Annotated in this window: 55 protein-coding genes and 1 pseudogene (1 of these 56 running past the window's edge); 33 read left to right on the top strand and 23 right to left on the bottom strand. The window is 72.3% G+C overall.

Annotated elements, in window-relative coordinates; genetic code table 11:
• The 3 genes from ABT245_RS30510 to ABT245_RS30500 form a co-directional block, all read left to right on the top strand.
• Positions 1–2098, top strand: the 3' portion of a protein-coding gene (locus ABT245_RS30510) for a GH92 family glycosyl hydrolase (RefSeq protein WP_351739597.1). 233 nt of this gene lie to the left of the window's left edge; 2098 of the gene's 2331 nt are visible here — the last part of the coding sequence; its start codon lies beyond the left edge, outside the window; it ends in the stop codon at positions 2096–2098.
• Between the two features lie 145 nt (positions 2099–2243).
• Complete coding sequence (locus tag ABT245_RS30505) at positions 2244–3587, top strand: wax ester/triacylglycerol synthase family O-acyltransferase (RefSeq protein WP_351739594.1); 1344 nt, start codon at positions 2244–2246, stop codon at positions 3585–3587.
• A gap of 160 nt (positions 3588–3747) precedes the next feature.
• Positions 3748–5244, top strand: coding sequence for an SDR family NAD(P)-dependent oxidoreductase (locus tag ABT245_RS30500; RefSeq protein ID WP_351739591.1), 1497 nt, complete (start codon positions 3748–3750; stop codon positions 5242–5244).
• A 466-nt stretch (positions 5245–5710) separates the two neighbouring features.
• On the opposite strand, the gene ABT245_RS30495 is transcribed toward ABT245_RS30500, so the two are convergent.
• Entirely contained in the window at positions 5711–6127 is a 417-nt protein-coding gene (locus ABT245_RS30495; RefSeq protein ID WP_351739588.1) for a hypothetical protein, read from the bottom strand.
• A 460-nt stretch (positions 6128–6587) separates the two neighbouring features.
• Here ABT245_RS30495 and ABT245_RS30490 point away from each other — a divergent pair, with 460 nt between their 5' ends.
• Both ABT245_RS30490 and ABT245_RS30485 read left to right on the top strand, forming a co-directional pair.
• Positions 6588–6764 (top strand): hypothetical protein, encoded by a 177-nt coding sequence (locus ABT245_RS30490; protein ID WP_351739586.1) that lies wholly within the window; start codon positions 6588–6590, stop codon positions 6762–6764.
• A 55-nt stretch (positions 6765–6819) separates the two neighbouring features.
• Positions 6820–7305: a GNAT family N-acetyltransferase gene (locus ABT245_RS30485; RefSeq protein ID WP_351739583.1), complete on the top strand. Its 486-nt coding sequence runs from the start codon at positions 6820–6822 to the stop codon at positions 7303–7305.
• 172 nt (positions 7306–7477) lie between these two features.
• Here ABT245_RS30485 and ABT245_RS30480 read toward each other — a convergent pair whose 3' ends face one another.
• Positions 7478–8899, bottom strand: coding sequence for a lipase maturation factor family protein (locus tag ABT245_RS30480; RefSeq protein WP_351739580.1), 1422 nt, complete (start codon positions 8897–8899; stop codon positions 7478–7480).
• A gap of 136 nt (positions 8900–9035) precedes the next feature.
• Between ABT245_RS30480 and ABT245_RS30475 the strand changes: the two genes are divergently transcribed.
• The 3 genes from ABT245_RS30475 to ABT245_RS30465 are packed head-to-tail and all read left to right on the top strand — an operon-like array spanning position 9036 to position 12630.
• A complete protein-coding gene (locus ABT245_RS30475) occupies positions 9036–9587 on the top strand; it encodes a hypothetical protein (protein ID WP_351739577.1) in 552 nt (183 codons plus the stop codon).
• 60 nt (positions 9588–9647) lie between these two features.
• Positions 9648–11735 (top strand): SpoIIE family protein phosphatase, encoded by a 2088-nt coding sequence (locus ABT245_RS30470; protein WP_351739574.1) that lies wholly within the window; start codon positions 9648–9650, stop codon positions 11733–11735.
• Positions 11736–11766: 31 nt separating this feature from the next.
• Positions 11767–12630: an Fpg/Nei family DNA glycosylase gene (locus tag ABT245_RS30465; RefSeq protein WP_351739572.1), complete on the top strand. Its 864-nt coding sequence runs from the start codon at positions 11767–11769 to the stop codon at positions 12628–12630.
• Positions 12631–12688: 58 nt separating this feature from the next.
• On the opposite strand, the gene ABT245_RS30460 is transcribed toward ABT245_RS30465, so the two are convergent.
• From ABT245_RS30460 to ABT245_RS30450, 3 genes are all read right to left on the bottom strand, one after another.
• Positions 12689–13342 (bottom strand): anti-sigma factor family protein, encoded by a 654-nt coding sequence (locus ABT245_RS30460; RefSeq protein WP_351739569.1) that lies wholly within the window; start codon positions 13340–13342, stop codon positions 12689–12691.
• A 166-nt stretch (positions 13343–13508) separates the two neighbouring features.
• On the bottom strand, positions 13509–14024 hold the full coding sequence (locus tag ABT245_RS30455; protein ID WP_351739567.1) for a hypothetical protein: 516 nt from the start codon (positions 14022–14024) through the stop codon (positions 13509–13511).
• A gap of 134 nt (positions 14025–14158) precedes the next feature.
• Positions 14159–14707: a sigma-70 family RNA polymerase sigma factor gene (locus ABT245_RS30450; protein WP_351739564.1), complete on the bottom strand. Its 549-nt coding sequence runs from the start codon at positions 14705–14707 to the stop codon at positions 14159–14161.
• A 231-nt stretch (positions 14708–14938) separates the two neighbouring features.
• On the opposite strand from ABT245_RS30450, the gene ABT245_RS30445 reads away from it, so the two are divergent.
• Complete coding sequence (locus ABT245_RS30445; RefSeq protein ID WP_351739561.1) at positions 14939–16093, top strand: CapA family protein; 1155 nt, start codon at positions 14939–14941, stop codon at positions 16091–16093.
• Here the strand turns inward: ABT245_RS30445 and ABT245_RS30440 are convergent.
• Together ABT245_RS30440 and ABT245_RS30435 are read right to left on the bottom strand one after the other, a co-directional pair.
• A complete protein-coding gene (locus ABT245_RS30440) occupies positions 16080–17510 on the bottom strand; it encodes an amino acid permease (protein ID WP_351739558.1) in 1431 nt (476 codons plus the stop codon). The two genes, ABT245_RS30445 and ABT245_RS30440, sit on opposite strands and share 14 nt — an antisense overlap.
• Positions 17511–18005: 495 nt before the next feature.
• Positions 18006–18476, bottom strand: a complete 471-nt coding sequence (locus tag ABT245_RS30435) for a universal stress protein (RefSeq protein ID WP_351739556.1) — start codon at positions 18474–18476, stop codon at positions 18006–18008.
• Between ABT245_RS30435 and ABT245_RS30430 the strand changes: the two are divergent.
• From ABT245_RS30430 to ABT245_RS30420, 3 genes and pseudogenes are all read left to right on the top strand, one after another.
• Positions 18447–18740 (top strand): annotated as a pseudogene (locus ABT245_RS30430) (hypothetical protein); the annotation flags it as partial. The gene ABT245_RS30435 and the pseudogene ABT245_RS30430 overlap by 30 nt on opposite strands.
• A gap of 61 nt (positions 18741–18801) precedes the next feature.
• On the top strand, positions 18802–19176 hold the full coding sequence (locus tag ABT245_RS30425; protein ID WP_351739641.1) for a hypothetical protein: 375 nt from the start codon (positions 18802–18804) through the stop codon (positions 19174–19176).
• Positions 19177–19182: 6 nt separating this feature from the next.
• Positions 19183–20025 (top strand): polysaccharide deacetylase family protein, encoded by an 843-nt coding sequence (locus tag ABT245_RS30420; RefSeq protein ID WP_351739553.1) that lies wholly within the window; start codon positions 19183–19185, stop codon positions 20023–20025.
• A gap of 35 nt (positions 20026–20060) precedes the next feature.
• On the opposite strand, the gene ABT245_RS30415 is transcribed toward ABT245_RS30420, so the two are convergent.
• Complete coding sequence (locus ABT245_RS30415) at positions 20061–20732, bottom strand: class F sortase (RefSeq protein WP_351739550.1); 672 nt, start codon at positions 20730–20732, stop codon at positions 20061–20063.
• 334 nt (positions 20733–21066) lie between these two features.
• Here ABT245_RS30415 and ABT245_RS30410 point away from each other — a divergent pair, with 334 nt between their 5' ends.
• On the top strand, positions 21067–21723 hold the full coding sequence (locus ABT245_RS30410; protein WP_351739548.1) for a hypothetical protein: 657 nt from the start codon (positions 21067–21069) through the stop codon (positions 21721–21723).
• Positions 21724–21853: 130 nt separating this feature from the next.
• On the opposite strand, the gene ABT245_RS30405 is transcribed toward ABT245_RS30410, so the two are convergent.
• Together ABT245_RS30405 and ABT245_RS30400 are read right to left on the bottom strand one after the other, a co-directional pair.
• Positions 21854–22618, bottom strand: a complete 765-nt coding sequence (locus ABT245_RS30405; protein WP_351739546.1) for a bestrophin-like domain — start codon at positions 22616–22618, stop codon at positions 21854–21856.
• A 49-nt stretch (positions 22619–22667) separates the two neighbouring features.
• Complete coding sequence (locus ABT245_RS30400; RefSeq protein ID WP_351739543.1) at positions 22668–23237, bottom strand: hypothetical protein; 570 nt, start codon at positions 23235–23237, stop codon at positions 22668–22670.
• A gap of 479 nt (positions 23238–23716) precedes the next feature.
• On the opposite strand from ABT245_RS30400, the gene ABT245_RS30395 reads away from it, so the two are divergent.
• The 3 genes from ABT245_RS30395 to ABT245_RS30385 all read left to right on the top strand — a co-directional run bounded on the left by ABT245_RS30395 (position 23717) and on the right by ABT245_RS30385 (position 27936).
• A complete protein-coding gene (locus ABT245_RS30395) occupies positions 23717–24673 on the top strand; it encodes an SCO0930 family lipoprotein (RefSeq protein ID WP_351739638.1) in 957 nt (318 codons plus the stop codon).
• 306 nt (positions 24674–24979) lie between these two features.
• Positions 24980–25795 (top strand): SAM-dependent methyltransferase, encoded by an 816-nt coding sequence (locus ABT245_RS30390; RefSeq protein ID WP_351739540.1) that lies wholly within the window; start codon positions 24980–24982, stop codon positions 25793–25795.
• Positions 25792–27936: a putative bifunctional diguanylate cyclase/phosphodiesterase gene (locus ABT245_RS30385; protein ID WP_351739537.1), complete on the top strand. Its 2145-nt coding sequence runs from the start codon at positions 25792–25794 to the stop codon at positions 27934–27936. Before ABT245_RS30390 ends, ABT245_RS30385 begins: the two co-directional genes overlap by 4 nt.
• 325 nt (positions 27937–28261) lie before the next feature.
• Here the strand turns inward: ABT245_RS30385 and ABT245_RS30380 are convergent, their stop codons facing one another.
• Positions 28262–29149, bottom strand: coding sequence for a LysR family transcriptional regulator (locus ABT245_RS30380; protein ID WP_351739535.1), 888 nt, complete (start codon positions 29147–29149; stop codon positions 28262–28264).
• Between the two features lie 131 nt (positions 29150–29280).
• On the opposite strand from ABT245_RS30380, the gene ABT245_RS30375 reads away from it, so the two are divergent.
• The 5 genes from ABT245_RS30375 (at position 29281) to ABT245_RS30355 (ending at position 34710) form a co-directional block, all read left to right on the top strand.
• Positions 29281–29952 carry a succinate dehydrogenase gene (locus ABT245_RS30375; protein WP_351739635.1) on the top strand — a complete coding sequence of 224 codons (672 nt, stop codon included), beginning with the start codon at positions 29281–29283 and terminating at the stop codon, positions 29950–29952.
• A 1-nt stretch (position 29953) separates the two neighbouring features.
• Positions 29954–31912 carry a fumarate reductase/succinate dehydrogenase flavoprotein subunit gene (locus ABT245_RS30370; protein WP_351739532.1) on the top strand — a complete coding sequence of 653 codons (1959 nt, stop codon included), beginning with the start codon at positions 29954–29956 and terminating at the stop codon, positions 31910–31912.
• A complete protein-coding gene (locus ABT245_RS30365) occupies positions 31909–32649 on the top strand; it encodes a succinate dehydrogenase/fumarate reductase iron-sulfur subunit (protein ID WP_351739529.1) in 741 nt (246 codons plus the stop codon). The genes ABT245_RS30370 and ABT245_RS30365 overlap by 4 nt, the downstream gene beginning before the upstream one ends.
• 442 nt (positions 32650–33091) lie before the next feature.
• Positions 33092–33862, top strand: a complete 771-nt coding sequence (locus ABT245_RS30360; protein WP_351739527.1) for a GNAT family N-acetyltransferase — start codon at positions 33092–33094, stop codon at positions 33860–33862.
• Complete coding sequence (locus tag ABT245_RS30355) at positions 33862–34710, top strand: lysophospholipid acyltransferase family protein (RefSeq protein ID WP_351739524.1); 849 nt, start codon at positions 33862–33864, stop codon at positions 34708–34710. The genes ABT245_RS30360 and ABT245_RS30355 overlap by 1 nt, the downstream gene beginning before the upstream one ends.
• 104 nt (positions 34711–34814) lie before the next feature.
• Here the strand turns inward: ABT245_RS30355 and ABT245_RS30350 are convergent, their stop codons facing one another.
• Positions 34815–35006, bottom strand: a complete 192-nt coding sequence (locus ABT245_RS30350) for an antitoxin (RefSeq protein WP_351739521.1) — start codon at positions 35004–35006, stop codon at positions 34815–34817.
• A 199-nt stretch (positions 35007–35205) separates the two neighbouring features.
• On the bottom strand, positions 35206–36219 hold the full coding sequence (locus ABT245_RS30345; protein WP_351739519.1) for an LLM class flavin-dependent oxidoreductase: 1014 nt from the start codon (positions 36217–36219) through the stop codon (positions 35206–35208).
• 228 nt (positions 36220–36447) lie between these two features.
• Here ABT245_RS30345 and ABT245_RS30340 point away from each other — a divergent pair, with 228 nt between their 5' ends.
• Positions 36448–36939: a phosphatase domain-containing protein gene (locus ABT245_RS30340; RefSeq protein WP_351739516.1), complete on the top strand. Its 492-nt coding sequence runs from the start codon at positions 36448–36450 to the stop codon at positions 36937–36939.
• A gap of 30 nt (positions 36940–36969) precedes the next feature.
• Here the strand turns inward: ABT245_RS30340 and ABT245_RS30335 are convergent, their stop codons facing one another.
• Positions 36970–37185, bottom strand: coding sequence for a dodecin (locus ABT245_RS30335; protein WP_351739513.1), 216 nt, complete (start codon positions 37183–37185; stop codon positions 36970–36972).
• Between the two features lie 247 nt (positions 37186–37432).
• Between ABT245_RS30335 and ABT245_RS30330 the strand changes: the two genes are divergently transcribed.
• The gene (locus tag ABT245_RS30330; RefSeq protein WP_351739633.1) at positions 37433–38689 is read left to right on the top strand and encodes an extracellular solute-binding protein; all 1257 of its coding nucleotides are present in this window, start codon (positions 37433–37435) and stop codon (positions 38687–38689) included.
• A gap of 24 nt (positions 38690–38713) precedes the next feature.
• Here ABT245_RS30330 and egtD read toward each other — a convergent pair whose 3' ends face one another.
• Genes egtD through egtA form a run of 4 tightly spaced genes read right to left on the bottom strand, consistent with a single transcriptional unit; the run spans position 38714 to position 43105 of the window.
• Complete coding sequence (egtD, locus tag ABT245_RS30325; RefSeq protein WP_351739511.1) at positions 38714–39676, bottom strand: L-histidine N(alpha)-methyltransferase; 963 nt, start codon at positions 39674–39676, stop codon at positions 38714–38716.
• Entirely contained in the window at positions 39673–40449 is a 777-nt protein-coding gene (egtC, locus tag ABT245_RS30320) for an ergothioneine biosynthesis protein EgtC (RefSeq protein ID WP_351739509.1), read from the bottom strand. The genes egtD and egtC overlap by 4 nt, the downstream gene beginning before the upstream one ends.
• Positions 40449–41765, bottom strand: coding sequence for an ergothioneine biosynthesis protein EgtB (egtB, locus tag ABT245_RS30315; protein WP_351739507.1), 1317 nt, complete (start codon positions 41763–41765; stop codon positions 40449–40451). The genes egtC and egtB overlap by 1 nt, the downstream gene beginning before the upstream one ends.
• Positions 41762–43105 carry an ergothioneine biosynthesis glutamate--cysteine ligase EgtA gene (gene egtA, locus ABT245_RS30310; RefSeq protein ID WP_351739504.1) on the bottom strand — a complete coding sequence of 448 codons (1344 nt, stop codon included), beginning with the start codon at positions 43103–43105 and terminating at the stop codon, positions 41762–41764. The genes egtB and egtA overlap by 4 nt, the downstream gene beginning before the upstream one ends.
• Positions 43106–43572: 467 nt before the next feature.
• Here egtA and ABT245_RS30305 point away from each other — a divergent pair, with 467 nt between their 5' ends.
• Positions 43573–44004: a hypothetical protein gene (locus ABT245_RS30305; RefSeq protein WP_351739501.1), complete on the top strand. Its 432-nt coding sequence runs from the start codon at positions 43573–43575 to the stop codon at positions 44002–44004.
• Here ABT245_RS30305 and ABT245_RS30300 read toward each other — a convergent pair.
• Positions 43989–44435 (bottom strand): type II toxin-antitoxin system PemK/MazF family toxin, encoded by a 447-nt coding sequence (locus ABT245_RS30300; protein WP_351739499.1) that lies wholly within the window; start codon positions 44433–44435, stop codon positions 43989–43991. The two genes, ABT245_RS30305 and ABT245_RS30300, sit on opposite strands and share 16 nt — an antisense overlap.
• Before the next feature lie 99 nt (positions 44436–44534).
• On the bottom strand, positions 44535–45032 hold the full coding sequence (locus ABT245_RS30295; protein ID WP_351739496.1) for a MarR family winged helix-turn-helix transcriptional regulator: 498 nt from the start codon (positions 45030–45032) through the stop codon (positions 44535–44537).
• 158 nt (positions 45033–45190) lie between these two features.
• Here ABT245_RS30295 and ABT245_RS30290 point away from each other — a divergent pair, with 158 nt between their 5' ends.
• Positions 45191–46441, top strand: a complete 1251-nt coding sequence (locus tag ABT245_RS30290; protein ID WP_502982227.1) for a cytochrome P450 — start codon at positions 45191–45193, stop codon at positions 46439–46441.
• A 32-nt stretch (positions 46442–46473) separates the two neighbouring features.
• Complete coding sequence (locus ABT245_RS30285; protein WP_351739627.1) at positions 46474–46680, top strand: ferredoxin; 207 nt, start codon at positions 46474–46476, stop codon at positions 46678–46680.
• A gap of 478 nt (positions 46681–47158) precedes the next feature.
• Here ABT245_RS30285 and ABT245_RS30280 read toward each other — a convergent pair whose 3' ends face one another.
• A complete protein-coding gene (locus ABT245_RS30280) occupies positions 47159–47605 on the bottom strand; it encodes an ATP-binding protein (RefSeq protein WP_351739493.1) in 447 nt (148 codons plus the stop codon).
• Between the two features lie 312 nt (positions 47606–47917).
• Here ABT245_RS30280 and ABT245_RS30275 point away from each other — a divergent pair, with 312 nt between their 5' ends.
• The 5 genes from ABT245_RS30275 to ABT245_RS30255 all read left to right on the top strand — a co-directional run bounded on the left by ABT245_RS30275 (position 47918) and on the right by ABT245_RS30255 (position 51555).
• On the top strand, positions 47918–48790 hold the full coding sequence (locus ABT245_RS30275) for a Sco1979 family transcriptional regulator (protein ID WP_351739490.1): 873 nt from the start codon (positions 47918–47920) through the stop codon (positions 48788–48790).
• On the top strand, positions 48787–49038 hold the full coding sequence (locus ABT245_RS30270) for a DUF397 domain-containing protein (protein WP_351739488.1): 252 nt from the start codon (positions 48787–48789) through the stop codon (positions 49036–49038). Before ABT245_RS30275 ends, ABT245_RS30270 begins: the two co-directional genes overlap by 4 nt.
• 43 nt (positions 49039–49081) lie before the next feature.
• Positions 49082–49888: an SAM-dependent methyltransferase gene (locus ABT245_RS30265; RefSeq protein WP_351739486.1), complete on the top strand. Its 807-nt coding sequence runs from the start codon at positions 49082–49084 to the stop codon at positions 49886–49888.
• Between the two features lie 120 nt (positions 49889–50008).
• Positions 50009–50422 carry a VOC family protein gene (locus ABT245_RS30260; RefSeq protein ID WP_351739483.1) on the top strand — a complete coding sequence of 138 codons (414 nt, stop codon included), beginning with the start codon at positions 50009–50011 and terminating at the stop codon, positions 50420–50422.
• Positions 50423–50529: 107 nt separating this feature from the next.
• The gene (locus ABT245_RS30255; RefSeq protein ID WP_351739481.1) at positions 50530–51555 is read left to right on the top strand and encodes an alcohol dehydrogenase; all 1026 of its coding nucleotides are present in this window, start codon (positions 50530–50532) and stop codon (positions 51553–51555) included.
• Between the two features lie 239 nt (positions 51556–51794).
• Here the strand turns inward: ABT245_RS30255 and ABT245_RS30250 are convergent, their stop codons facing one another.
• On the bottom strand, positions 51795–53237 hold the full coding sequence (locus tag ABT245_RS30250; protein ID WP_351739478.1) for a hypothetical protein: 1443 nt from the start codon (positions 53235–53237) through the stop codon (positions 51795–51797).
• Positions 53238–53350: 113 nt separating this feature from the next.
• On the opposite strand from ABT245_RS30250, the gene ABT245_RS30245 reads away from it, so the two are divergent.
• Both ABT245_RS30245 and ABT245_RS30240 read left to right on the top strand, forming a co-directional pair.
• Positions 53351–54580 carry a molybdopterin-dependent oxidoreductase gene (locus ABT245_RS30245; RefSeq protein ID WP_351739475.1) on the top strand — a complete coding sequence of 410 codons (1230 nt, stop codon included), beginning with the start codon at positions 53351–53353 and terminating at the stop codon, positions 54578–54580.
• Positions 54577–55089, top strand: a complete 513-nt coding sequence (locus tag ABT245_RS30240; RefSeq protein WP_351739472.1) for a hypothetical protein — start codon at positions 54577–54579, stop codon at positions 55087–55089. Before ABT245_RS30245 ends, ABT245_RS30240 begins: the two co-directional genes overlap by 4 nt.
• On the opposite strand, the gene ABT245_RS30235 is transcribed toward ABT245_RS30240, so the two are convergent.
• Positions 55001–55486, bottom strand: a complete 486-nt coding sequence (locus ABT245_RS30235; protein WP_502982229.1) for a hypothetical protein — start codon at positions 55484–55486, stop codon at positions 55001–55003. The genes ABT245_RS30240 and ABT245_RS30235 overlap by 89 nt on opposite strands.
• Positions 55487–55670 lie beyond the last annotated feature (184 nt).

The following is a 55670-nucleotide window of genomic DNA, read 5'->3' as shown; positions in this document are numbered from 1 at the left end:
CCACCGCCGGATCCGCGGCTTCTCGCTGGTCCATCTCTCGGGTGTCGGCTGCCGCATCGGCGGTGACCTGCCCGCGCTGCCGACCACCGGTGACGTCACACAGACGGACTACGCCCGGTACGCGGCCGGGTTCCGGCACGAGGACGAGCGGGCGAGCCCCGGCTACTACCGGGTGGGCCTGGCCTCCGGGATCGGGGCCGAACTCACCGCCACCGCCCGCACCGGCGTGCAGCGCTACACCTTCCCCGCCACCGACAAGGCGAACGTGCTGCTGAACGCGGCCCAGTCGCTGCACAAGCCGGTCGCGAGCGAGGTACGGATCCTCGACGACCGGACGGTACGCACCAAGATCACCGGCCGTGGCTTCTGCCGGAACACCCCGCCCTACACCGTGTACACACTGACCCGCTTCGACCGGCCCTTCACGGCGTACGGCACCTGGGGCGGCGCCACCGTCACGCCCGGCGCGCGGACCGGGTCGGACGGCGCCTACCTCCGCTTCGACACGACCCGGCGGCGCACCGTCACGGCGACCACCGCCCTGTCGTACGTCGACGCACACGGCGCGGAGGTCAACCTGCGCGCGGAGGGCGGCCGTTCCTTCGACGCCGTGCGTGCGGCGGCGCGGCGGGCGTGGGAGGAGCGACTGGGCACGGTCCGCGTCACGGGCGGCGACCGGACGCGCCGGCGCACCTTCTACTCGTCGCTGTACCGGTCGTTCCTCGCGCCGAACGTCGGCAGCGACGCGGACCGCCGCTACCGGGGCTGGGACCAGCGGGTGCGCCGCGCACAGGACTTCACGTACTACCAGAACTGGTCCCTGTGGGACACCTACCGCACCCAGTGCCAACTGCTCGCCCTGCTCGCCCCGCGCGAGGCCCGCGACATGGCGGTCTCGGTGGTCAGGGTCGGCGAGGAGGGCGGCTGGCTGCCCAAGTGGGGCTACGGCACGGTCGAGACGAACATCATGACGGGCGATCCGGTCACCCCGTTCCTGACCACCGCCTACCAGCAGGGCCTGCTCGCCGGGCACGACGGGTACGAGGAGCGGGCGTACCGCGTGCTGAAGCGCAACGCCGACGGTGTGCCGCCGCCCGGCCTGCCGATGGCGGGCCGCGAGGCCAACGCGGAGTACATCGCGCACGGCTTCGCCCCCTACGACAAGGGCCGCCCGCAGGCCAAGCTCGGCGACTCCGACTACCACCAGGGCGGCTCGGTGACCCTGGAGTACGCCCTGTCCGACGCGATGCTCGCGCAGATGGCGCGCGGCCTCGGCCACACCGGCGACGCCGCCCGCTACGCGGCCCGGTCCCGCAACTACCGCAACGTCTTCGACCCCTCGACCGGTTTCTTCCGGGCCCGGGACGTCTCCGGCGCCTTCACCGGACCGGCCGACCCCGCGCACAGTGTCGGCTTCCACGAGGGCACCGCCTGGCAGTACCAGTGGCTGGTCCCGCAGGACCTGCCGGGGCTGATCCGCCTGCTCGGCGGCGACCGGGCGGCGAACGACCGGCTGGACGCGTTCTTCGCCTACGACCGGCTGCTCGCCGACCCGGAGGGCACCGCCCGTCGGGTCTGGGTGCACGGCGATCCGTACGCGTACTACCACGCGGACAAGTACAACCCGCAGAACGAGCCCGACCTCATCGCCCCGTACACATATCTGTCGACCGGTCAGCCCTGGAAGACCACCGACGTGGTGCACGCGGCGCTCACCCTGTTCACGGACGCGCCGACCGGGGTCACCGGCAACGACGACCTCGGCACCATGTCCGCCTGGCATGTGCTCTCCTCGATCGGGCTCTTCCCCGTCCAGCCCGGTCACGGCACCTGGGGCCTGTCCACGCCCGTCTTCGACCGGGTCGAGCTGGTCCTGGACCGGCGGTACTGGCCGAGCGGCGGACTGACCGTCACCGCGCCCGGCACCTCGGCCGCCGACCGCTATGTCCAGACGGTCCGCGCCGACGGAGTGCCGCACGCCCGGACGTATCTGACGACGGGTGCGCTGCGCTCCCTGCGGACGCTCGTGTTCACGGTCGGCCCGCGCCCGTCAGAGTGGGGTACATCACCTCAGTCGGCCCCACCTGCCCTGACGTGACCTCAGGCGCCTCATGCGTCCCGCCGCCCTCGGAGGGCCGGACACTTCATGTGGCGTTAACTGTGCGTAGCCTGATCGTACTTGACCGTAATCGTCGGCGGGGGGTTGACTGCTTGTCCACCCCCCGCCGACGCGAGGCAAACCATTGACATCCCATCTGCTCGCTCCCCTCGACCTTGCGTTCTGGAACATCGAGTCCGACCTGCACCCGATGCACCTGGGCGCGCTCGGTGTCTTCGCCACGCACTCGCCCACCGCCGGCGCGCACGCCGCCGACCTGCTCGCCGCCCGCGCCGCCGCCGTGCCCGGGCTGCGCATGCGCATCCGGGATGTATGGCAGCCGACCGGCTCCCCGCTGGCCCTCCCGCTCGCCTTCGGCGGCGCGGCCCGCGAACCCGACCCCGGCTTCGACCCCCTGAACCATGTGCGCCTGCACGCCCCCACCGACGACTTCCAGGCCGTCGCGGGCCGGCTGATGCAGCGTCCGCTGGAACGCGGCCTGCCGCCCTGGGAGGCACATGTCCTGCCCGGCGCGGACGGCGTCTCCTTCGCCGTGCTGTTCAAGTTCCACCATGCGCTGGCCGACGGCCTGCGGGCACTCAAGCTCGCCGCCGGCGTGCTCGACCCGGTGGACCTGCCGCAGCGCGGCCCCCGCCCCGCCGCGCCACCGCGCCGCACGGTGCCCGACGTGCGCAAGCTGCCCGGCCTGCTGCGCGGCGCACTGTCCGACGTCGGCCGCGCCCTCGACATCGGCGCCTCCGTCGCCCTGTCCGGCCTGGGCGTGCGCTCCTCCGCCGCGCTCGCCTCCGCCGCCAGCGGCACCCGCCGCACCGCGGGCGTCGTCCTCGACATCGACGATGTGCACCGGGTCCGCAAGACCGCGGGCGGCACCGTCAACGACGTACTGATCGCCGTCGTCGCGGGCGCCCTGCGGCGCTGGCTCGACGAGCGCGGCGACGGCAGCGAGGGGGTCGCGCCGCGTGCCCTGATCCCCGTCTCCAAGCGCCGCCCGCGCACCGCGCACCCCCAGGGCAACCGGCTCTCCGGGTACCTGATACGGCTTCCCGTGGGCGAACCCGACCCGCTGCGCCGCCTCGGCACGGTGCGTGCCGCGATGGACCGCAACAAGGACGCGGGACCCAACCGGGGCGCGGGCGCCGTCGCGCTGCTCGCCGACCACGTGCCCGCCCTCGGGCACCGGCTCGGCGGACCGTTCGTCGGCCAGGCCGCCCGGCTCTGGTTCGACATCCTGGTCACCAGCGTGCCGCTGCCCGGTCTCGGCCTGCGGCTCGGCGGCCACCAGCTGACCGAGGTCTACCCCTTCGCCCCGCTCGCCCCCGGCCAGTCGCTGGCGGTCGCGATCTCGACCTACCGCGGCCGGGTCCACTACGGACTCGTCGCCGACGCACGGGCCGTGCCCGACCTCGACCGGCTGGCCCGGGCGGTGACCGACGAGGTCGAAGCCCTGATCACGGTCTGCGAGGCCTGAGCACGGGCGGGCCGGTACCGATCGCCGCGGCGCCCGGCCCCGCGCGCCGCCGGTCCCCGAGGCACGGGTTTGGCGGTGCGGCCGGGCGCTCCGTAAAATTCCGCGTTCGACGGCGGGCGCGACCGGAGCGCCGTGCGGAGATCAGGGAAACGGCAGCGCGATGACGGTGACACAGGACGGCCCGGCGGCTCCCGAGAGGGCGCCGGCGCCCGGTGACGAGGCGGCGTACGGCCCGGGCATCGACCCCGAACGCCTCGCCGTGTGCCTCAGCGTGCTGGCGGAACTCGACCGGATCGAGGTCGACCACCCCGACGCGGTCAAGGTGCGCCGGGCCACCTCGCAGATCTACCGCACGGTCAAGCAGCGCCGCCGCCAGGAGCGCCGGGCCGCCAAGACCGCCCACGACAAGGCGGTCACGGAGGCCACCGCGACCGGCTCCGCCCAGCGCATCGACGACGAGACCGAGGGCGTCCTGCCCTCCTCGGCGACGCGGGCGGGCCGGATCGCGGGCGTGCTCCAGCGCCCGCGCTCCTGCTACATCTGCAAGCAGCGCTACGTCGAGGTCGACTACTTCTACCACCAGCTGTGCCAGGAGTGCGCCGCCGAGAACCGGGCCCGCCGCGACGCCCGCGCCGACCTCGACGGCAAGCGGGCGCTGCTCACCGGCGGCCGGGCCAAGATCGGCATGTACATCGCGCTCAGGCTGCTGCGCGACGGCGCGCACACGACGATCACGACGCGGTTCCCGAACGACGCGATCCGCCGTTTCAAGGCCCAGCCCGACAGCGACGAGTGGATCCACCGGCTGAAGATCGTCGGCATCGATCTGCGCGACCCCGCCCAGGTGGTGGCGCTGGCCGACGCGGTCGCCGCCGAGGGCCCGCTCGACATCCTGATCAACAACGCGGCGCAGACGGTGCGCCGCTCACCCCAGGCCTACGGCGAGCTGGTCGCCGCCGAGTCCGCCCCGCTGCCGGCCGGTGAGCTGCCCGCCTCCGAGGTGATCGGCGCCTTCGGCTCGGGCGCGGTAGCAGCCCTCCCGGTGGCCGGCGGCGGCGCCCTGACCGCCGAGGACGTGACCGGCCTGGCGCTCGTCTCCGGCTCGGCGTCCCTGGAGCGGATCGCGGCCGGTACGGCCATCGACGCCGGCGGGCTGGTCCCCGACCTGCACGACACCAACAGCTGGATCCAGTCGGTGGACGAGGTCACGCCGGTGGAGCTGCTGGAGGTCCAGCTGTGCAACTCGACGGCCCCGTTCATCCTGATCAGCCGGCTGCGCCCGGCCATGGCGGCCTCCCCGGCCCGGCGGACGTATGTCGTCAACGTCTCCGCCATGGAGGGCGTCTTCAGCCGCGGCTACAAGGGCGCCGGGCATCCGCACACCAACATGGCCAAGGCCGCGCTCAACATGCTCACCCGCACCAGCGCGCAGGAGATGTTCGACAAGGACGGCATCCTGATGACGGCCGTGGACACCGGCTGGATCACCGACGAGCGCCCGCACCCCGACAAGATCCGCCTCGCCGAGGCCGGTTTCCACGCCCCGCTGGACCTGATCGACGGCGCCGCCCGTGTCTACGACCCGATCGTGCGCGGCGAGACCGGCGAGGACCTGTACGGCGTCTTCCTGAAGGACTACGCCCCCGCCAAGTGGTAACCCCCCGAGGGGCGCGGGCACCGGCGTGCCCAAGCGGGGCGCTCCCGCAGTTGATCGACGGCCGTTGCGCCCCGAAAGTCGAAAGGGGCGCGGGGAACGGCGCGCCCGGCCACGACGAACCGGCGGCCGTCGTGGCGGGGCGGCGGTGATCCGTGGGTCGTGCCCGGACGGGGCGCGGGGACCGGCGTGCCCAAGCGGGACGCTCCCGCAGTCGTTCGACGGCCGTTGCGCCCCGAAAAGGGGCGCGGGGAACGGCGCGCCCGGCCACGATGCTCCTGCGGCCGGCCGGCGGCCGTCGTGGCGGGACGGCGGTGATCCGTGGGCCGTGCCCGGACGGGGCGCGGGGACCGGCGTGCCCAAGCCGGACGCTTCCGCAGTCGTTCGACGGCCGTTGCGCCCCGAAAAGGGGCGCGGGGAACTGCGCGACCGGCCACGACGACCCCGCAGCGGACCGACGACCCACCGCTCAGGCGGAGCGACCGTCACGGCCGACGCCCGGCGCGAGCCGGGAATGCCGGGCCGCGACCAGTTCGAGCACCGTGCGCCAGTCCTCCAGGACCCCCGCGTCGAAGGCGACGGTCCGGCCCTCCTCGGCCGCGTGCTGCAGACGCAGCAGATCGTCGTCGGCCGCCGGGCCGCGCTGCCGCACCAGCCCGTATACGCGCTCCCCGAGCAGCGGCCGTACGGCCTGCGCGGCGCGCGTCGCCTGCCCGGCCGGGTCGCCCGGGTCGAGCAGCTGCCCGATGCCGTGCACCAGCCCCGCCACCTGGAGTTCCTTGTCGGCGGGGCGGGCGCGGCGCAGCAGCGCGGCGGTGCGCAGCGCGTGCTCGTACCGGCAGGCGTACAGCAGATCCATCAGCTCCTCGACGCTGCGCAGCTCCATGCGTCAGTCCTCCCGCGAGACAGCCGTTGCCTTGTGTCAGCAGATCATGGGGAGCTTGCGACCCGGCCAACGGGACCTGAACTGCACAGCGCCGGGTTCCTGTGTTCGACCGTTGCTTCGAACGGGTGATCCCAAAGGGCGCATCACCTTAAATAAAGGGACAAATCGATGTCGGTGCAACACGGAGTGGCGCGGGAACGTTACAGCTTGTTTGCACTCCCGATCGAGCGGACCCCCGCTCATTTGGTTACTCTGGGAGGAGGCGGACGACAACACCGGGTCCCATCCACACCCACGGTCCGTCCGGGGCCGACCGGCCCATCGCGGCCGGCTCTGTTGCGAGTACCGGCGCCACCGCGTCCGAACTGGCCTTCCATCCAGACCTGAGCGGGCGTCGAGCGCCGGAGACGCACACTGGCCCACACGCCCCGAGGGTGACCCGATACATAAGGAGTGCGCGGTGACACCGGAGAAGACGAATCGCGAGCAGCGCCCCAAGGAACACCCGGAGCGGTCGGGCGGGCGCAGGCCCGGACAGCTCGGCAGCCTCGATGTGTGGGCCCGGTCGGCCCCGATCCGCCTCGCGGGCTACGAGGACGACCTGGCCGAGCCCCACATCCTGCCGAGCGTCGACTGATCCGAGGGGCGTCCGGCGCGGTCGCCCGACGCATGGGCGTGCGACACTCACGCCCATGCTGATCAGAGACGCCGTGGCCGGCGACTGGCCGCGGATCTGGCCGTTCTGGCACCGGATCGTCGCCGCCGGCGAGACCTACACCTGGGACCCGGACACCCCGCAGGAGACCGCCCGCGCCCTGTGGACGGGCCCGGCCAAGCGGGTCTACGTCGCCGAGGACCCGGCCGGAGCCGTGGTCGGCTCCGCCTACCTCACCCCGAACTACGGCGGGCCCGCCGCCGACATCGCCAACGCCGGCTTCATGGTCGACCCCGACCGAGGCGGTCACGGCATCGGCCGCGCCCTCGCCGAACACGTCCTCGCCGAGGCCGCCACGCACGGCTACCGCGCGATGGTCTTCAACGCCGTCGTCGAGACCAACCCGGCCGTGGCGCTGTGGACGTCCCTCGGCTTCACGATCCTCGGCACGGTCCCGCACGCCTTCGCCCACCCGCGCCACGGCCGGGTTGGCCTGCACATCATGTACAAGGCGCTCGACTAGTCGAGCGGCGCCGCACGACGCCACGGGCGCCGTTCCTCCAGGTACCGTGCCGGCTCCAGCAGGACCGGTTGGCGGTGCCGTACGACCGGGTGCTCGCCGCGGTCCGGGAAATGGCCGTCCACCTCGGTGCGGCCGAGCGCGGCGGCGTCTTCCAGGGCACCGCCGCCCGCGACTACGGCAGCTGAGCCTCCGTCGTCAGCCGGGTCGGCGGCAGGAACTCCCGGACGTACGTCCGCTCCCAGCAGGCGCCCGTCTCCCGCAGCTCGCGCCAGGTCGTGTACCGGTAGCGGAAGAGGCGGGCGCGGACGTAACGCGGCGGCCGGTCCGGCGGGAACGGCGAACGGCGCAGCAGCCGCAGCGTGTCCCGGTCGTTCTCCAGGAGCCGCTCCACCAGGGGGCCGAACCAGTCCCCGGCGTACGCGGGCGACAGCGCCGCGAACCACATCAGCCAGTCCAGCCGCAGATGGTAGGGGGCGAACTGGCGCGGCCAGCGCCGCGGGTCACCCGGCTTGCCCTTGAACTCGTACTCCCGCCACCCCTCGTCCGCCCGCGGCACCGTATCCAGCGTGCCCTCGACCACCACCTCGTAACGGACCCGGCCGACGCTGCCGAACGCGCCGTAGGTGTTCACCAGGTGCAGCGGATCGAAGGAGCGGTTCATCACCTGGCGGCGGGAGACCATGTTCAGCACCGGGCGGTAGCTCAGGACCACCAGCAGCGCGGCGGCGGCGAGCACCACGCACACGTACCACAGCGGGGCCGCGCCCACCGAAGGGTGCGCGCCGGGGAAGCGGATCGCCGACAGCGCCAGCACGACGGTGATCCAGTTCAACCAGGAGAAGTTACCGGACAGCACCAGCCACAACTGGGTGACGATCATCAGGGACGCGGCAAGGGTCGCCACCGGCTGCGGGGCGAACAGCAGCACGGGCACCACGAGTTGGGTGAGGTGGTTCGCCGCCGCCTCCACCCGGTGCAGCGGACCGGGCAGCCGGTGGAAGAACCAGCTCAGCGGGCCCGGCATCGGCTGGGTCTCGTGGTGGTAGTACAGACAGGTCAGCTTCCGCCAGCACGGATCGCCGCGCATCTTGATCAGACCCGCGCCGAACTCCAGCCGGAACAGGATCCAGCGCAGCAGGAACAGCACCACCACCGGCGGCGCGACCTCGTCGTTGCCCAGGAACACGGCGAGGAAGCCGACCTCAAGCAGCAGCGACTCCCAGCCGAACGCGTACCAGGTCTGGCCGACGTTGACGATCGACAGGTACAGCGCCCAGGGCACCAGCCACAGGGCCATCGCGCCGGCCGTGGGAAGCAGCGCGTCCGCTCCCGCGAGCAGCGCCGCCGAGACGGCGCAGCCCGCCCAGCAGCAGGCCGCGAAGAACCGGTCGGAGTAGTACAGGTGGAACAGGCTCGGCGCGCGCCGAAAGCGCACCCGTGCCACGAACCGGGGAACCGGCAGCATGCCCCGCTGCCCGATCAGCGCGCGGAACTGAAGGGCGGCCGTCAGGAACGCGACGAGGTACACGGCGGCCAGAGCCCGCTGGAACACCAGTCGGCTCAACCAGTACTCGGATGCGGTGAACCAGTCCACGGCCCTGCGCTCCCTCCTTCGATGGACGCCCGCGGGGTGCGCCTCACCGTGCGTACCGCGTCGCTGCGTTTGCGTGATCCGGGCGGGTGATGCGGACAATGGTGGTCGAAGGGTCGATTGTCCCCACTGGGTCTGAATGATGTCGGAGAACGCGGTGCGGATACCCACCGGAACCATCCTCACGGTCAGTGTGCTCTCGGCGCTCTCGGCGGTGCCGCTCCTCGCCGGATGCGGCGCCGACGACGGCCGGGCCACCCGTACGGCGCAGTCGGCCGTGCCCGCCGCCGTACCCGACCCCGATCCGCCGCCGCGCACGGCGTCCCCGTCGCCGGACGTCAGCCCCACCGGCGACGGCCCGCGCAGCCCGGCGCCGACCTGCACGCCCGGGACGGCGTCCCCCGCCCCGGATCCGAACGCCAGTGCGGACATAGCCGTGGCGGACGCCGCCACCGCGCCCCGGCCGGGCCCGGCCGACTGCGTCCGGGACACCCGACCGGCCCCCTCGGCCACCCGGTCGGTCCCGCCACCCGCCTCGAAGCCGGACGGTTCCCCGCGCACCACCGAGGAGGCCGGACCCGAGACCGTCCCGGAAGCGCCCGACCTGTCCGACGGCGGCGGCCGGGTCCCCGAGGACACCGCCGTCACCGACGCGATCTTCGACAGCCCCACCGGCGTCCTCGGCGGCTGAAGGCCCACGGTGGCGCCGACACCGGTCGAAGAACCGGACGAACCCTGGCAAGGCGGCTCCATGTCCGATCGGGGAGCGAGCGCCCGGTCGGTCCCGGACGACTGGCCCGCCCACCCGGATCCGTTCCTGGCGCTCAACCGCATGGGCACCTTCGACTGGGACCTGGACACCGGTCTTTACCATATGGACGCCCAGGCCCACGAGGTGTTCGACCTGCTTCCCGAGGAGTTCGACGGACGCCTGGAGTCGCTCGGCACCCGGGTGCCCCGGCCGGAGGCCGGCCGGATCGACGCCGTCGTCTCCCGCGCCATCAAGGACGGCAGCGAGAACTACGGGGCCTACTTCCGCATCCGCCGCCGCGACGGCCGCTACCGCTGGACGCACACCCAGGGCTACATCCGGCGCGACGAGACCGGCAGACCGCGCCGGGTCATCGGGATCGTCCGCGACGCCACCCAGGAACTCGCGGACAGCGAGGAACGCAGCCTGCGGGCCGCCCAGCACGCGGCCTTCCGCCGGCAGAGCAACGTGGTGCAGGTCATCACCGCCGCCCTCTCCCACGCCCGCGGCGTCCAGGACGTCATCGACGTGCTCAAGGACACCGACGGCGTACGGCACCTGGGCGCGACCAGCCTGGTCATGGGCCTGGTGGAGGCGGGCCGGATCCGGCTGGTCGCCGAGGGACCCGAGGGCAGCTTCGTGCCCGGCACCCGGGTCACCGGGATAGACGAGCCCTACCCGATGAGCGAGGTCGTGCGCCTCCTCAGCCCCCGCTTCATCGAGTCCCCGCAGGAGTTCGCCGAGGGCTATCCGATCCTGTGGCCGCACCTCACCGACCTCGACATCACCTCGGCCGCCTATCTGCCGCTGATCGCCGAGGCCCGCCCGATCGGCGCCATGGGCCTGCTCTACAACGACCGGCGCGGCTTCTCGGCCGAGGAACGCGCCGTGCTGGTCGCCCTCGGCAGCAGCATCGCGCAGAGCCTGCAACGCGCCATGCTCTACGAACAGGAACGGGACCTCGCCCAGGGCCTCCAGCAGGCCATGCTGCCGCGCACCATCCCGAGCGTCCGCGGCGCCGACATCGCCGTCCGCTACCGCGCCGGCTCCGCCGCGGGCTCCCTCGGCCGGGACATCGGCGGCGACTGGTACGACCTCATCCCGCTGCCGGGCGGCCGGGTCGGCGCCGTCATCGGCGACGTCCAGGGGCACGACACACACGCGGCGGCCGTCATGGGCCAGCTGCGCATCGTGCTGCGCGCCTACGCGGCCGAGGGGCACACCCCGGCCACCGTGATGGCCCGGGCCTCGGTGTTCCTGCACGAACTGGACACCGACCGGTTCGCCACCTGCCTCTACGCGGAGGCCGACCTGTCCACCGGGGTGGTCCAGATGGTCCGGGCCGGTCACATCGACCCGCTGATCCGGCACACCGACGGCAGCTGTCACCGCATGCCGGTCGACGGCGGACTGCCGCTCGGCCTGTCCGCCGAGTTCGGCCGGCTCGAATACCCGGTGGCCACCCTCGAACTGGACCCCGGCCAGACCCTGCTGCTGTGCACCGACGGTCTCGTCGAACAGCCGGGCACCGACCTCGACGACGGGGTGCGGACCCTCACCGAACTGATCGGCACCGGCCCGAAGGACGTACGCGACCTCGCCGACCGGCTCATCGACATGGCCGAGGAACGCGGCGGCGACGACGACGTGGCCCTGCTCCTGCTGCGCCGCCGCGACGCCGACACGACACAGGGCGGCGGCCGGCTCCAGCAGCATGTGGCCCCCGGCGACCCGCGGGCCCTCGCGCTGGCCCGGCACATGATCCGCGCCGCGGTCCGCGCCTGGGGCGCCCGCGACCACGCCGACGAGATCGAACTGGCCGCCGACGAACTGATCACCAACGCGCTCATGCACACCGAGGGCTCCGCGATCGTCACCCTCAGGGTGCTCGGCGGCAGCGAGCGCAGGCTGCGCGTCGAGGTCGAGGACTCCTCCAGCGCCCTGCCGCGCCGCCGCGACGCGGGGGAGTCCGGGGTCTCCGGACGCGGCCTGCTGCTGGTCGACCGGCTCGCCGACGTATGGGGCGTCGAGGCGCGCGGCGGCGGCAAATGCGTGTGGTGCGAGTTCCGGACGGGCGGGCGCGGCTGACCACTCGGCGCCCCGGTGGCACCCTGGACCTATGCCGGAACTCCCCGAGGTGGAAGCGCTCAAGGACTTCCTGACCGAGCAACTGGTCGGCCGCGAGGTCGTCCGGGTGCTGCCGGTCGCGATCAGCGTCCTGAAGACCTACGACCCGCCGGTCTCCGCGTTCGAGGGCAGCGAGGTCACGGCCGTGCACCGGCACGGCAAGTTCCTCGACATCGAGGGCGACAGGGGCCTGCACCTCGTGACGCACCTGGCCCGCGCGGGCTGGCTGCACTGGAAGGACCGGCTGCCGGACGGTCTGCCGCGCCCCGGCAAGGGCCCGCTCGCGCTGCGGGCCGCCCTGGCGGACGGCGCGGGCTTCGACCTGACCGAGGCCGGCACCCAGAAGCGGCTCGCGGTGTACCTGGTACGGGAGGTGCGGGAGGTGCCCGGCGTGGCCCGGCTCGGCCCCGACCCGCTCGCCGACGACTTCGACGAGGCCCGGCTCGCCGCCCTGCTGACGGGGGAACGACGGCAGCTCAAGGGCGCGCTACGGGACCAGAGCCTGCTCGCCGGCGTGGGCAACGCCTACAGCGACGAGATCCTGCACGCCGCGAAGATGTCCCCGTTCAAGCTCGCCGCGTCCCTGACCCCGCAGGAGACCGGGCGGCTGTACGAGGCGCTGCGCACCACCCTGACGGAGGCGGTCGAGCGCTCCCGGGGGCTGGCCGCCGGGCGGCTCAAGGCGGAGAAGAAGAGCGGACTGCGGGTGCACGGCCGCGCCGGGGAGCCCTGTCCGGCCTGCGGCGACATCATCCGCGAGGTGTCGTTCAGCGATTCGTCGCTGCAGTACTGTCCGACCTGTCAGACGGGCGGCAAGCCGCTGGCGGACCGCAGGATGTCGCGCCTGCTGAAGTAGTTTCCGCGGGGTGGGGCGCGTTTGTGCCGTCGTTCGGCCGCGGCGCCGTGGTGGCTTGTCAGGGGGACTTGAGGGTCACCAGGTGCTCTCCGGTGGCGGTGCGTACCTCGTAGTGGTCGATTTTCTCGGGGGACATCGCGGAGGCGCCCCGCAGGGTGTTCACGCCGGCGTCGTGGCCGGTCACCGTCCAGCTGGTGAGGATCTGCTCGGTGCCGTCCTCGCCGATCGCGACCAGACGACAGGAATGCGGACCCGCCCCGTCCCTGACCTTCAGCTCGACCTCGGTGCCGTAGGCCTCGCCCTCGCTGGTCACCTGCGCCCACACTCCGGAGTCCGGGTCGGTCGTCGCCGTGACCCGTACGGACGCCGTCCCGTGCCCGGCGTAGGCGACGATCCCGGGACCGGCGACGGCGAACACCACGGAGGCCGCAAGGCCGAACAGCAGACGCCGGCGGCGCGCCCGGTGGCGTGCCGTGACCTCGGCGAGCAGCCGGTCGAGCAGCCGCGGGCCCGGCTGGGCCAGGGGGTGCACAACGCGCGGCGTGGCCCGCCGGTACAGCATCAACTGCCGTGCCGCAGAGCCGAATTCGGTCATGTGTGCCGTGCAGCTGGGGCACTCCATGAGGTGGTCCTCGAAGCGGAAGGCCTCCGCCTCGTCCAGCACGCCGAGCGCGTAAGCGCCGACGTCGCGATGCCTTTCCAGGGACCTCATGCCGAATCCTCGTGCCGTTGGGTGCGGGTGGGGTGACTGCGTGCACCCACCGGTACGCACCGGACAGCCGAATCACTCAAGCCACATCCACAATCGCCGCCCCCCTGGGACAACCCAGGAATTCGGAGCGGTCAGGCCCACGGATTGGTCCGTCGGCGAAAAAGGCTCAGAAGAGATGGATGGCGAGGTGGCCGAGGGGCAGCCCGAGCCGCCAGGCGGGGGTCCACACCTTCGGCCCGTCCTCCTCGCCGACCACCGGGCCGCCGCCCGGCACCGCGTCCAGGTCGGGGGCGAGCAGTTCGGTCTCCTGGAGCCAGCGCCAGGCCTTAGCGGCGAGGTCCAGGTCCGGCGCGGGGGCGCCGGAGGCGATCGCCGCGGTGACGAGCTGGGCCATGCGCTCGCGCACCCAGTCCTGCCAGGGCTGGTCGTACGCCGTCAGCGACAGCCAGGTCTCCAGCTGGGAGACGACCCGGATGCCGGAGAGTTCGCCGTCGGTGTCGGACAGGAAGACGGTCAGCGCCAGCGCGTCCCGGCCGGCCCGGAACTCGAAGGACGTGGGTGGCATCAGATCGCCGGTCCGCAGCAGTTCGTCGGCGATGTACTCGGCGTAGAACCAGGCCACGGGGACGGTCAGCGCGCCGCCGCCGGTGCCGTCCGTGCTCTCTTGACCTCTGTGCAGCATCCCGTCCTGCCTTCCTCCGGTACGTGCGCGTCGCCCGGACCCCGCCCCGGTCCGGAACACGGATGAAGACAGCTGATTGCTCCAACAGGGTCCGCAGCAAGGCGCTTTACCGAGACTTGACCCAGGGCCCGGTTTCACCGCAGGTCGGGCGCGTATCCCGGCAGAACCCGGCGCAGGGCGCGCAGCGCGTAGTACGCGCGGGACTTCACCGTACCGGGTGGGATGCCCAGCGTTTTTGCGGCTTCCGCAACACTCGCCCCTCGGAAATACACGAGCACCAGTACTTCACGGTGTTCCGGAGTGAGTGTCTTCACAGCCTCGCGCACATCCAGGGTGGCGGCCGACCGCTCGGCGTGGTCGGCGCACACCCGCGCGTTCTCCAGGATCGCGTCGCCGACCTCCGGCGGTCGCGCCTGCCGGGCCCGCCGCGCGTCGATCGCGAGCCGCCGGCCCACGGTCAGCAGCCAGGGCCGTACCGAGTCGAAGGCGTCGGCGCGCAGCGCCTCGGGGTGCTGCCAGGCGCGTACGAAGGTCTCCTGCACCAGGTCCTCGGCGCGTTGCCGGTCCCCGTCGCACAGCCGCAGCAGCAGCGCGAACAGCGGCCGGCCGTGCTCGCGTTGCAGCGCGGCCAGCTCGTGCTCGGCGGTCGTCGTCCCATGGTCGAGGGTGGTTCCGGCCGTCATGGCCCCATGGCAGCGCAGGGTCCGCCGAGGGGACAGGGTGCGCGCAGGGATCTGCGACGGACGGTCGATCGCGTCGGCGAACGGTTCGGCGAACGGTCCGTCACGGCCGGTCACGGACACCGGACGGGTTAAAGAGGGCCACCGGGTCGTTTGGGGCGGCCGTCATCTTCGTACTCATTTGTCTGTAAATACGAAACGTGACGGTGATTCGAGACCATCCGGGATGAGCCGATGATCGCACGCAGTCGCCAGGTCGCCCTGGCCCTGACCGTACTCCTCACGGCGGCCGCCGCCTGCTCGGCCGAGGCCCGCAAGCAGCCGCCCGCGCCCGCACACCCGGCGCCGCCGGCGGCGGCCCGCGGCTTCACCCTCGTCGCCTCCGGCGACGTCCTGCCACACACCTCCGTGATCGAGCGGGCCAACTTCGACGCGGACGGCGCAGGCTACGACTTCCGTCCGATGCTCGCCGGTGTACAACCGGTCGTCAACCGCGCCGACCTGGCGCTGTGTCACATGGAGACCGTGTATGGCGCGAACGGCGACTACACCGGTTACCCCGCCTTCAAGTCCCCGCCGCAGATCGCCCCCAGCCTCGCCGCCACCGGCTACGACGCCTGCTCCACCGCCTCCAACCACGCCCTCGACGACGGCGCCCAGGGCATCGCCCGCACACTGGACGCCATGGACCGGGCGGGCCTGCGGCACTCCGGGACGGCGCGTGTCGAGGGGGAGGCCCGCGCGGCCACCTTCATGCAGGCCGGCCCGGCGCGGGTCGCGCACCTGGCGTACACCTACGACACCAACGGCTTCGCGCCGCCGGCCGGGCAGCCCTGGGCGGTCAACCTGATCGAGGAGGCCCGGATCGTCGCCGACGCCCGCGCCGCCCGGAAACAGGGCGCGGACGTGGTCGTCGTGTCCCTGCACTGGGGCACCGAATGGCAGGACGACCCCGACGACCGGCAACTCGCCCTCGCCAAGCGCCTCACCGCCTCACGGACCGCCGGCCGCCCCGACCTGGACCTGATCATCGGCACCCACGCCCATGTCCCGCAGGCGTACGAGAAGGTCAACGGGACCTGGGTCGTGTACGGCATGGGCGATCAGATCGCCGGCGAGATGTACAACCGGCAGGGCCTCCAGGACCCGCGCGGCAACCAGTCCACGCTCGCCCGCTTCACCTTCACCCCGCCCGCCCGGCCCGGCACCCGCTGGGAGGTGACCCGCGCCGAGTTCATCCCGCAGCTGTACGACCTCGACGCGGGCCGCGTGGTCAACATCAACGCGGCCATCGCCGACGGCGCCGAGCTGACCGGCGTGCGCGACCGGATCCGGGACGTGGTGCTCGCCCGCGGCGCCGCCAAGGACGGCCTGGTCATGGGCGAGTGACCCGCCCCGGCCCGGCGAGCGCGGAACGCCGGTAGGAGTACCCGAAGTAGACGACCACCCCGACCACGAACCACACCGCGAACCGCACCCAGGTCTGCCACTGCAGGAAGGTGATCAGCCAGATCGAGAAGACGACGCCCAGCGCCGGTACGAACGGCATCCACGGCGTACGGAAGGTGCGCGGCAGATCCGGCTGCCGGTAGCGCAGCACGATCACCGCGGTACACACCACCACGAACGCCAACAGGATGCCGATATTCGTCAGTTCGGCCGCCTCGCCGATCGGCAGGAACCCGGCGATGGCGGCCGAGGCCACCCCGACGATCCAGGTCACCCGCGTCGGTACGTGCCGCGTCGGATGCGTCTTCGCAAACCACTTGGGCAGCAGCCCGTCCCGAGACATGGAGAACCACACCCGGGTCACGCCCAGCATGAACGTGAACATCACGGTGAGGATGCCGATGATCGCGCCCACCGCGATCACATCCGCCAGCCCGCTCAGGCCCACCGACTTGAACGCCGTGGCGAAGCCGCTCTCCTTGTCGATGTGCCGGTAGTTCTGCATTCCGGTCAGTACCAGGCAGGCCGCCACGTACAGCACCATCGAGATCGCGAGCGAGTAGACGATCGCCCTCGGCATGTGCCGCTGCGCGTCCTTGGACTCCTCGGCGGCCGTGGACATGGCGTCGTAGCCGAACACCGCGAAGAACACGGTGGCCGCGCCGGTGAACGCCCCGCCGACGCCGTAGGGGAAGAACGGGTGGTAGTTGGCGGTGGTGATGTGGAAGACGCCCACACCGATCACCAGCAGTACCACCAGCACCTTCAGCACCACCACGATCGTCTCGAAGCGGGCCGCGCTGCGGATGCCGAGGGTGAGCAGCCAGGCGATGAGCAGGCACAGCAGCGCGGCGAACAGGTCCACCCGGTGCCCGGCCCCGGTGCCGGGCGCCCCCAGCATCCAGGCCGGCAGGTTCGCGCCCATCTCCTCGACCAGGAAGCTGAAGTAGCCGGAGATGCCGATCGCGACCACCGCGACGATCGCCGTGTACTCCAGCAGCAGATCCCAGCCGATGAACCAGCCGGCGAACTCGCCGAGCACCGCGTAGCCGTAGGTGTAGGCGGATCCCGCCTTCGGGATCAGGCCCGCGAACTCGGCGTACGACAGGGCCGCCGCGGCGCTGGCGAGACCGGCGATGAGGAAGGAGACGACCACCGCGGGCCCCGCCACACCATTGGCCACCGTGCCGGCCAGGGTGAAGATGCCCGCGCCGATGATGCCGCCCACGCCGATCGCGGTGAGCTGCCACAGGCCGAGCGATCTCGCCAGCCGGGGGCCCTCGCCGATCTCGGTGTCCTCGATGTGCTCGATGGGTTTGCGGCGGAGAATGCCCTCACCCGGCCGGATCCTGGCCATGTGCCTCACCTCTTCACCTACGGCGAACGGTTGACGGCGGATCATGATGGCCCACACCTGCGCACCATGAAAGACACCACACACGAATCCACCCTCCACCGCCACCCCACGCCGAGCCGTCTCCAGACAGAGGGCAGGCCGAGTGGTCTGTGGCGGGCCGGTTGGGCGGCTCCCGGCCGGGACGCCGTTGCGCGTTCGGTTCCCGGCCGCGCTCGATGCCCCCACGCGTCGCGTTCGTCGCCTCGGTGTACCGCTTCGGCTCGCTGCCGTCTCGGGCACGGCCCGGTCACCGCGAGCAGATCGTCGGCCGGGGCCGGTTTGCGGAAGGGGCGGGCAGGCATCGGTGGCTTGCCTGGTGGGTGGCGCCGGGACGGGCGTGGTCGGGGTGGTGCCGCCGGTGCCGGGCCCGGTCTGGGCGGTCGGCGGTGGGGGCGTCGGGGGGCCGGCCTTCTCGTCGGGGGCCTGCCTGTGCTTGCCGTCGGTGTGGGGCCCCGGCTACGGGACCACCGTCACCGGCCAGCGGCCTGCCTTTACCAGGCGGATTGCCACCGAGCCGATGAACCGGTGGCCCGCCTGCTCGGACGCGCCGACCACGACCGCGTCGGCCTTCAGCTCGTCGGCGGCCTTCACCAGGCCGCTGTAGGGATCGCCACGGAACGTGTGGAACTCCCAGCGCACGTCGAATATCCCCTTGACCTGCTCGGCGGACTCACGGATGTGGGTGACGAGGTCCTCGGCGATCTCGTCCGTCGTCTCCGCCACCGGCGCCCCGAGCGCGGCCCCGGCCGCCATCACCGGCTGCACATAGACGACGGCGAGCAGCGCGTGCTGCCGCCGGGCCAGACCGGCGGCATAGGCGGCGGCCCGCAGCGAGGACTCGGAGCCGTCCACTCCGGCCACGATGACCTTCGGCCCGTCCGTGCCCCGCTCGAATCTGTGCGCGTGCTGTTCGTGCTGTTCCGTCACGGCCGTGAGGCTATCGGAAACCGCAGGTCCCGCTCCCCTCCGGGAGCCCTCGACGGGCGCCGCCCCCGCGGTTCCTACAGTCGGAACCATGAGGGCCACCGCGGAGGCCGCCCAGGGGAAGGACGCCATGGGCCCCACACCGCCGCCCGCGGACCGCTTCCCGGCCGGGTGCCCGAGGGCTTCGCCGCCTTCCTCGGCGCCCTCGCCGCGCTCTGCGCCCTCCTGGCGTTCAGCGCGCCGCTGCGTGTCCTGCTCCGCCCGTTGGTCCGCGCCCTCGACCTGCTGATCGTCCCGGTCGGCGCCGACCTCGCGTACGCCGTCGTTCCTGCTCCTGCCGGCCGTCGCGACCGCCGCCCGCAAGCGGGTCGCCTGGTGGCTGGTCTTGGTCCACCTCGGCCCGGTCGTCCTCACCGACGTACTGGGCCGCACGGCCGGCCTTCTCCGGGGCCTGGCCGGTCAGGACGGTGTACGGCGCGATCTCCCAGGCGCTCGGCGAACAGGCCGACGCCGGCACCCGGCTGCCCGTGTGTGGACACCCTTCCCTTCCCTTCCCGCTCGTCCGTCGCCGCTGACGCACGGCCGCTCGTCCGTCGCCGGTGACGCACGGCCGTACCGGCGTGCGGACGGCTGCGCCGTGCGGGTGGAAAACCCGTCGCCGCACCGGTGTGCGAGTGGTGCGCCGCTGCCCCGGGGCGAGTGATGAGTCATGAAGAAGGATCAGATGCTCACGCGGCGCCGCGTGCTGCTCGCCGGCGCCGCCGCCATGGCGGCGGCCGGCACCGCCGACCTCTTCCTGACCGGCCGCACGGACACGGTCCCCGCACGGCCCGGCGGCGCACCCGCCGCCGGACCCGGGGCACGGGCCGCGGTCAACTCCTCCGCGTTCCGTCTGCGGCCGCTGATCGGTGACGGACCGCCGCGCGCCCTGCCCGCCCGGACCCCCGTGCGGCACGAGCCGATCCTGCGGATGCCCGGCACCGGCCGGCGCATGCTGCTGACCTTCGACGACGGCCCCGACCCCGCCTACACCCCGCACATCCTGGACACCCTCGCGAAGTACGACGTCCGCGCGACGTTCTTCGTGTGCGGGGAGATGGCCGAGTGGAACGGATATCTGCTGGCCAGAATGGCCGACGAGGGACACGTCGTCGGCAACCACACCTGGTCGCATCCGCGGCTCACCGAGCTGAGCCGGGCACAGATCCGCTCCGAGATGGAACGCACCAGCGAGGCCATCGCGAAGGGCTACGGCGAGCACCCCCGCTGGTTCCGCGCGCCGTACGGGGCCTGGAACCGGGCGGCCTTCCAACTGGGCGCCGAGATGGGCATGGAGCCGCTGGCCTGGACGGTGGACAGCCTCGACTGGACCACGCCGGGCACCCGCACCATCATCGACCGGATCGAGCGCGGCGCCGCCCCCGGCGTCGTGGTGCTCTCCCACGACGCCGGGGGCGACCGCTCGCAGAGCGTCAACGCCCTGCGCGGCTATCTGCCTTGGCTGCTGGACAAGGGCTATCACCTGACCGTCCCCGAGCGGCCCTACGGCTGAGCGGCGCGCCCGCCGCCCGCCCGGCCGGGGCACCGTCAGCGGACCTCGGCCAGGCGGGCGAAGACGACGACGTTCCCGTCGTAACCGTTCTGCTTGGAGAACCCGCCTCCGCAGGTGATCACCCGGAGTTCGGGTGTCCCCTTGGAGCCGTAGACCCGGTCGCCGGGGAAGCTGTTCTTCGCGAAGACCTCGACGCCGTAGATCTCGAAGACCGCCGTCTTCTTGTCCTTGCGCCGGACCTCGATCCGGTTCCCCTTCTTCAGGGACCCCAGTCCGTAGAACACCGCGGGACCGGCCGTGTTGTCCACATGGCCGACGATGACGGACGTCCCTTTTTCGCCGGGTGAGACGGCACCCGTGTACCAGCCGGCCAGGTTCGGGTCCTCCGGCGGCGGCGCGGTCACCCAGCCGTCCGTGTCCAGGCCGACCGGAATCACCGGGGCGTCGACCCGGATCGCCGGGATCATCACCCGCTGCGCGGCGGAGAACGACAGCGCGTCCGGCGCCCCGGCGATGCCGGTGCCGGGTACGGGGCTGTCGGCAGCGGCGTTCTGCGCGGGCTGCGGCGGTCCGACGTCGAACTCGCCCGACCCGTTGCGGATGAGCGCGAGACCGGTCAGCAGAACAAGTGCTATCACGCCCCACGGAGCGCGCTTCCTGCGCCGTTCCTCCTCTTCGGGAAGTTCGGACAGCTCGAACGCAGACATTCGCCATCCCCTCTCGGCGCGGCCGTCGCCGCGTCATTCACGCATACGAGAACGCTAAGTCGCGCGCGGACGGGCGGCGACGGGGGCGCTGGCGAACGGGTGACCGGGACGCCTTTCGGTGCGCCATCCGAGTTGCGACCGCGAGGAATTTTCCTGACGGTCCGTGACCTGGGACAACATCCGATTGTGGGCTTTTAGTTCAGCGTGTTTGATCACCGGGACGGAGCATTCTCGACATGCGGGCGTGTTCCGTTCATCCGAAGGTCTACCCCGGAGGTGCTTTTTCGCCGATCGACCGGGGACGGGTCCCGGGGTGCCTCTCGCGGAGGATCACATGGGTAACACTCGCGCCCTGGCGGCCACGGCCATCGCCGTCGCCGTCCTCGGGCTCGCCGCCCCCACGGCCGTCGCGGACGGCGTGGGCAACGGGGGCGGACCGAGCAACACCGGCGGCGTCAACGGCACCGGAGTCCTGCCGGGCGGTGGAATCGCTCCGGGCGGCGTCGTTCCGGGCGGCGTCGCCCCGGGTGGCGTCGCTCCTGGTGGCGTCGTTCCGGGCGGTGGCGTCTTTCCCGGCGGTGGCGTCTTTCCAGGTGGTGGAGTCTTTCCGGGTGGCGTCGCCCCGGGTGGCGTGTTTCCGGGCGGTGGGTTCGCGCCGGGCGGGGTCGGACCGGGCCTCGTCGTTCCGGGCGGTGGCTACTTTCCCGGCAACAACGGCTTGCGCCCGGGCAACGGCCGTGAAGGCCTTGGCCGAGAAGGCGGTCGAGAAGGCGGTCGAGAAGGACTCGGCCGTGAAGGACTCGGCAACGGCCGTGAAGGCGTTCGGCCCGGAAACGACATCAGACCGGGCCCGGTCCACGGCGGTATCGGAGGCTCCGTCACTTCCGGAGCGGCCCCGGCCGACATGGCCATCGGCGGCGGCCTGGTGGCGGCGGGCGTGATCGGCGGCGGCGTGTTCTGGCTGCGCCGTCGGCACGAGAAGCGGATCTGACCCTGCGCGAACCCAGTAGCGCGAACGGGTCATCCGTGTCGGCCGTTCAGGCGAAATCCCCGCTGTGGACGGGGCGTGCGTGGCCCGGCGCGCACGCCCCCCGGTGGTCCGCCGTGGCCGGTCCGGACCGTCAGCTCATGACGTTCGGGAAGAGGTCCAGGAACGGCTGCGCCGTCGCGTCCATGCCCCGGCTGTAAGGGGAGTCGAAGATCCAGATCAAGAAGAGCATGAACGCGATCGTGGCGGAGAACAGCCCGGCGAGGACCAGTTCCCGCGGGGTGCGCCGGATCTGCAGGGCGAACACCATGCCGATGGTGACCACCGCTCCGAAGAGCAGCCCGAACCACACCACGCCGGGCATCGTGGCCCCCGTGGACTCGGCGCGGGCGCTGCGCGCCTGGTCCACCGCCGTCACCTGGTCGACGAGCGGTTGGTAGGCCTGCGCCTCGAAGTCCGTCCTCGGCCGGTAGTCGGTGACGTCGCGGCGGATGCGGTCGAGCAGCCGGGCGCCGGTGTCGGTGAGGCGGTCGTCGCGCTCCATCGTCTTCCACTCGGTGCGGACGACGTGTCCGGCATAGGCGTTGACATCTGCCCGAATGCCGTCGCGGATGTCGGGCGGGTAGACCCGGACCCGTTCCGAGATCTCGTGCAGCGCCTGGGCCTCCGCCTGCACATGGTCCTGGGCGGAGCTGCGCGCCTCCCAGACACCGGCGATGGCCAGACCCAGGACGATGGCGTAGACGACGCCGATCCACATGGTCATGTACTCGATGACGTCGGGGGTCTCGCTGGGGTCGTCGTCCTCGGCGGCGGTCCGGTGCCGTACCAGGGTGATGACGACCACCACGGCGCATGCGCCCAGCATCGCGAGGACGAGAACAAGCCAATCCGACAACAGGTGCCTCCAGGGACGAGCGAATCGAGATGCCGGTGCGCTTCCGGTGTCAGCGGGGACGCAGCGCGGCGACGGCGACGATCGCGGGGATGGTGATGAGCAGGACGTAGGTGACCGGGGAGGTCCGGTTGTGCGCCGGGGGGTCGGCCGGCCGGGGGCGGTAGCGCGGATAGCTGACCGGGGCCGCGGAGGACCGCGGGGCGGGCTCGGCCGACGGCCGGGGTGCGGGAGCCTCGGTACGGGCCGGCGTCGGCTTCGGCGTCGGGGTGGGGGCCGGCCGCGGCAGGGCCCGCGGGGCCGGCGGCTTCGGCTTCGACGGTGGCGGCGGTTCGGGCGTGGGCTTCGGCGGTGGTGACGGGGGTGGGGGCGGTGCCGCAGTGGGCGTCGGTGTGGGCGTCGGTGTGGGCGTCGGGCGGGGCGTGGGCGTGTGGCAGTGCGCCGGGATCGGCCAGGAGCCGCCCGCGACGGTCACCGTCACCGTGTCCTCCGGGCCCGTCGCGGCGTAGGCGCAGGCGTCGGCCCTGGCCGTGCCGACCGGACAGCCCACGAAGGCCCACACCAGCACCACCAGGCTCAACGCCCTTGCCGCGGGCGGGAATCGGGTCGCTTCGGGTTGCACGACCGAGATCATGGGGTGTGGGGAGTCCGGCCACGCCGCAGAGCCCGCGGATTGCCCCGAAGGGGGGAAGCGCCTTTCGGGCGGTTTGAACACCGGCCCCCCGAAACCCGCTTTGTACGCACGCGTGTACGCCACCCCGGAAGACGCCAACCCCGTCATCCGTCGCGGCGTGAGTCGGGCGGCGCGGGAGGGTGCGGCGGCGGCGAACTCCGGGAGCGCCGGCGGTACGTGAGTGTCGGGAGTACGTGGAGACACGGCGGCAGGGGCCAGGGCACCGTCGCCTGCCGCCGCCCGGCCCGCGCCGGAGGCCGGCCTGTGTCCGGGAGACGCTCGTGCCGCGGTGTCCGGCGCGGCCCGGCACGGCCGTTGTCGAGAAATCTTCGGGGCGGTTGAACACGATGGCCCGTTCCGTCCGTACCCAATGTCGTGCGGCGGCGCAGCGAGCGCTGCAATATCCAGGCGATAATGGGGAGTTGACGATGAAGACCTCGTGGCGGGCCGCCTCGCTGGTGGCAACGGCCGCTTCGGTGCTGGCCCTGACGACGGCGTGCGGTCAGGACAATGTCACCACCCCGTCGTCGGCGGCCCAGAACGTCGGGGCCACGGCCGCGGCGGGCGGATACGGCGGCGCCGGCACGGAGACCGGCGCGGGCAACGGCTACGGCGCCGACGGCAGCCAGAGTTCCAGCTCGCCGACCCCGGCCGCGCCCGCGGGAGCCCTCACGGTCGCGGCCAACCCCGATCTGGGCAAGGTCCTGACCGACGGCTCGGGCCTCACCCTCTACCGCTTCGACCAGGACACCGCCAAGCCGCCCAAGTCGAACTGCGACGGCGACTGCGCCACGACCTGGCCGCCGGTGCCCGCGGACGACGCGAGCGCCGGCACCGGCATCGACAAGGCCCTGCTCGGCGAGGTGACCCGCACCGACGGCACCAAGCAGCTGACCGTGGGCGGCTGGCCCGCCTACCGTTACGCGAAGGACGTCAACGTCGGTGACGTCAACGGCCAGGGCGTCGGCGGCAAGTGGTTCGCGCTCGCCCCCGACGGCAAGAAGGCGGCCCAGTCGGACCTGCCCGGCCTGTCCACCCGCAAGGACCCCAAGCTGGGCGAGATCGTCATCGACAAGAACGGCATGACGGTCTACCGCTTCATGAAGGACCAGGCGTGGCCCAAGCCCGTCTCGAACTGCACCGGAGACTGCCTGGAGAAGTGGCCGGCGGTCGCTCCGGTCGACGCGGCCGACACCAAGGGCGTCGAGAAGAAGGGCCTGATGGGCTTCACCCGGTCCGACGGCGCCAAGCAGATGACCGTCGACTGCTGGCCGATCTACACCTTCTCCGGTGACGAGGCCCCGGGGGACACCAACGGTCAGGGCGTGGGCGGCACCTGGTACGCCGTCGCGCCCGACGGCAAGCCGGTCGGCGCGCCCAAGTAGGGATCATCTCCCCAGGGTTGATCTCCCCGCCCCAGTCAGTATCGGACCACCGCGGAAGGGAGGGACGACGGCAAGCGAGTGCCGGACGCACAACAAAAGGCGCACGACCACGGGTCCGCCCCCTTCGCACCGCACGGAGGGGGCGGACCGCTGCGTGTGGGCACCGTCACGCTGCGGCGTCGTTCCGGCACGTGCCGCAGGCAGTGACCGGGAACGGATGGTCAATTTCCGTTTCGGGTCGCTCCATTGACCGGCGATCAGTAGCCTCAGCTCGAACACCGGATCGCCTACGCCTTGGAGAGATACATGGAGCGTCCCGCCTGGGCCCCACGGAGCATTGACATCACCGTGCCGAGCGTTGCGCGTATCCACGACTACTACCTGGGCGGTTCGTACAACTTCGAGGTCGACCGGGAGGCGGCCCGCAAGGCCATGGAGTTCCTGCCGGGACTCCCCAAGATCATGCAGGCGAACCGGGCGTTCATGCGTCGCGCCGTGCGCTTCGCGGTGCGGGAGGGCATCACCCAGTTCCTCGACATCGGCTCCGGCATCCCCACGTTCGGCAACGTCCACGAGGTGGCCGAGGCGGCCCTGCCGGGCGCCCGCGTGATGTACGTCGACCATGACCCGGTGGCGGTGGCGCACAGCCAGGCGGTGCTGGCGGGCAACGAGAACGCGGGCGTCGTCGCCGCGGACCTCCGCAAGCCCCAGGAGATCCTGTCGAACCCCGAGGTTCGGTCACTGATCGACCGGAATCGGCCAGTGGCGCTGCTGCTCGTTGCCATACTGCACTTCGTGGAAGACGCGGACGACCCCTACGGTGCGGTGGCCGAGCTGCGCGAGGCACTCGCGCCGGGCAGCCTGCTGATCCTCACCCATGCCTCGTACGAGGGAATCCCGCTGCCGCCCGAACGGGCCGCAGGCGCGGTCGACGTATACAACGACATTCACAACCCGCTGATCATGCGCTCGCGCGAGGAGATCGCGCGGTTCTTCGAGGGGTACGACATGGTGGAACCCGGACTGGTGGCGATGCCGCGCTGGCGCCCGGAGACGGAGGACCCGGACGACGAGGATCCGTTCGCGTTCTCCGGTTTCGCGGGTGTGGGGCGTACGGCGTGAGCGCGGAGCCGGACGGGCCGGAGGACAGACTGCGGCGGTTCGCGACCATCTGGAGCCGGGCCGTGTTCCCGGTGACGTCGACGTCGCTGACCCGGCCGGAGTTCGAGGAACGACTCCTGCCGCTCGCGCGCCGGCTGAGCCGTGCGCTGCGCCGGCGCGGCTTCGACGCGGAGGAGGCGAAGGCGGTCGGCGCCGCGCTGATCGACGCGCACTGCACCGACCCGGAGGCGCTGTCCCGCACCCTGGACTGCGTCGACGCCTATCTGGTGCTGTACTGCGGCGAGGACGGGCCGCAGGACGAACTGCGCATGCGCTGCTCCCGGTTGCAGCACGCCATGGCGGCCGGGTTCGCGCAGGCGCTGCGTGAGCGGACCCTGGCCGAGCAGGAGGCCATCGCGCGGGCCGCGTTGCAGGCGCAGGGCGTGGTGGCGAAGGCCCTGCACGCCAGCGAGGCCCGCTTCCGCGCGGTGTTCGAGGGCGCGGCCATAGGGATCGCCATCGCCGACCTCGAAGGCCGGGTGCTCCAGGTCAACGAGGCGCTGCTGCGTATGTTCGGGCTCTCCGAACAGGCGCTGCGCGGCCGCCTGGTACCGGAGTGGACGCACCCCGAGGACGCGCCGCAGACCTGGCGGCTCTACGACGAACTCGTGCGCGGCGAGCGCGAGCACTACCACGTGGAGAAGGCGTTCAACCGCACCGACGGAACCGTGCTGTGGACCAATCTCACGGTCTCCTTGCTGCGCGACGCGGACGGCAAGCCGCAGTACCAGCTCGCGCTCATGGAGGACACCACCGAGCGGCGGCTGCTCAATCTGCGGCTGCGCTACGAGGCCACGCACGACGCGCTCACCGGGCTGCCCAACCGCACCCTGTTCTTCGAACGCCTGGAGAAGGCGCTCGGCGCGGGCGAGGGCCAGCGTTTCGGCCTGTGCTACCTGGACCTGGACGGCTTCAAGACCATCAACGACAGCCTGGGCCACGCGGCCGGCGACCGGCTGCTGGTCGAGGTCGCCGACCGGCTCCAGTCCTGCGCCACCGCGCCCGGCGAGATGGTCGCCCGGCTCGGCGGCGACGAGTTCGTGGCGCTGACCACCGGGCCCGACACCGAGCGGGAGGTCGACGAACTGGCCGAGCGCATCCTGAACGCCCTCGTCACTCCGGTCAGCGTCGACGGCCGTGAGCTGCTTGTGCGGGGCAGCATCGGCATCGTGGAGGGCCCGGCGGGCGAGCGCACCGCCGCGGAGGTGCTGCGCAGCGCCGACATCACCATGTACCGGGCCAAGTCGGCGGGCGGCAACCGCTTCGAGCTGGCCGACGCGGAGGCCGACGCCCGTGCCATCACCCGGCACGGGCTGACCACGGCGCTGCCGACGGCCCTGGAGCGCGGCGAGTTCTTCATCGAGTACCAGCCGCTGGTGCACCTCGGTGACGGCAGCGTCCGCGGGGCCGAGGCGCTGGTCCGCTGGCTGCATCCGCAGCACGGGGTCATCGGCCCCGACCGGTTCATCCCGCTCGCCGAGCACACGGGGCTGATCGTTCCGCTGGGCCGCTGGGTCCTGGAGCAGTCGGTGCGCCAGGCGCGCGAGTGGCGGGAACGATACGGCGAGCAGACGCCGAGCGGCCCGCTGCGCATCAACGTCAATCTCTCGCCCTGCCAGCTCAGCCATCCCGGTCTGGTCCAGGACACGGTGGAGATCCTGGAGCGCACCGGTGTCGCCCCGGACGCACTGTGCCTGGAGGTCACCGAGTCCGCGCTGATCGGAGCCGACGACGACCTGCTCAAGCCGTTGCGTCGGCTGGCCGACATGGGTGTGGACATCGCCCTGGACGACTTCGGCACCGGCTACTCCAACCTCGCCAATCTGCGCCGTCTGCCGGTGAGCATCCTCAAGCTGGACCGCTCCTTCACCCAGAGCATGCAGCGGTTCCCGGCCGACCCCGTCGACCTCAAGATCGTCGAGGGGATCGTTTCGCTCGCCCACAGCCTTGACCTGGCGGTCACCGTGGAGGGCGTGGAGACCGGCGCCCAGGCCGAACAACTACGCATACTGGGCTGCGACACGGCCCAGGGCTGGTACTACGCCCGCCCCGGCCCCCCAGAACGCCTCCACCACCTGGCCCTGGCAGACACAACAACGTAACCCCGCTGCCCGCCCGTCGGGGGCGGATGTGTGTCGCGTCGTGGTGGAGTACGGACCAAATGTGCTTCCCCGCGCCCCAGCCCAGGGGCGCGGGGAACTGCGCGAGCAACCACGACGCCCCCGCACCGCCCGCCGCCGCGGATGCGATCCGGCGCTACGGCCATAGGGGCGCGGGGAACTGCGCAAAAAACGCGCACCCCCACCCACCCGCACCCTCCAACGACACCGCACCCCCACCCACCCACACTCCCAACAACACCGGCACCCAACAAAAGGCACCCCCAGCCACACCACACCCCCACCGCCAAAGCGGCGCAGCCACCCGTCAGCGTTCGAGCAGCATCCGCTGCAACTCCCGAGCAGCCCGCGGCGGCGCCACGTCACTCCGGTGCGCCAGCGCAATCGTCCGATGCAGCCCCGGCCGAGCCAACGGAGTGACCCGCAGGCCCCGCCCCGACCGCGTAGCGACCATCCGCGGCAGGACGGCCACCCCCAACCCGGCCCGCACAAAACCCAGCACCGCGTCCATCTCACCGCCCTCCACCGCGAAATCCGGCTCGAACCCAGCGGAGCGACACGCGGTGACGGTCAGCTCCCGCAGGTCGTACCCGTGCCGGAACATCACCAGCCGCGCACCCTCAAGGTCGGCGATCCGTACGGGGCGGCGCCCGCCGCGGCCCGGTGCCGGGGCCTCCGGCGAGGACACCACCACCAGGTCCTCGCGCAGCAACTCCACCGTGGTCAGCGCGGGCGACGGCGTCGGCAGCGGCAGCACGACCAGCGCCAGATCGAGCGCGCCGCGCGCCAGCTCCCGCACCAGATCGTGCGAGCCGCCCTCCTCGATCAGCAGCCGGATGCCGGGATAGCGGTCGTGGAAGGCGCGCAGCACGTCCGGGAGCAGGCCGGTGCACAGGCTCGGGGTGGCGCCCAGCCGGACGCGTCCGCCGCGCAACTGCACCAGCTCCTGCACCTCGTGCCGGGCCGTGTCCGCGTCGGCCAGGATCCGCCGGGCCAGCGGCAGCAGCGCCTCGCCGGCGTCGGTGAGCGTGATGTTGCCGCGGGCCCGCAGAAACAGATCCGCCCCCAGCTCCCGCTCCAGCGACCTGATCTGCTGGGACAGCGACGGCTGGGCGACATGGACCAACTCCGCGGCCCGGGTGAAGTGCCGGGTCTCGGCGACCGCGACGAAGTACTGGAGCTGCTGGAACTGCACCCGGTCAGCATAAGCCCTGCCATAGCCAGTGCCTATGGAATCGAGCTGGACCATGTCTTGGACCGATAGGGCCGAACGGCCCTAGCGTGCAGGGCATGGCACTGGCAACGCGGACGGACCGACGGCCGTCCATGGCGCGCGCGATGTGGGACAGCTCCGTCGGCAAGAAGACCGTGATGGCGGTCAGCGGCCTGATCATGCTGCTGTACCTGGCCGTCCACATGTTCGGCAATCTGAAGATCTTCTTCGGCCCGGGTGACTTCAACCACTACGGCCACTGGCTGCGCACCATCGGCGAACCGTTCATGCACTACGAGTGGACGCTGTGGGTCATCCGCGTCGTCCTTGTCGTCGCCGTCGTCGCGCACGCCGTCTCCGCGTACCAGCTCAGCCGCCGCGACCTCAGGGCCCGCCCGAGCAGGTATGTGCACAAGAAGCCGCGGGCGAGCTACGCGACGCGCACCATGCGCTGGGGCGGGATCATCCTCGCCCTGTTCATCGTCTGGCACATCCTGGACCTGACCACCGGCACCGTGCACTCCGGCGGCTTTGAGGAGGGCCACCCCTACCAGAACGTCGTCGACACCTTCTCCACCTGGTACGGCAACGTCATCTACATCGTCGCGATGCTCGCGCTCGGCCTGCATGTGCGGCACGGCTTCTGGAGCGCCGCCCAGACCCTCGGCGTCGGCAGCCGCACCCGCGACCGCGCCCTGAAGACCGTCGCCAACGTCCTCGCGTTGCTGCTCACGGCCGGCTTCATCGCCGTACCCGTGGGCGTCATGACCGGAGTGCTGAGCTGACATGACCATCCCCACCGTCTACACGGACTACGCGACCGGCGAGCCGGTCGTCGACGCGAAGGCCCCGACCGGACCGATCGAGGAACGCTGGGACAAGCGCCGCTTCGAGGCGAAACTGGTCAACCCCGCCAACCGCCGCAAGCACACGGTGATCGTCGTCGGCACCGGCCTCGCCGGCGGCTCCGCGGGCGCCACACTCGCCGAACAGGGCTACCACGTCGTCCAGTTCTGCTACCAGGACTCCCCGCGCCGCGCCCACTCCATCGCCGCGCAGGGCGGCATCAACGCCGCGAAGAACTACCGCAACGACGGCGACTCGATCCACCGGCTGTTCTACGACACCGTCAAGGGCGGCGACTTCCGCGCCCGCGAGTCCAATGTGCACCGGCTCGCCCAGATCTCCGTGGAGATCATCGACCAGTGCGTGGCCCAGGGTGTGCCGTTCGCGCGCGAGTACGGCGGCCTGCTCGACACCCGCTCCTTCGGCGGTGTCCAGGTCTCCCGCACCTTCTACGCACGCGGCCAGACGGGCCAGCAACTGCTGCTCGGCGCCTACCAGGCGCTGTCCCGGCAGATCGCCGCCGGGAACGTGGAGATGCATCCGCGCACCGAGATGCTGGACCTGATCGTCATCGACGGGCGGGCCCGCGGCATCGTGGCACGCGACCTGATCACCGGGAAGATCGACACATACGTCGCCGACGCCGTCGTCCTCGCCAGCGGCGGCTACGGCAATGTCTTCTACCTGTCGACCAACGCCATGAACTCCAACGCCACCGCGATCTGGCGGGCCCATCGCCGCGGCGCCTACTTCGCCAACCCGTGTTTCACCCAGATCCACCCCACGTGCATCCCGCGCACCGGGGACCACCAGTCCAAGCTCACCCTGATGAGCGAGTCGCTGCGCAACGACGGCCGGATCTGGGTGCCGAAGGCCAAGGGCGACACCCGCCCGCCGAACCGGATCCCCGAGGACGAGCGCGACTACTACCTGGAGCGCATCTACCCGTCCTTCGGCAACCTGGTGCCGCGTGACATCGCCTCCCGCGCCGCCAAGAACGTCTGCGACGAGGGCAGGGGAGTGGGCCCCGGCGGGCAGGGCGTGTACCTGGACTTCGCCGACGCGATCCAGCGGATGGGCCGCAAGGCCGTCGAAGCCAAGTACGGCAACCTCTTCGACATGTACCAGCGGATCACCGACGAGGATCCGTACGAGGTGCCGATGCGCATCTACCCGGCCGTGCACTACACGATGGGCGGCCTGTGGGTCGACTACGACCTGCAGACGACGATCCCCGGCCTGTTCGCCGTCGGCGAGGCCAACTTCTCCGACCACGGCGCCAACCGGCTCGGCGCATCGGCCCTGATGCAGGGGCTGGCGGACGGCTACTTCGTCCTGCCGGCCACCATCAACGACTACCTGGCCCGCCATCCGCACCAGGAGACGGTCACCGCCGAACACCCCGTCGTCCAGGAGGCCTTGGCCGACACCGAGGACCGCCTCAACCTGCTGCTCTCCGTCGACGGCGACCGCACCCCCGACTCCTTCCACCGCGAACTCGGCGAACTCATGTGGGAGTTCTGCGGCATGGCACGCAGCGACGCCGGACTGCGCAAGGCGCTGGAGCGCATCCCGCAGATCCGTGCGGAGTTCTGGCGGCGCATCAAGGTGCCCGGCACCGGCGAGGAGTTCAACCAGTCGCTGGAGAAGGCCAACCGCATCGTCGACTACCTGGAACTGGCAGAGCTGATGTGCCTCGACGCGCTGCACCGCGACGAGTCCTGCGGCGGCCACTTCCGTGAGGAGTCCCAGACGCCCGACGGCGAGGCGGCCCGCAAGGACGACGCGTTCTCCTACGCCGCCGCCTGGGAGTTCACCGGCACCGGCGAGGCGCCCGTCCTGCACAGGGAAGACCTGGCCTTCGAGTACGTCCACCCCACTCAGCGGAGCTACGCATGAAGCTCACCCTGCGCGTCTGGCGGCAGCGCAACGCCGACGCCGAAGGCGCCATGTCCACCTACGAGGTGGACGGGATCTCCTCCGACATGTCCTTCCTGGAGATGCTCGACACGCTCAACGAGGAACTCATCCTCAAGGGCGAGGACCCGGTCGCCTTCGACCACGACTGCCGCGAGGGCATCTGCGGCGCCTGCAGCCTGGTGATCAACGGCGATGCGCACGGACCCGAGCGCACCACCACCTGCCAGCTGCACATGCGGTCCTTCAAGGACGGCGACACGATCGACATCGAGCCGTGGCGTGCCTCGGCGTTCCCGGTGATCAAGGACCTGGTGGTGGACCGGTCCGCGTTCGACCGGATCATCCAGGCCGGCGGCTACATCACGGCGCCGACCGGGGCCGCGCCCGAGGCCCATGCGACGCCCGTACCCAAGCCGGACGCCGACTTCGCGTTCGAGCACGCGGAGTGCATCGGATGCGGGGCGTGCGTCGCCGCCTGCCCGAACGGGGCGGCGATGCTGTTCACCTCCGCCAAGGTCAACCACCTCAACGTGCTGCCGCAGGGGGCGCCCGAGCGGGAGACACGTGTGCTGGACATGGTGGCGCAGATGGACGCGGAGGGGTTCGGTGGCTGCACGCTCGCCGGGGAGTGCGCCACCGCCTGCCCGAAGGGCATCCCGCTGATGTCCATCACCAGCATGAACAAGGAATGGCTGCGGGCTGTACGGAAGGGGTAGTGCGGGCTGTTCTACGCAGTTCCCCGAGCCCCTGTGCGGGTGGCTCGGGGTGTGTTTCGGGTGCGGGTGCGTGGTGGCTCGTCGCGCAGTTCCCCGCGCCCCTGTGCCTGTGGGGGTGGCTCGGGGCTGCTCGGGTGCGGGTGCGTGGTGGCTTGTCGCGCAGTTCCCCGCGCCCCTCTGCGGGGGTAGTTCCCCGCGCTCCTGTGGGGCGCGGTTGAGGGCGTTCGCCTTGGGGCGGACGGGCGGGGTCGGGAGTGGTGCTCACCGGCCCCGTCTCGCTTGTGCGGCGCCCGCTGGAGCGAGCCGTTCAACAACCTCACACCCGCTTTCTCTGCGCCGGTCACGCGGAGGTCAGTCGGCATCGGAAGAACAGGTGCGGCAGACCGAATCCCACCGGTCCGCCGTCCGCTTCGCCGACCCGGCCCGTGACCAGGAGAGAGCCATGACCGGCGTTTCCACCCTCGACCGCCCCCCACAGCCCGCGGCCCCCACCCGCTACACCGTCACGCTCGCCGCCGACGAGGCCGACGTGCGTGCCGCCCAGCGGCTGCGGCACGAGGTCTTCGCCGGGGAGATGGGCGCCCTGCTGTCCACCCCGCAGCCGGGCCACGACATCGACCCCTTCGACGCGTACTGCGACCACCTGCTCGTGCGCGACACCATGACCGGGCAGGTCGTCGGCACCTACCGGCTACTGCCCCCGGACCGGGCCGCGGTCGCCGGACGACTCTACTCCGAGGGCGAGTTCGATCTGACCGCGCTCGACGGCATCCGGCCGGGCCTGGTCGAGGTCGGCCGCTCCTGCGTGCACCCCGACCACCGCGACGGCACCGTCATCGGGCTGATCTGGGCCGGGATAGCCCGCTACATGGTGGACCGCGGGCACGAATGGCTGGCCGGCTGCTGCTCCATACCGCTCGCCGACGGCGGCGCCCTCGCCTCCGCCACCTGGCACCGGGTCAGCGCCAAGTACCTGGCCCCCGAGGAGTTCCGGGTACGGCCCCTGCTGCCGTGGGTGCCGAAGGCCGAGGCGCCGACCGAGCGGACCGAACTGCCGGCGCTGCTGCGCGGCTACCTCCGGCTCGGCGCCTGGGTGTGCGCCGAGCCCGCGCACGACCCGGACTTCGGGGTCGCCGACCTGTACGTGCTGCTGTCGATGCGCCGGGTCAACTCGCGCTATCTGCGGCACTTCCTCTCGCTCGTCCCGGCCTGATGAGCGCCTGGCTGCCCAGCGCGCCCTGCACCCCGGGGGCGTGCGTGGAGCCGACGGGGTCCGCGGTGGCCGTACCGCGCGCCGTGCTGCGGATCACCGGGGTCGCGGTCCTGGTGCTGACCGGGATCGTGCTGTCCCCGCTCGGCGGGAGGATCCCCGCCGGGCTGGTCGGGCGGTGGTGCCGGGCGATCGTGCGGGCCGCCGGGGTTCAGGTCCGCATCACCGGCACCGCCGCGCCCACCGGCGGTCTGCTCCTGGTGGCCAACCACATCTCCTGGCTGGACATCCCGTTGCTGGCCGCCGTACGCCCGGCGCGGATGCTCGCCAAGACGGAGATCCGCCGATGGCCCGTGGCCGGGGCCGTGGCGGCCCGGGCCGGCGTCCTGTTCATCGAACGCGACCGGTTGCGCGCCCTGCCTGGCACCGTCGCCCGTGTCGCGCAGGCGCTGCGCGGCGGTGCCGCGGTCGTGGCCTTCCCGGAGGGCAGCACCTGGTGCGGGCGGGCCCAGGGCCGCTTCCACCGGGCCGTCTTCCAGGCCTCCCTCGACGCGGGCGTACCGGTCCAGCCGGTGCGTCTGCACTACCGGGTCGTGGACGGCCCGGTGAGCACCGCCCCGGCCTTCGTCGGCGAGGACACGCTGCTCGCCTCGATGTGGCGGGTGGCGATGTCGCGCGGGCTGGTGGCCGAGGTGGAGGTCCGGCCGGTGATCCCGGCGGGCCGTCATCCCGACCGCCGTTCCCTCGCCCGGGCCGCCGAACCGGCCGCGCACGAACCCGACTGGACCCATGCGGCCCTGGTCACCGGCGTCTCACGGGTGGAACCGCCGCTCCCCGCCCGTGCGGCCTGAACCGAAGCCGCAGACACACACCCGCCTGTAGAAGACGCCGGGCGGCAGCAGCACACACCCGCCTACAGCCCTCGCGCGGTCGCCTGTTCCCGGTGGTCGCGGGTCTATGGATGCGGAGGTACGTCCCGGTCCTGGCCGCCCAGCTCGTCCTTCATCTTCTGCTGTGCCGTGTCGACCTGGGACTGGTACTTGTTGCCGGTCCTCTCGTCGACGTAGTCGCCGGCCTTGTCGATGCCCTTGCTCGCCTGGTCCTCGTGCCCTTTGAGCATGCCCTTGAGCTTGTCCATGAGGGACATGGCAACCCTCCTAGCTGATGTAGAGGTTCCTCTCCCAGCCTCACCGGCCGCGACACGGTTCGCATCTCGGCCGGGCGCCGTCGTACGGATGCATGAGTGTCCGCCGTGTGTCAGTTTGGACAGAGGTATGCCTGCCGACGGCTCGGTGACGGTCCGCGCCGACAAGCCGGCGGCCGTGCAGGGCTGACCGCCCCGGAGATCAAGCGGAGGCGGTCGCGGGGCTGATGATCCGGGCCAGGCGCCGGTAGGAGTCGAGCAGGGCCGTACGGTCGTAGGTGCTGGTCGTGACCAGGACCTCGTCGGCCCCGGTCTCCTTGAGCACCGTCTCCAGCTCGTGCCCGACCCGGTCCCCGGTGCCGGCGATATGGCCGCTCAGGGCGGACTCGTAGCAGCCACGTTCCTTCGCGGTCATGACGCGGGCCTCTACCGCCTCGGCCGGGAGCAGCGGGGGGAAGGTGCCGTGCGTGCGGGAGTACGCCATGGACCAGGCCTCCGGGACGAGCAGCCGCCGGGCCGCCGCCTCGGTGCCGGCCACCGCGATCGTGCCCGAGATCACGACGTAGGGCTGCGAAGCCCACGGCGAGGGCCGAAAGCCGGTCCGGTACGCGTCGATGCCGCGCAGCATCCGCTCGCGGCCGCGCAGATCGCCGATGACCAGGGGCAGCCCGGCGCGGGCCGCGATGCCGGCGCCCTCGCCCATGGCGAGCAGGAACGGCGGCACCCGCAGCCCCTCCGCCGGGCGGGCGTGCACCCCCGTCGGAGAGCCGCCGCGGAACCAGCCGAGCAGTTGGTCGAGTTGCGCCGCGAAGTCCTCGGCGGCGCTCTTGTCGCGCCCGAGGGCCTTGCGGACCCCGTCGGTGAAGCCCACGGAGCGGCCGAGGCCCATGTCGATCCGCCCCGGAAACAGCGACTCCAGGACGCCGAACTGCTCGGCCACGACCAGGGATTGGTGGTTGGGCAGCATCACACCGCCGGTGCCGACCCGGATCGTGTGCGTCGCGGCGGCCACGGCCGCGGCCAGCACCGTCGGTGCGGAGCCCGCGACGCCGGGCACGCCGTGGTGCTCGGAGACCCAGAAGCGGTGGTAGCCGAGCGCTTCCAGTTCCCGGGCCAGCGCCACGGTGTCGCGCAGCGCCTCGGCGTGCGGGTGTCCCTCGCGGGTGCGGGAACGGTCGAGGACGGAGAAGCGGGTTCTGTGGATCAGCGGGCTCACATGGGTGTCAACACTGTGGGGGCTTTGGGATTCCCGTCGGTTGGCCGGCGCCGGCCTTGGCCGTCAGCGGCGGGTGGCTTGAGCGCCGTGGGGTGTGCGGGTGGGTTGTGGTTGTTTGCGCAGTTCCTCGCGCCCCTGAGCCCGCGGCGCCGGACCGCGCAAGCGTCGATCGGGTGTGCGGGTTGTGTGTGGTTGTTTCGTGGTCCCCGCGTCCCTAAGGTGGGGCGGATGAGGGACAGCAGGGGGCGGCCGGTGGCCGTGTTCGATCTTGACAACACGCTTGCCGACACCGCGCACCGGCAGCGGTTCCTGGAGGGCAGGCCGCGCGACTGGGACGGATTCTTCGCCGCCGCGCCGCAGGACCCGCCGATCGCCGAGGGCGTGGCGCTGGTCGAGGAGAGCGCGGGGGAGTGCGACATCGTCTATCTGACCGGGCGGCCCGAACACTGCCGGCGCGACACGCTCGACTGGCTCGCCGTTCAGGGACTGCCGGAGGGCCGCCTGCTCATGCGCTCCCGTGCCGACCGCAGGCCCGCCCGGTTCACCAAGCTGGAGATCCTGCGCCGGCTGGCCCGCGAGCGCGAGGTCCGTGTCCTCGTGGACGACGACGAACTGGTGTGCGACGACGCCGAGCGGGCCGGTTTCACGGTCGTACGTGCCCGCTGGGCGGACCGGTCCGCGGCGCTGGCGGACGCCCAGGAGCGGGAGGGCCGGACCTGAGCCGGCCGCCGACGGCCCGCCGGTGGTGCCTCACTCCTCGCCCTCGATGCGGAAGCCTACCTTCAGGCCGACCTGGTAGTGCTCGATGCGCCCGTCCTCGATCTGCCCCCTGATCTGCGTCACCTCGAACCAGTCCAGGTTGCGCAGCGTCTGTCCGGCGCGGGCGATGCCGTTGCGGATGGCCTGGTCGACGCCTTCGTGCGAGGTGCCGACGATCTCGGTGACCCGGTAGGTGTGGTGGGACATGCGTGCTCCTCTCGGCCCTGGCCGCGCCACGCGTGCCCGGCGGCCGGTGTGGCACGCGTCACTCAACCGTGCCGTATGCGGCGGTTGGGCGCGAGGCGTCGCATCCGTACCTCCGGGCGCGACTTGACCCTCGTATTGGTCCATACCAAAATCGACACACCCGTACGAGCCACCGCTCGTCCCCCCACGTCGGGCCCCTTCCCCCTGTCCGTCAGACAGAACAGGACCCCTCGTGAGACTGGTTCCGGTGCGACGCCGTCTGCTCGCCCTCTGCTGTGCGTCCGCCTTCCTCGCCGTCGGCTGCGGCATGCTGCCGGGCGGCAGCGAGCGCCACACGGTCACCGTGTGGCTGATGAAGGGCAGCGCCTCGCAGAGCTTCCTGGACCGCTTCAGCGAGGACTTCGAGCATGACCACCAGGACATCCGCCTCGAATTCCGCGTCCAGGAATGGACCGGAATCGTCGACAAGGTGCACAAGGCGCTCAGGGGTGACTCCGGGACGGGCCCCGACGTCATCGAGGTCGGCAACACCCAGGTCTCGCAGTACGTCGAGGGCGGCCGGCTGACCGACCTGTCGCTGGAGTCGATGCGCGACTGGGACAAGCGCCACTGGCTGCCCGGCCTCGCCGAACCCGGCCAGGACGGCTCCCGCCAGTTCGGCATCCCCTGGTACGCCGCCAACCGCGTCGTCATCTACCGCAAGGACCTGTTCGAGCAGGCCGGCATCAGCCGGCCGCCCAGGACCCGCGAGGAGTGGCTCGCCGACACCGAGAAGCTCAACTCGGACGGCAACCAGGGCATCTACCTCGCCGGCCAGGACTGGTACACGCTCTCCGGGTTCATCTGGGACGAGGGCGGGGAACTCGCCGAGGAGAGCGACGGCCTGTGGCAGGGCACCCTGGACACCCCGGTCGCGCTGAGCGGCATGGACTTCTACCGCCGGCTCCAGGCGCTCGGGGCGGGCCCCGTCGACGCCGACGAGGAACACCCGCCGCAGGCCGGTGTGTTCGCGGACGGCAAGGTGGCGCAGATCGTGGCCGTGCCCGGGCTCACCCAGTCCATCCTCCAGCAGAACCCCGAACTCAAGGGCAAGCTGGGCTACTTCCCGGTGCCCGGCCGGACCGCCGACCGGCCCGGGTCGGTGTTCACCGGAGGCTCCGACCTGGTGGTGCCGCAGAACACCGACGACCCGGACGGGGCCGTGGCCGTGGTCGCCGCGCTCACCGGCGCCAAGTGGAACACCGAACTGGCCCGCACCATGAACTACGTGCCCAACAAGACGACGCTGGCGAGCGCCGTCGGCGGCGCGGAGGGGGTCGCCGCCATGGCGGCCGGCGCCGCACACGGCCGGGCGACCCCCAACACGCCGCAGTGGACCGCGGTCGAGGCCGACAACCCGATCAAGGAGTACATGACCCGGGTGCTGGGCGGCGCGGACCCGCAGACCGAGGCCCGCCGCGCCTCCGAACGGATCACGGAGGCGCTCGCCCCGGGCCTTGACTGAGGAGCACCTCACCGTCTCGCTGTCTCACCGTGCCATGCTCAGCGACAACGCGAAGCGGCCCTCCGTGTCGGTCCACCAGTGGGTCAAACCCAGTCCCGCGGCGGCCAGTTCCGCGGTCACCCCGGCCTCGCGGAACTTCGCCGACACCTCGGTGCGCAGTTCCTCGCCCGCCGTGAAGTCCACGGCGAGGTCCAGCGCGGGGACCTTCACCGTCTGGGCGGTGCGGGCGCGCAGCCGCATCTCGATCCACTCGTTCTCCGCGTCCCACAGCGCCACATGGTCGAACGCGTCCGGATCGAAGTCGGCGCCCAGCTCGCGGTTGACGACGGCCAGCACGTTCTTGTCGAACGCGGCCGTCACCCCGGCCGCGTCGTCGTACGCCCGGACGAGGGTCCGCTCGTCCTTGACCAGGTCCGTGCCGAGGAGCAGGGCGTCGCCCGGCGACAGCAGACGCCGCACCGAGGCCAGGAAGACGGCCCGTTCGGCCGGCAGCAGATTGCCGATCGTGCCGCCGAGGAAGGCCAGCAGCCTCGGGCCGGGCGTCCGCGGCAGGGCAAGCCCGGCCGTGAAGTCCGCGATCAGGGCGTGCACGGTGAGCCCCGGCCGCTCCTCGATGAGAGCCCGGCCGGCCCCGACGAGCGCGCTCTCGCTGACGTCCACCGGGACGTAGACGCGCAGGGCGGTGAGAGCGTCGATCAGGTGCCGGGTCTTGTCCGAGGATCCCGAGCCCAGTTCGACCAGGGTGCGGGCCCGGGTCGCGGCGGCGATCTCGTCGGCCCGGGCGAGCAGGATCTCCCGCTCGGCGCGCGTCGGGTAGTACTCGGGCAGTTCGGTGATCTGCTCGAACAGCTCGCTGCCCCGCGCGTCGTAGAACCACTTCGGCGGCAGCGTCTTGGGGGTCGCGGTCAGGCCGCGGCGGACGTCGGCGCGCAGCGCCGCGTCCGTGGCGTCCTCGGGGAGGGTGCGGGTGATGTGCAGGGGAGTCACGTGCAAGGCTCCTTGGGTGCGGGTGCCGGGTCCTTGAGCGAGCTGAGCCGGACCTCGGCGCGGTCCGCCCGGAGCAGGGTGCGGTCGGGCACCTCCCGCCAGCGCGGATCGTCGTCGTACGGCTCGGAGGCGACGACGGTGCCGCCGCCCGGCCCGGTGTGGTACCAGAGGGTGTCGCCCCAGGCGGTGGCCAGCAGGCGGGCGCCGTCGGTCAGCAGCAGGTTGAGCCGCGAGGCCGGGGCCGCCTCGGCCAGCTCACGGACCGTGCCGGCCAGCGCCCAGCCGGGGTCCTCGCCCGCGCGCAGCCGGTGCAGCAGCAGCGCCCAGACGAACGCCGAGTCGGTGCGCGCCTCGAGCGACAGCATCTCGACCGGCGGCAGACCGGGCACCAGCGGTGCCGCCGCCGCGGGCCACCCGGCGATGGCGCCGTTGTGGCTGAACAGCCAGCGGTCCCCGGCGAACGGCGCCGCCGCGGCCGCGCCGTCCGCGCCCGGCAGGGTGGCGTCGCGGACCGCGGCGAGCAGTGCGCCGGTCCGTACGACCCGGGCCAGGTCGGCGAAGGACGCATCGGCCCAGATCGGCCCGGGCTGCCGGTAGCGGGCGGGCACCGGGTCGCCCGGCGCGTACCAGCCCACCCCGAAGCCGTCGGCGTTGACCGTCCCGTACCGCTGGCGTCGCGGTGCCCACGACTGCCGGTACAGGCCGTGCGGCGGGTCCACCAGGAGCCGGCCGAGAGTTTCCTCGGGCCCCAGGTAGGCCAGGTGCCGGCACATCAGAGATCTCCCGAGCGGGCGGTGCGGAACCCGGCGAAGATCTGCCGCCGTATCGGGTAGTCCCAGTTGCGGAACGTGCCCCGGCAGGCCACCGGGTCCACCGCGAAGGAACCGCCGCGCAGCACCTTGTGGCCGGACCCGAAGAACACCTCCGAGTACTCCTTGTACGGGAACGCGGTGAAGCCCGGGTACGGCAGGAAGTCGCTCGCCGTCCACTCCCAGACGTCGCCGATCAACTGGTGGACGCCGAGCGGCGACGCGCCGGCCGGACAGCTGCCGGCCGGGGCCGGCCGCAGATGGCGCTGGCCCAGGTTGGCGTGCTCGGGCGCCGGGTCGGCGTCACCCCACGGGTAGCGCGTCGAACGGCCCTGGACGGGATCGTAACGGGCGGCCTTCTCCCACTCCGCCTCGGTGGGCAGCCGCCGCCCGGCCCAGCGCGCGTACGCGTCCGCCTCGTACCAGCACACGTGCAGCACCGGTTCGTCGGGCGGTACGACCTCGGTGACACCGAAGTGCCGACGCAGCCACTGACCGCCGTCGCGATGCCAGAACAGCGGCGCGACGATGCCGTGCCGGCGGATGTGCTCCCAGCCCGCCGGCGCCCACCAGCGTTCGTCGGTGTAGCCGCCGTCCTCGATGAACGCCTGGTACGCGGCGTTGGTCACCGCGGCGGTGTCGATGTGGAAGGGTGCCACCTCCCGCCGGTGCGCGGGCCGTTCGTTGTCCAGTGCCCATGGCTCGGTGGAGGTGCCCATGGTGAACGGGCCCCCGGGGACCAGGACTTCGGCCGGTCCGTCGAGCGGCGGCGCCGGAGCGGGGTCGGGCGCGGTCAGCGCCGGTGGGCCCTTGCGGAGCTGATGGGTGATCAGCATGGTCTCGTCGTGCTGCTGTTCGTGCTGTGCGATCATCCCGAAGGCGAAACCGGCCTCGGTCAGCTGGCTCCCGCGGAACGCGGTGCTCTCCAGCAGGTCGAGGGCGTGGCCGCGCACCTCGGCCGCGTACCGGCGGGCCTCGTCGGGCGGCAGCAGCGGCAGCGTGGGACGCTCGGCGCGCGGATGCTCGAAGGCGTCGTACAGGCTGTCTATCTCCGGGCGCATCGCCTCCCGCCCGCCGACCGCCCGCAGCAGCCACAGCTCCTCCTGGTTGCCGATGTGGGCGAGGTCCCACACCAGCGGGGACATCAGCGGCGAGTGCTGCGCGACGAGGTCGGGCTCCTCGACACAGCCGGTCAGCAGGGTGGTGCGGGCCCGGGCCCGGGTGAGCGAGGCCAGCGCGCGCTCGCGGACGGCCTCGCCGTCCATCTCGGGGACGGTCATGCGGGGAAGTCCTTCCCGTGGGCGGGATGCGCGTTCACCGTGCGGAGCCGGGTCCGCCCCTCCGGGGCGCGCAGTGCGTCGAGCAGGTCGTCGGCGGGGCAGCGGCCCCGGCGGACATAGCGGTCGTGGTACGCCGCGACGGCGTCCATGACCTCGGTGGTGGCGCCGAGCCGGGGCAGGGCCTCAAGGGCCGCCGTGAAACAGTCGACCGCCGCCTCGTGCAGTTCGGGGTCGTCGAGGCCGGAGCGCGCCGCGTCCAGCCACACCGGATTGTGCGGCGCGGGTCGCGCGAGCGAGCGTTCGGCCAGGGGCTTCACGGCCCGATAAGCGGTCTCGGCGGCCTGCGGGTCGTCGAAGAGCGCGGCCGTCACGGCGAGCGGCACGATCCAGCCGTCCTCGCCGGGCTGCGCGTCGATCATGCGCAGCTCCAGATGGCCGCGCGGTCTGACCGGCGGGAACAGGGTCGTCAGATGGTAGTCAAGGTCCTCCCGGGTGGGTGCCCGGGGCGTGCGGGACCGGGTCCAGTCGCGGAAGCTGAGCCCGTCGGGGACCGTCCACGGGCCGCCGTCCCGGCGTACGCACATCACCGGCGCGTCCAGGACGTGCCGGGCCCAGGCGGCGCGCGGCGCGCCGCCCAGCGGGGGCGCGCCGGCCCGGCCCGGCCCGATCTCCATCCACAGCAGCTGCCGCGTGGAGCGCCAGCCGGTGGGCCGCCGCCCGGTCAGCGGCGAGTTGGCGAACGCGGCCACCAGGACCGGACCCAGCTGGTGCGCCAGCCACCAGCGCCGCCCGTGTCCGAGCGGTCCGGGCTCCTCGTGGCCGGCGTCCAGGCACACCTGGACGGAGGCCGAGGCGCACATCATGTGCCGGCCGGCCGGACCCGTCCGGTCCAGACATGCCTCCATCGCGTCGTAGCGGGGTTCGCGCAGGAACCGGCGCGGCGGGTGCCAGGGGTCGTGGCCGAGGCCGACCAGATGGAGGCCGTCGCGGCGCAAGGTCGCGCGGACGGCGTCGAGATCGGCGGAGACGGTGCCGATGCACTCCATCAGCGAGGCGGCGGGCGGCGAACTCAGCTCCAGCTGGCCGCCGGGCTCGACAGTGAGCGCCGACCTCAGGGGCACGGACCGCAGTGCGGCGTAGGCCGCTTCGAGTCGTTCGGGTGTCACGGGGAGCTGCGGGGTGCGCAACTCGTGGACGAGCCATTCCACTTCCACGCCGAGGGCGCGCGGCGGGCCCGTCTTGAAGCAGATGCCGCGGACGAGCGCTTCGACCTCGGCCTCGGTGAGGGCGGTACGGGACGCCGTACAGTCGCCCGCCGAAGCGGTAGATGCATCCGACATGTCGGGATCCTCCTGAGATTCCACCATGCCACCGGCCCGGATTCCGGTGGGGCCGGACGGGACTCGTCCCACCCAAGACCCTGGGAGCGAATCGCACAAGGGTGCGCAACCGGGCGTTCCGGATCGGTCACCTCCGTTTCCCTGGGCGTTTCCAGCACGTTCCCGGGCCGGGAAACCCCGTTGCACCGCAGCACCAGCATCACCCACGATGCGGATATGAGCACGGCGGGGGAGAGCGCACGGCGCGCGTTCAGGACGCCCACGGGGGTGGCGGCGTGAGCGCGCGCGTGCGTGCGACGGCGCGGCAGCCGGAGCGGATCGTGGCGGCCGGGGCCTGTCGCACACCCGCCGGACACCTCGATCGCGGGCGCGTCCGGACGTCCCGGGCGGCGGGCTGAGCGTAGGTCGCACCGGCCGCGGCGATCGACGCCGCGCGCGACGGCACACGGCTGTACGGACCGGGGCCGGTGCAGGTGCCACCCGCCCTGCCCGCCGACACGTTCTTCGAGGTCACGGGCGAGAGCAGCCTCCAGGCCGCGGCCCGGCCGGCCGCCGCGCCGGTGGCCGTCCTGAATATCGCCTCGGCGCTCCCCTCAAGCTCTCAACTTAGTTCGAGCAGGGGGTACCCCCATCCGGGTGGCGGATACCTCAACGGCGCGCAGCCCGGAGAACGGCGTGCGGGCCGAAGGATGGCGTGCGGGCCCAGGAGGAGGCCCTGTGCCGCACTCTGGACGCTCCCGCGCAGGTGGCGGGCGCCTTCCACGCCCTGCTCGGCCCCGGCGGGCGATTCGCCCGGGACGGGCGAACACGTGGTGTACGCAGTGCTGGACCGCACGCCTGAGGCCGTGGTGCGGAACGCCTTCGTGCGGCCGTCCGGGGTGTCTCAGTGCCAGCCGTAGCGCTCCCGCAGCCGGTGCACCACCAGGTTGAAGCGCATCCGGTCCAGGGCGCACGCCTCCCGGCGCATGCCCTCCTCGTGCAGCCGCAGCACCCGGTCCACGTCCACCCAGGAGTCCCGCCCCGAGCGGTCCCACGGCCCGCTGCCGATCGCCACCCACTCCCGGTCGCCGTCGTGCCGCTTGCTCGACAGCTGCACCGCCAGCAGGGTGCCGGCCGCCTCGCGGGCCACGACCAGCACCGGCCGGTCCTTGCCGCGACCGTCGTTCTCCTCGAACGGCACCCAGGTCCACACGATCTCCCCGGGGTCCGGGTCGCCGTCGTGCGCGGGCGCGTACTCGGTGCGCACCCGGCCCACCCCGCGGGGGTCGGCCTCGGTGGTGGCGGCGGGGCCGTAACGGCCCGGGACGTCTTCATCGGTAAAGGCAGTCACGGGGGAACCCTAGAGGGTCCCTGCGCAGCACTCGCGCGCGGCCGGACCTGGTGTGCTTCTCGGTGAACTGCCGGGTCCGGTGCACCCGGAATCCCCCTGTCAGGGCGGTTCGTCGGCGACGGCGGGGCGGGGGGAGCCGGTTCTGGGCCAGGGGCGGTGGGTGAGGCGTTCGATGTCCGCGTTGAACTGACGCAGGTCCGCGATGAAGCGCCGCCGGCGTTCGGGTGTCCACTCGGCGACGACCCGGGCGAGACCGTCGGTCATGACCCCGCGCTGTACGGCCAGTCGCCGCAGGCCCTCCTCGGTGATCCGGTACTTGCGGGCCATCCCGCCGGCCGGGTCGGGTGTCCGCTCCACCAGCCCCTGCCGCAGCAGGGCGGAGGTCTGCCGGGTGAACGTCGACGCGGCGAGCCCGAAGGCCTCGACGAAGTCCGGCACGGACATCGGACCCTGTGCCTCCAGCCTGCTGAGCAGCACATAGGCGCTGCGGTCCAGTTCGTCGCCGCCGCGCACACCGCGAGGGGAGGGCAGGTCCCGGTGGCGCGTCAGTATCAGCAGCTCCCGCTCGATGCGTTCCCCTGCCTCTCGGGCATCCACGCCGAATCCTCCGTCCCCGGGACCGTCGGCTCACCCTACGGTGAAAACACGCCATACGAGGAGAAGCAGGAGTGCATCATGCACACTTGATGCATGATGCACGATGACAGTAGCGTCGTGCGTGACCGCATTCGCGTCTGTGCGCCCCACCCCCCGCCATGAATCTCCACCCCCCCCACGAGGAGAACCAGATGCGCCCCGACGACCAGGTCCTTCGTCTGCCCCTGCCCACCGACAGCCCCCTGGAGCCCCCCGCCGCATGGGAGCGGCTGCGCCGGCAGTGCCCGGTGGCCACCGTCGAACTCCCCAGCGGGGACCGGGCGGCCTATCTGACCCGCTACGACCACATCAAGGCACTCCTCACCGACGCCCGCTTCACCCGGCCCAAGGCCGGGGACGGCGCCGCCCGCATCGCCCCCGAGGGCGTGGGCGGCCCCGCGGCCGACGGCGACGGCGCGCTGACCCTGCCGGACCGCGGCGAGCCCCATCAGCGGTGGCGGCGCCAGGTCGGCAAGTACTTCACCGCCAAGCGCATGACGGCACTGCGCCCCGGGATGGTGCGCACCGCCGAACACCTGGTGGACGAGATGATCCGGCGCGGCCGGCCCGGCGACCTGAAGGCCGGTCTCGGCTTCCCGCTGCCCGTCTACGTCATCTGCGACATCCTGGGCGTGCCCGCCGAGGACCGCGACCGCTTCTCCCACTGGTCCGACGCCTTCCTGAACGTCACCCGCTTCTCCGGCGAGCAGACCAGGGCGGCGCACGATGATTTCGCCGCATACATGTCCGCCCATATCGAGGCGACCCGGGCGCGGCCCGGCGACGACCTGCTCAGCATGCTGATCAAGGAGAGCGCGACGGACGGTCAGGGGCTGACCGACCAGGAACTCCTCGCCACCGGCATGGGCCTGCTGGTCGCGGGCCATGAGACCACCGCGAACATGATCGGCAAAATGGTCTCCATGCTGCTCGCCGACCGCAGCCGGTGGGAGCGGCTGCTGGCCGACCCCTCCCTGGTGCGCACCGCGGTGGAGGAGTCGCTGCGGTTCGACGCCAACCTCGGCTTCGGCATGCGGCGGCACCTCACCGAGGACATCGAGATCGACGGCGAGCTGCTGCCGAGCGGCACCACCGTCGTATGCAGCATGCCCGCCGCCAACCGGGACGAGCGGGCCTTCGCCGACGCCGACCGGATGGACCTCACCCGGTCCCCGAACCCCCATCTGACCTTCGGCGCCGGGCCGCACTCCTGCCTGGGGCAGGCCCTGGCCCGTACGGAACTCCAGGTCGCCCTGGAGGTCCTGCTGCGCAGGCTGCCCACCCTCCGGCTGGCGGTGCCCGCCGAGGAACTGCCGCGCGTCCAGGGCCTCCTGGTGGGCGGACTGAGCGCCGTGCCGGTGGACTGGTGACCGGACCGCATCTGAAGGAAGGGGACCGCCCGGTGAAGGTCAGCGTGGACCAAGACCGTTGCTGTGGTGCGGGGCAGTGCGTGCTGACCGCGCCCGAGGTGTTCGACCAGCGCGACGACGACGGTGTCGTCGTCCTGCTCGACGCGCGGCCCGCGCCGGACCGGCACGCGTCCGTGCGCGAGGCGGCGGCCGTCTGCCCGACGGGCGCCATCACGGTGACCGACGACCCGAACACCTGAGCCGACCGGAGTACGACGCCCGGCGCCCCCGCCCGGTTCGACGGAACGGGCCGCCATCGGTCGCGGATTCGCGCGGGCGCGGTGGGCCCGATGTCCGGTGGCGTCGCCCGTGCCGGGTCCGGGTCGTTGTCGGTCGTGCCGTCGCCCCCGACGGCTCGGCCGGTGGGGAGGGGCGGTCTGGGCGTCCGGTGGTGGTTCGGGTGGCCGTCGGGTGTGGTGGGGCCGGCTGGGAGTTGCCCTGATTTTCGGCTTTCGGTCGTGGCATTGCTGCTGGCGGTGCGTTGCTGTACGGCGCTTTGCGGTACGGCGATGTGCCGGTGGGCCCGATGTCCGGTGGCGTCGCCCGTGCCGGGTCCGGGTCGTTGTCGGTCGTGCCGTCACCCCCGACGGCACGGTCGGTGGGGAGGGCGCGGTGTCGCGGTCGGCGCCTCGTCCGTTCCGTCGTCGCAAGGGCCCCCTCGGGCCCGATCCGGTCGGGTCAGGCGTCGGTCCGTAGGTCCGCCCAGACCACCGTGCCCTCGGTCCGGGGCGAACGGTCGGCTCCCCAGGCCGCGGCGAGTTGGTGGACCAGCAGCAGACCCCGGCCGCTCTCGTCGCGAGGGCCGGGCCGGCGCCCGGCCGGACGGCAGGTGGTGCGGTCGTCGTCGTGCACCTCGATGCGCAGGCACTCGTCGCCGGCCAGCGCTATGCCGCACAGGAAGCGGGAACTGCCCGTGTGGATGACCGCGTTGGTGGTCAGCTCGGAGATGAGCAGTACGGCGTCGCAGCACAGGTCGCCGGGCACCCGCCAGGCGCACAGCCGTTCGCGTACGGTGTCGCGCGCCACCTTCACGCTGGTGCTCAGCGCCGGAAGGCCGAACCAGTGTTCACGGAGCGGCGCATGGGCGGCGTCGCGATGGACGGTGGAGGTCGTGTGGGGGGTCACGGAGATCGCCTTCCAAGGGGGACGGGCGCGGGCGGGGCCGGGTCAGCTAACGGGAAACCCCATGGGCGAGGGGTGCGTTCAGGGGGTGACCCGTTGTCTTTCGAACGCCCGGGGCGGCAACTTCCGTCTGGTCAACAGAAATTGACCGCACACCACAGCTGCGGCGAGTTCGCTCACACGGTCAACTATGCTCGGCACTCACTTCATGCTGCAAGCGACTCTCTGATAATTTCAGCGAGACGGTATCGGTCTGGCGTTCTCCTCAAGTCACTGTCAGACTCGTATGGGTGACGGCCCTTCAGGAGGTAGGACGTGAGCGAAGTCAGGTCCGGCACCGGCACCAGCGCACCCACGGTCCTGCGCATGATCCTCGGCCGTCGCTTGCAGGACATGCGGCAACAGGCGGGCGCCTCGCTGGAGGACGCGGCCAAGGCGCTGCGTGTCAAGCCGCTGACGATCCGGCGCCTGGAGAAGGCGGAGGTCGCCCTCAAGCCGCTCTACGTCGAGAAACTCCTGGAGACCTACGGGGCGGGGCGGCAGGAGATAGACGAGTTCGTCGCCATGGCCGAGCGGGCCAACGAGCCCGGCTGGTGGCACACCTACCGTGACGTACTGCCCAACTGGTTCACGGCGTACGTGAGTCTGGAGACCGGCGCGAAGACCCTGCGCACCTACGAACCCCACTACGTCACCGGTCTGCTCCAGACGCCCGCCTACGCGCGCGACGTCCTGCGCGGCGGCATCCCCAACGGCAGCGACGAGGAGCTGGAGCGCCGCGTCGACCTGCGGCTGCGCCGCCAGGGCCTGTTGGAGAAGCCGGACGCGCCCACCCTGTGGGTGGTCATGGAGGAGGCCGTGCTGCACCGGGCGGTCGGCGGCCCCCAGGTGATGCGCGAGCAGATCGACCGGCTGCTTGAGGCATCCGAACTCGACCACGTCAGCATCGACATCGTGCCCTTCTCCGCCGGCGCCCACGTCGGGGCGTGCGCTCCCTTCACCTACTTCCGGTTCGAGGAACCGGAACTGCCCGACATCGTCTACAGCGAGATCCTGTCCGCCTCGATGTATCTGGACGAACGCGAAGACGTGGTCGCCCACCTGGAGGCGCACACCCGCATGTCACTGCTGACCTCGTCCGAGGACAGCAAGGTGCTCTTGAACCGCATGCGCAAGGAGTACTCATGACCACCACCGACAACACTGTCTACAACGGTATGCCCGCCTTGGAGCTGGGCGAGCTGGGTTGGGAGCACCCGTGGAGCGGGCCCAACGGCGGTCAGTGCGTGGAGACGAAGCAACTCGCGGACGGCCGGGTCGCCGTCCGCCAGTCGACCGACCCGGCCGGACCCGCGCTGATCTACACCCCCGAGGAGATCAGCGCCTTCGTCCGCGGGGTCAAACAAGGCATGGCCGACCACCTCACGGTCGGCTGAACCGGCCTGCCGGTACACCGACGCACACTCCGAAGGGGACAGGATGACCAACAGCCACGCCGGCCGGGACCTGGACACCAGCAGGCCGCACTCGGCCCGTATGTACGACTACTACCTCGGTGGCAAGGACCACTTCGAGGTCGACAAGCGGGCCGCCGAGGCCGTCGCCGACGCCTACCCCGGCATCTTCGTGTGCGCCCGGGAGAACCGGGCCTTCATGCACCGGGCCACCCGGGTGCTGGCCCGGGAGCACGGCATCCGGCAGTGGCTCGACATAGGCACCGGCATCCCCACCGAGCCGAACCTGCACCAGGTCGCCCAGTCCGTGGTCCCCGAGGCCCGAGTGGTCTACGCCGACAACGACCCGCTCGTCCTCAAGTACGCCGAGCGCCTGATGCGCAGCACCCCGCAGGGCCGCACCACGTACATAGAGGCGGACGTCAACGACCCGGAGTCCCTGCTCGCGGCCGTGGAACTGGCCGAGGTGATCGACTTCGAGCAGCCGGTCGCGCTGTCCCTGAACGCGCTGATGCACTTCATCACCGACGCGCAGGACCCGTACGGCATCGTGAACCGCTTCCTCGACGCCCTGCCCGTCGGCAGCGCGCTGGCCCTGAGCCACTGCACGCCCGACTTCGACCCCGCCACCTGGGAGAAGGTCACCGCGATCTACACCGACGCCGGGACCCCGGTGCAGTTCCGCGCCCAGAAGGAGGTCGCCCGCTTCTTCGACGGGCTCGACCTGATCGACCCGGGCATCATCGTCGGCCACCGCTGGCGGCCCGACGCTGCCGATACGCTCACGGACGCCGAGGTCAGCCTCTGGGCGGGCGTGGGCATCAAGGCGTAGCCGCAGGGACGGTGGCGGGGCGTCGCCGACGGGTCCGGCAACGCCCCTCGGCGGGCCGTTGCCGGCGGTCCGCGTTACGGTGCGAGCCAGTGACCACCCACACATGTGCCGGAGGTTCCCATGGTCTCGCGCCTCAACCCCTACCTCAGCTTCAGCGGCGACGCCCGGCAGGCGATGGAGTTCTACCGGGACGTCTTCGGCGGCGACCTGACCGTCAGCACGTACGGCGAATTCGGGGAGCCGGACGCCCCGGGCGCCGACCGCATCATGCACGCCATGCTGGCGACCCCGAGCGGATACACCCTGATGGGAGCCGACGCCCCGGTCGGCCTCGACCACACCGTCGGCAACGCCTTCGCGGTGAGCGTGAGCGGCGACGACGAGAGCGAGCTGCGGGGCTACTGGGAGAAGCTGTCCGCCGGCGGCACGGTGTCCCTGCCGCTGGAGGAGCAGATGTGGGGCGATGTCTTCGGCATGTGCACGGACCGTTTCGGTGTGCCCTGGATGGTCGACATCGCACAGCCGCGGAGCTGACCCGCCCGGCGCGGGTGCGTTCGGCGCGGGGCCGCTCGGCGCGCGCGATCGGCGAGAAGCTGGTGTGCTGGTGCTCTGGGCCGTCGTACTCGTTCCCGGAGCGTCACATGAGCAGCTACACAGTCGCGCAGGTGCCCGCCGCGGGCGGATCGTTCGAGATCGTCGAGCGGGACCGGCCGCACCCGGGCCCCGGTCACGTCCGGATCGCCGTGGAGGCCTGCGGTGTCTGCCACAGCGATGCCTTCTTCGTGAACGCCGCCGTGCCCGGCGTACGGTTCCCGGTGGTGCCCGGGCATGAGATCGCCGGGCGCATCGAGGAACTGGGCGAGGGCACACGCGACAAGGGCTGGCGGGTCGGGGACCGGGTCGCGGTGGGCTGGTTCGGCGGCAGCTGCGGCCACTGCACACCCTGCCGGCGCGGCGACTTCATCGTCTGCGAGAACCTCAAGGTTCCCGGCTGGGCCTACGACGGCGGCTTCGCCCAGACGGTGGTCGCCCCCGTCGACGCCCTGGCCCGGATCCCGGAGGGCCTGGCCGCGACCGACGCGGGGCCCATGGCCTGCGCGGGCGTGACCACGTTCAACGGGCTGCGGCGCAGCTCCGCCCGGCCCGGTGACCTGGTCGCCGTGCTCGGCATCGGCGGTCTCGGCCACCTCGCGGTGAAGTACGCCGTCGCCATGGGCTTCGAGACCGTGGCCATCGCCCGCGGGGCCGAGAAGGCCGACCTCGCCAAGCAGCTCGGCGCCCACCACTACGTCGACAGCACCTCGGGCACGCCCGTCGCGGACGCCCTGCGCTCGCTCGGCGGGGTCAAGGTGCTGCTCGCCACCGCCGGCGACTCCGCCGCGATCACCCAGACCGTGGACGGGCTCACGCCCCGGGGCGAACTGGTCGTCATCGGGGCGTCGGACGCACCGCTCGGGATCAGCCCGGTCCAGCTGCTGATGACCGGCAGGGTGGTCCGCGGCCACCCCTCCGGCACCGCGCAGGACGTGGCGGACACCATGGCGTTCAGCGTCCTGCACGGGATCCGGCCGATGACCGAGATCGTGCCGCTGGACCGGGCCGACGAGGCGTACCGGAAGATGCTCTCCGGAGGCGCGCGCTTCCGGATGGTGCTCACCACCGCCTGACGCCCCCACCACGACGCGTCCCCGACGCCCGGACGGGGCGGGGCCCGGCGGGGCCTGGCCGCCGAGGCTTCGCCGCGGACACCGCCCACGACGCCGCCACCGCTCTTCATCTGTCGCGGAAGGTCCGCTACGCCCTGCCCCTGCTCGACACCATGCCGCCCGGCGGTTGGCGGTCTTCCCGGGCGCCCGCCCGTGTCCGGGCCCACCCGTGTGCATGTATCTCGGTCCCGCCGTCGGCTTCACCAGCCCGTCAGTAGAAGGTGGTTGACGAGCAGGGCGAGCACCGCCTGGGCCGCCAGCCAGCAGCGCGGACGGTCGAGGAACGCGCAGCACGCGAGCAGCCACATCGCGAAGGGCAGCCAGATGCGTTCCGTCTCGGCCTTGCTCATGCCGGAGACGTCGGCGACCAGCAGCGCGAGCAGGGCCGCGGCGACGAGCAGCGCGAGCCGGGCGGCGGCGCCCGGGCCACCACCGTCGCCCGAGTCACCACCGCCGTCCGGGCCACCACCGTCGCCCGGGTCACCACCGTCGTCCGGGCCACCGTCGCCGTCCGGGCGGGACAGGGCCGCGCCGGGCCGGCGGGCGAGCGTCCCGCCGGCCCGCGCGAGGCCCGCCACCGTCGCCGGCCCCGTACAGACCACCGCGCAGGCGAGATCGGCCCACACCCAGTAGCCGTACGGACGGACCCCGCCCACGCCCTGGTAGTAGCGGGTGACCAGCAGCCGGTATCCCTCCCACCAGTCGAACCCGGCGAGCGTGAACGCCGCCGGAACCACCGCAAGCCCGGCGGCCGGCGCCGCGAGCAGGGCGGGTCGCTCCCGGACCCGGCGCCGGCCGAGCACCAGCACCGCCGCCGCGATCACCGCGAACAGGATGAGCCCGTAGGAGAGATAGCAGGTCAGCCCGAACAGCAGTCCGGAGCCCGCCGCCGGCCAGGGCGACCCGCCCGTGACGGCCAGGGCGAGCAGCGCCACGGCCCAGGCGGCGACGGCGGCGAAGTACGCGTCGGCCGAGGCGCCGAGCCACACCGCGGCCGGAGCCAGCACCAGGAACGGCGCCGCCCGGCGCGCCAGCCGCTCATCGGCCAGCGCCCGCACCCCGACCAGCACCGCCACACACGCCGTCGCGCCCACCGTGATGCACCAGACGCCCGCCCAGCCGCCGCCGCGCAGCCCGATCCGGTCGAGCAGCACGAAGGTGAGCGTGGCACCCGGGGGATGCCCGGCGACATGGGCGGGCCACGGGTCCGGGGAACCGGCCACGATGTGGTGCGTGAAGTCCCGCAGGGCGCCCGGGACATCGGGGAAGCGGCCGATGACCCGCAGATACTCCTCGCGGGTGGTGAGCCGGCCGGCGACGCCCCGCCGCCAGCCGTCGACCAGCGCGAGCGACCAGATCCAGGCCATGGCCGCGGCCCAGGCCGCGGCGAGCAGCGCCCGCCACGGCAGCCGGGCCGCCAGCGCGGGTCCGTACCCCACGGTGGCCACCGCCATGCCGACGGCCGCGGGGGTGCCGGGACCCACATGCGGCTCCCACACCGCGAACAGCGGCGGCCAGTTGACGAACAGGGTGTGCCGGGTGTCCTGGATGTGCCGGCCGACCAGCACGGCCAGCAGGACGAGCAGGGCGGCGGCCCCGGGGGCGCACAGGTCGCGGAGCGGGAGGCGGGGCGAGCGGGTCACAGCGGAACGCTAGGCGCGCGGGCGGCGCGACCGGTGGCGCACACGACGGACGTCAGCGTTTCGTCATGGGTCGCGCACCCGTTCTGGGGGCGATCGCGGCCTACGGTCGGGGCATGCGCGATCAACGGCTCCCCACCTCGCCGGGCTTTTGGCGCAGCCCCGTGCGCGGCACCCGGTTCACCGCGGTGCTCGGCCTCGTCCTGCTCGCCGGCATCACCGTGCTGTTCGTGACCGGCCTGCTCTCGTACGCCTCCTACAACCCGGACCTGTCGCCGGTCAACGACCAGACACCCGACAAGGGCCTCCTCGGCTTCTACCTCTTCGCCTGGCCGACCAGTCCGGCCTGGCTGTACCGGTTCACCCAGGGCGTCCACGTCACGCTGGGCGTCACCCTGATCCCGGTGCTGCTGGCCAAGCTGTGGTCGGTCGCGCCGAAGCTCTTCACCCTGCCGCCGGCCCGCTCGCTCGCCCACGCCCTGGAGCGGATCTCGCTGCTGCTCCTGGTCGGCGGCGCCCTGTTCGAGTTCGTCACGGGCGTGCTCAACATCCAGCTCGACTACGTCTTCCCCGGCTCCTTCTACCCGCTGCACTTCTACGGCGCGTGGGTGTTCTTCGCCGCGTTCGTCGCGCACGCCGTCCTGAAGTTCCCGGCGGCCCTGCGCGCCGTGCGGGGCCTGCGGCAGGAGCGGAGCGAACTGGTCGCCCCGCGGCCCGACCCGCCCACCGTGTCACGGCGCGGCGCCATGCGGCTGGTCGGCGGCGGCTCGCTGCTGCTGTTCGGTACGACCGTGGGGCACAGCTTCGACGGAGTGGCCCGGCAGACCGCCCTGCTCGCTCCGCACGGCGGGTCCGAACCGGGCAGCGGCCCGAACGGCTTCCAGATCAACAAGACGGCCGCGTACGCCCGGATCGACCCGGCGCAGACCGCCGCGGACACCTGGCGGCTGGTGGTCGCCGGCCCGAACGGAACCCTCCGGCTGAGCCGGGCCGACCTGGAACGCATGCCGCTGCACAGCTCGGCGCTGCCGATCGCCTGCGTGGAGGGCTGGTCGACCTGCGACCAGTGGTGGCGCGGGGTGCGGCTGCGCGACCTGGCCGCGCTGGCCGGCCACGACCGTCCGACGGATGTGTACGTCGAGTCGTTGCAGCGGCACGGCGCCTTCCGGAGCGGCGCCCTGCGCGCCAACCAGGTCGGCGACGAGCGCTCCCTGCTCGCCCTGTACGTCAACGGCGAGGACCTGGACCCCGATCACGGCTACCCGGCGCGCGTGATCGTGCCCGCGGCACCCGGTGTGATCAACACCAAGTGGGTGGCCCGGATGACCTTCGGAGAGCTGCGATGAAGCGACGGGTCCCGGCCGGCAACCCGTCGCGGACCGTGCGGCGGCGGATCGCCGGGCGCCGGTTCCCCGTCGGCAACCCGCTGCACATCCTCCTGCTGGCCGGCTCGTTCGCGCTGGCCGGCTATGCGGCCGTACGGCTGCTGGCCGGTGACTGGTTCGGTGTGGCCCTGTGGTTCGTGGGGGCGGCGCTGCTGCACGACCTGGTGCTGCTGCCGCTGTACTCGACGGCCGACCGCGCCCTGGTACGGGGCTGCGCGGCGGTCGGCCGCCGGGAGCGGGCGCACTGGCTGCGGGTGCCCGCCGCCCTGTCGCTGCTGCTGTTCCTGATCTGGTCCCCGCTGATCACCGGGGCGGTGGACCAGTCGTACCGGCTGGCCGCCGGGCAGTCCACGGACGGCTACCCGGCCCGCTGGCTGCTGATCACCGCCCTGCTGTTCGCCGGTTCCGCGGTGGTGCTCGCGGTGCGGCTGCGCAGGGCGGCGAAGCACCGCCCGCCCGCCGCCCACTGACCGACGGACCGACGGCACGCCGGCCCGTACGCCGCGCGCACCGCAGCAGGGCCGATGTGCCGAGCCGCGCCCGGGGGGAGGGGCTGCCCACCGCGCCGCCGGCGCGGACGACCTGCACCCGGACGCGTTCGTCGACGTCCAGCGGCGCGGTCTCGACGACCAGCAGCACGGCCGGGGCCGCGAGGCGAGCCGGCCGCAGCAGCAGCGCGCCCGGGTCGCCGCCGATGCCGATGTCGCCGTCCATGAGCAGCAGCGTGCCCCAGCGGCCCTCGCCGGGGAACCGTTCGAAGACCGAGCGGCACAGCGCTTGGCCGCCGCTGCGCACGGTGTGGCGGACGGCGGCCTCGCTGACGTCTGTGCCCAGCGCACAACGGCCCCGCGCGGCGAGCGCGGCCACCAGCCGCCCGGACCCGCATCCCACGTCGAGCACCGTGCCCTCGCAGCGCTCCAGTACCTGAACTCCGCCGGGCGGGGCGATGGCGGCGGCGCGCGAGGTGCTGACGGCGATCGGCGTGGTGGACCCGGCGGGGCGGGCGACGCCGCGGGGGCTGCGGCTGGCCCGGCTGGGGCTGCACCCCCGG

This window comes from Streptomyces sp. NPDC001508 (assembly GCF_040298665.1).
Taxonomy (GTDB): domain Bacteria; phylum Actinomycetota; class Actinomycetes; order Streptomycetales; family Streptomycetaceae; genus Streptomyces.
The sequence above is the reverse complement of the archived record's forward strand: the minus strand, read 5'-3'. Positions and strand labels throughout refer to the sequence as shown.

What these genes read in the sequence shown, in the direction of transcription:
- ABT245_RS30395 (WP_351739638.1), top strand. Translation starts at nt 23,717, where the DNA reads ATGAAGACCTCGTGGCGGGCCGCCTCGCTGGTGGCAACGGCCGCTTCG.
- ABT245_RS30255 (WP_351739481.1), top strand. Translation starts at nt 50,530, where the DNA reads ATGAGCAGCTACACAGTCGCGCAGGTGCCCGCCGCGGGCGGATCGTTC.
- ABT245_RS30450 (WP_351739564.1), bottom strand. Translation starts at nt 14,707, where the DNA reads ATGACGGCCGGAACCACCCTCGACCATGGGACGACGACCGCCGAGCAC.
- ABT245_RS30245 (WP_351739475.1), top strand. Translation starts at nt 53,351, where the DNA reads ATGCGCGATCAACGGCTCCCCACCTCGCCGGGCTTTTGGCGCAGCCCC.
- ABT245_RS30475 (WP_351739577.1), top strand. Translation starts at nt 9,036, where the DNA reads ATGATGTCGGAGAACGCGGTGCGGATACCCACCGGAACCATCCTCACG.
- ABT245_RS30440 (WP_351739558.1), bottom strand. Translation starts at nt 17,510, where the DNA reads ATGGCCAGGATCCGGCCGGGTGAGGGCATTCTCCGCCGCAAACCCATC.
- ABT245_RS30260 (WP_351739483.1), top strand. Translation starts at nt 50,009, where the DNA reads ATGGTCTCGCGCCTCAACCCCTACCTCAGCTTCAGCGGCGACGCCCGG.
- ABT245_RS30500 (WP_351739591.1), top strand. Translation starts at nt 3,748, where the DNA reads ATGACGGTGACACAGGACGGCCCGGCGGCTCCCGAGAGGGCGCCGGCG.
- ABT245_RS30455 (WP_351739567.1), bottom strand. Translation starts at nt 14,024, where the DNA reads ATGCTGCACAGAGGTCAAGAGAGCACGGACGGCACCGGCGGCGGCGCG.
- ABT245_RS30350 (WP_351739521.1), bottom strand. Translation starts at nt 35,006, where the DNA reads ATGTCCCTCATGGACAAGCTCAAGGGCATGCTCAAAGGGCACGAGGAC.
- ABT245_RS30485 (WP_351739583.1), top strand. Translation starts at nt 6,820, where the DNA reads ATGCTGATCAGAGACGCCGTGGCCGGCGACTGGCCGCGGATCTGGCCG.
- ABT245_RS30375 (WP_351739635.1), top strand. Translation starts at nt 29,281, where the DNA reads ATGGCGCGCGCGATGTGGGACAGCTCCGTCGGCAAGAAGACCGTGATG.
- egtC (WP_351739509.1), bottom strand. Translation starts at nt 40,449, where the DNA reads ATGTGCCGGCACCTGGCCTACCTGGGGCCCGAGGAAACTCTCGGCCGG.
- ABT245_RS30460 (WP_351739569.1), bottom strand. Translation starts at nt 13,342, where the DNA reads ATGAGGTCCCTGGAAAGGCATCGCGACGTCGGCGCTTACGCGCTCGGC.
- egtB (WP_351739507.1), bottom strand. Translation starts at nt 41,765, where the DNA reads ATGACCGTCCCCGAGATGGACGGCGAGGCCGTCCGCGAGCGCGCGCTG.
- ABT245_RS30340 (WP_351739516.1), top strand. Translation starts at nt 36,448, where the DNA reads ATGAGGGACAGCAGGGGGCGGCCGGTGGCCGTGTTCGATCTTGACAAC.
- ABT245_RS30390 (WP_351739540.1), top strand. Translation starts at nt 24,980, where the DNA reads ATGGAGCGTCCCGCCTGGGCCCCACGGAGCATTGACATCACCGTGCCG.
- ABT245_RS30355 (WP_351739524.1), top strand. Translation starts at nt 33,862, where the DNA reads ATGAGCGCCTGGCTGCCCAGCGCGCCCTGCACCCCGGGGGCGTGCGTG.
- ABT245_RS30270 (WP_351739488.1), top strand. Translation starts at nt 48,787, where the DNA reads ATGACCACCACCGACAACACTGTCTACAACGGTATGCCCGCCTTGGAG.
- ABT245_RS30265 (WP_351739486.1), top strand. Translation starts at nt 49,082, where the DNA reads ATGACCAACAGCCACGCCGGCCGGGACCTGGACACCAGCAGGCCGCAC.
- ABT245_RS30360 (WP_351739527.1), top strand. Translation starts at nt 33,092, where the DNA reads ATGACCGGCGTTTCCACCCTCGACCGCCCCCCACAGCCCGCGGCCCCC.
- ABT245_RS30365 (WP_351739529.1), top strand. Translation starts at nt 31,909, where the DNA reads ATGAAGCTCACCCTGCGCGTCTGGCGGCAGCGCAACGCCGACGCCGAA.
- ABT245_RS30470 (WP_351739574.1), top strand. Translation starts at nt 9,648, where the DNA reads ATGTCCGATCGGGGAGCGAGCGCCCGGTCGGTCCCGGACGACTGGCCC.
- ABT245_RS30240 (WP_351739472.1), top strand. Translation starts at nt 54,577, where the DNA reads ATGAAGCGACGGGTCCCGGCCGGCAACCCGTCGCGGACCGTGCGGCGG.
- egtA (WP_351739504.1), bottom strand. Translation starts at nt 43,105, where the DNA reads ATGTCGGATGCATCTACCGCTTCGGCGGGCGACTGTACGGCGTCCCGT.
- ABT245_RS30370 (WP_351739532.1), top strand. Translation starts at nt 29,954, where the DNA reads ATGACCATCCCCACCGTCTACACGGACTACGCGACCGGCGAGCCGGTC.
- ABT245_RS30420 (WP_351739553.1), top strand. Translation starts at nt 19,183, where the DNA reads ATGAAGAAGGATCAGATGCTCACGCGGCGCCGCGTGCTGCTCGCCGGC.
- ABT245_RS30335 (WP_351739513.1), bottom strand. Translation starts at nt 37,185, where the DNA reads ATGTCCCACCACACCTACCGGGTCACCGAGATCGTCGGCACCTCGCAC.
- ABT245_RS30290 (WP_502982227.1), top strand. Translation starts at nt 45,191, where the DNA reads ATGAATCTCCACCCCCCCCACGAGGAGAACCAGATGCGCCCCGACGAC.
- ABT245_RS30445 (WP_351739561.1), top strand. Translation starts at nt 14,939, where the DNA reads ATGATCGCACGCAGTCGCCAGGTCGCCCTGGCCCTGACCGTACTCCTC.
- ABT245_RS30410 (WP_351739548.1), top strand. Translation starts at nt 21,067, where the DNA reads ATGGGTAACACTCGCGCCCTGGCGGCCACGGCCATCGCCGTCGCCGTC.
- ABT245_RS30415 (WP_351739550.1), bottom strand. Translation starts at nt 20,732, where the DNA reads ATGTCTGCGTTCGAGCTGTCCGAACTTCCCGAAGAGGAGGAACGGCGC.
- ABT245_RS30495 (WP_351739588.1), bottom strand. Translation starts at nt 6,127, where the DNA reads ATGGAGCTGCGCAGCGTCGAGGAGCTGATGGATCTGCTGTACGCCTGC.
- ABT245_RS30465 (WP_351739572.1), top strand. Translation starts at nt 11,767, where the DNA reads ATGCCGGAACTCCCCGAGGTGGAAGCGCTCAAGGACTTCCTGACCGAG.